Source organism: Brevundimonas sp. UBA2503 (genome assembly GCF_002341485.1).
In the GTDB taxonomy this organism is placed as follows: domain Bacteria; phylum Pseudomonadota; class Alphaproteobacteria; order Caulobacterales; family Caulobacteraceae; genus Brevundimonas; species Brevundimonas halotolerans.
Window position 1 is genome coordinate 26,012 of record NZ_DDOD01000021.1, and the last position, 53,939, is coordinate 79,950.

Below are 53,939 nucleotides of genomic sequence, written 5' to 3' on the forward strand. Positions count from 1 at the left end.
AATAGCCGCCCCGGCCAACGCTCTGCGGGCCAAAGGCATAGCCGTCGGGGGTACGGACTCCGTCCACGACGATCAGCACCCGGTCGCCGCCCAGACCGCGGATGGTGAAGCCCGCATTGCCGTCGCGGCCGGTCGAGCCGAGGGCGGCACCGAATCGGGCCGGCTGGGTCCGGACGCTGACGCCCGGCTCGAACCGGACCAGATCCTTGATGTCTGTGTAAAGATTCTCCTCGATCTCACGCGCCGTGATGACGGTGACCGTGGCGGGGGTCTCATCCGCGCGGGTGGCAGTTCGGGTCGCCAGCACAGTGATCGGATCGAGGGTCACCGGGTCTTCGACGGGGCTCGAGACAGGCCGGGTTTGGGCCAGAGCAGGCATGGCAGTGGCGGCCAGTCCGGCCAGAGCGGTGGTGAGGAGGAGGGTGGTACGCATGAGAAGCCCCGGGGAGTTACGGTGAAGGTGCGGGGCAATTACTGCGAACGATTATCAGAAGCAACCGCATTTGCGACTCGTTCTGAACACAGCGGCGACATGTGCGTTCCCAGCTTCATGAAAACCCTGCTCCGCCTTGCCGCCACCGCCAGCCTGGCCGCCGCCGCCGTTGCGGCCTGTGGGAATGACCCGATGGAGCCCGGGCCCGTGACCCCGGATCCAGACGCACCCCTGCCACCGGAGGATCCGGCTCCGGCCCGGACAACGGGGCATGCGGAACTGTTGGGGGACTGGGCGGCCTATCCCGCCTGGTGTTCGAACACGACGGGTCCGGAGCGGCCTATCACCATCACGCTGACGCGCTTTGAGGGCTATGAGAACAGCTGCGCCATCGAGGCCTCACGCCCGATTGCAGAGGGCCATGAGCTGGATCTGGTGTGTCAGGGCGAGGGGCAGGAGACCCGCGAAACAATACGCGCCTCGGCCACGGATGATCGCCTGAGACTGTCCTATCCGGATCGAGACGGGGCGACGGTGGCGTTCACCCGCTGCCCGTCGGACCAGCCCTAGCTGAACAGGAAGTTCATGACGTCGCCGTCCTTGACGACATAGGACTTGCCCTCGGCCCGCAGCTTGCCGGCCTCGCGCGCCTTGGCCTCGCCGCGCAGGGCGACATAGTCGTCATAGGCGATGGTTTCGGCGCGGATGAAGCCCTTTTCAAAGTCCGTATGGATCACGCCAGCCGCTTGCGGAGCCGTATCGCCGACATGGATCGTCCAGGCGCGCGCTTCCTTGGGGCCGACCGTGAAATAGGACTGCAGGCCCAGAAGGGAATAGGCTTCCCGGATCAGGCGGTTGAGGCCCGGCTCGGCCAGACCCAAGGTCTCGAGAAACTCCAGCTGTTCCGCCTCGTCCAGTACCGCCAGCTCCGAATCGATCTTGGCCGAGATGACGACGGAATTGGCGCCGTCCTTCGCCGCGCGGGCGGCGACCAAGTCTGATAGCTCATTGCCCTTGTCGGCCGAGTTCTCGTCGACATTGGAGACATAAAGGGCGGGAAGGGCGGTCAGCAGCTGCAGCATGTCCCAGGCCTTGCGGTCTTCCTTGCTGACCTCGGCGGTGCGGGCGGGCTTGCCGGCGTTGAGCTGGGTCAGGGCCAGATCGACCAGTTTCAGGCTCTGCTGGCTTTCCTTGTCACCGGCCTTGGCGCGCTTTTCCATCTGGCCCCGGCGACGCTCCAGGCTTTCCATATCGGCCAGCATCAGCTCGGTCTCGATGATCTCGAGATCGGCGATCGGGTCGATGCGATCCTCGACGTGGGTGATGTCATCGTCGACGAAGCAGCGGGCGACAAAGGCAATGGCGTCACAGTCGCGGATATTGGCCAGGAACTGGTTGCCCAGACCCTCGCCCTTGGACGCACCGCGCACCAGACCCGCGATATCGACGAAGGTGATGCGCGACGGAATGATCTCCTTTGATCCAGCGATCTCGGCCAGCACCTTGAGGCGCGGCTCGGGCACGGCGACGTCGCCGGTGTTGGGCTCGATCGTGCAGAACGGATAGTTGGCCGCCTGGGCCGCCGCCGTCTTGGTCAGGGCGTTGAACAGGGTGGACTTGCCGACGTTGGGCAGGCCGACGATCGCGACTTTCAGGGCCATGGAACTCTCTGGGGAACGGGTCGAGGCGAGCCTTTAGCCGCTGGGCACCCGTTTGTCAGGCGCTAACCGCCCCGGACCGTCAGTTGACGGCCGGATTGCCGACCCGGGCGGAGACGGTGACCGGGGCGGCATCCGCGAAGGTCAGGGCCAGGTCCACCGTGTCGCCCTCCGCAAGAGGGGCTGTCACCTGCATCAGCATGATGTGGTTGCCGCCGGGCTGCAGAGCCGTCACCTCACCTGCAGGAAGGGGCAGGCCGTCGGTCATTTCAGCCATGGTCATGACCCCGCCCGCGGTCGACATTTCATGGATCTCGGCCTTGCCCGCGGCATCGGTCGAGACCGAGACAAGGCGGTCGTCGGTTGCGGCGGCAAGGGTCATATAGCAGCCCGTCACATCGCGGCCGTTCGGCGTAGGCCGGCAGACCGCATCGCTGACTTCGACGGACGGCGCCGCGGCATCCTGACAGGCGGTGACTCCGAGACAGAGCAGGGCGAGGGCGGGCAGGCGCATGGGACGGCTCCATCAGGCAGGGCGTGTGCGCAATGAACCCGGTCGCGTCATCAGGCAAGAGACGCGGTGTCGCGCCCGTCAGGAACGGACAGGGATTGGCTCTCGACAGGGTCCGGGGGCCGTGCCAGCGTGACCTCCACAAACTGCTGTATTCATGGAGATCGCCATGTCGCTTGGCCCGGGTTCGCTGAGAATGGGTCTGATGGGAGGGGCCTGTGCCCTGATGCTGACAGGGACGGCGGTGTCCGCCCAGGAGCAGGTCGACAGCCGCCCCGGAGGTCCCGGCCGCGTGGCCATCACCATTTATAATCAGGACATCGCCCTGGTTGAGGATGTGCGGGACCTGAACATTCCGGACGGCCGCTCGCGTCAGGAGTTCCCCGGCGTATCGGCAAGCATCCGGCCCGAGACCGTGGGGCTCAGCGGTCGGGGCCTGTCAGTGGTCGAGCAGAATTTCGACTATGACCTGCTGACGCCCGACAAGCTGATGCAGAGCGCGGTCGGCGACACCATCGGCATCGTCCGCATCAATCCGGGCACCGGTCGCGAGACGACTGAACGGGCCCAGGTTCTGGCCGCCAATGAGGGCGTGGTGCTGCGGATCGGCGACCGGATCGAGGTGCTGCGGGACGACGGCGTGCCCACCCGGGTGATCTTCGACGAGGTGCCCGCCAATCTGCGCCCGCGTCCGACGCTCAGCGTGACGCTCGACGCCGAGGGTGGCGGTCGCCGCGAGACGACGCTCAGCTATCTGACCAGCGGCCTGTCGTGGGAGGCGGACTATGTGGCCCAGTACGACGAGGCGGGCGGCAGTCTGGACCTGACGGGCTGGATCACCATCACCAACCGCTCGGGCGCGACCTTTACCGAGGCCAGCACGCGGGTCGTGGCCGGAGAGGTCAATCTGGTCAGCGGCGGCGGCTATTACGGCGGACGCGGCGGCGGCAATGGCTATGAGTTCTCGGATGGCGCCGAGGGTATCGCCGACTATTACATTTACCCCCTGCCGGGCCGTGTGACGGTGGCCAACAACCAGAACAAGCAGGTCGGCCTTCTGGACGTGGCCAATGTGCCGGCGACCAAACGCTATCTCTTCCAGATGGGCGGCTTTTCGACCTATGAGCAGGCGCAGTCGGCCGAGGTGGCGGTGCTGTTCCAGAACGGTCGCGCCTCAGGCGTCAGTCAGGCCCTTCCGGCCGGGGTGGTGCGCGTCTATGTGCGCGACGCGGGCGGTGAGCCCCGCTTCATCGGCGAGGATGAGATCGGCCACACGCCGGCCGGATCGGACATCGCCATCACCACCGGGGATGCCTTTGACGTCACGGTCCAGCCGCGTCTGGTCAGCAATGAACGGGTCGCGCCGCGCATCCTGAACACCGAACGGTCGCGCTACCGGATGGAATACACGGTGCGGAATGCCCGCTCCGAGCCGGTGGTGGTCGAGGTTCGCCAGACCGGTCTGGGCCGCGACACCGAGATCCAGGATCAGAGCATCCAGGGCGAGATGCGCGATGCCCGCACCATCGTCTGGCGCGTGCCGGTTCCTGCCAATGGCCAGACCGTGCTGACGGCGACCATCGAGACCGGCGGCTGATCCCGATGCGCGCGGGCGTCAGTCTGATCGCGATACTGGCCCTGTCAGGGCTGGCGGCACCGGAGGCCCTTGCCCAGGCTGCGGTTCCCGCTGCCGTGGCGGAGCCTGCGGTGGCGGTCTCTTCTGGCCCCGAGGCCGTGTCGGTGGTCATCTACCGAGACCGGCCGGTGAATACGGTCGAGCTGATGCGCCAGTCGCAGCAGAGCTGGAGCCGACTGGACCGCGAAGGTCTGGCGCTGATCGTCGAGACACGGACAGTTGACCTGCCCGCAGGCGAGGCCGTGATCCGCTTCGAGGGCGTGGCCGGCGGCATCGTTGGCCAGAGTGCGGTGCTGGAGGGCCTGCCCGCCGGGGTGATTGAGCGGAATACCGACTTTGACCTGCTGACGCCCGGATCGCTGTTCGAGCGGTCGATCGGCGAGACGGTGCGGGTGGTGCGCATCAATCCGGTGACCGGCGGTGCCGAGGAACACGTCGCCGTGATCCGCGCCGGGGCCAACGGACCCGTGCTGGAGGTCGACGGCGGCTTTGAGGCCCTCAGCTGCTCGGGCCTGACCCAACGTGTGGTGTTCGACCGTGTGCCCGAGGGGTTGAGCGACCAGCCCAGCCTGTCGGTGCGCACCCGGGCAGGGGAGGCCGGGCGCTATACGGTGACGCTGGCCTATCTGGCCACCGGCCTGCAGTGGTCCAGCGATTATGTGGCCGAGCTGGCGCCGGATGGGCGCTCCATGACCCTGACCGGCTGGCTGACCCTCGCCAATTTCGGCAGCACAGGCTTTGTCGACGCGCCGGTCCAGGCTGTAGCCGGCAATCTGCGAACCGAGTCGGGCACTGTCCCGGTCGATGCCGTGCGTCTGCCGCGTCGCGCGGGCTGCTGGCCCCAGGACACGACGACCGAAGGCGAGATGCCGGAGTACTCAGGGCCGGCCATGGCCGTGCCGCCCCCGCCACCACCTCCCGCTCCGCCGCCACCTCCGCGCTTGCAGATGAGAGACGAAGTGGTTGTCACAGGCTCCCGCATCGCCGAGCAAGGCGAACTGGGAGACTACAAGATCTACACCCTGCCGGAACGGACCACGGTCGCAGCCCGCCAGACCAAGCAGGTGCGGTTCCTGGAGCGGCGCGATGTGCCGGTCGAGAGGATCTATCGCGCGCGGATCGACGGGTCTTCGGACCTCCGCAGTGTCACAGGTCCCCTCCAGACCGACATCGTGCTGAGGCTGGACAATGATGCGGACTCGGCCCTGGGTCTGGCCCTGCCCGGCGGGACCTGGAGCCTGCGGCAGCAGCGCACCGATGGCCCGGCCTTCTTCACCGGAGAGGCCCGCAGCACCGATCGCCCGATCGGCTTGCCGGTCGAGCTGTCGATCGGCCAGTCCCCCAACGTCCGGGTCCGCTATCGCACGACCGACTACAGCTCCAGCCAGACCGGCGGGGTGACGACGACCCTCTATACGGTCCAGGTCGAGGTGATGAATGCGGGGGCCGAGGCGGCCAGCCTCGAGGTCATTCCGTGGGCCTATTTCCAGCCGGGCTTCACCATCACCCGCGAGAGCCGTGAGAGCAGTATTACCGAGGGGGGCTATCCGGCGTGGAGCTTTGCGGTTCCGGCGGGCAGTGTCGAGCGGCTGAGCTTCAGCTATCGTGTCGAATATTGAGCGCTATTCGCCGTTCTGTGCGGCCTGACGCGGGCTGAATTTCGGCGCAGGCGCCAGGCGCAGCACCTCGCCCTGATAGCGCTCGTCCTGACCGCTCAGCAGGAAGGGCAGGGCGTCGGCGCAGGCGTTCAGCAGGGCATCTCGCCACGGATATTCGGCCTTATGAAAGTCCCCCAGCACATGGGGCATGACCAGTTGCGGCTCGCCCGGATGGCCGATGCCCAGGCGCGCCCTGCGGAAGTCGGCCCCCAGATGGGCGATCAGCGAGCGGATGCCGTTCTGGCCCGCCGCCCCGCCGCCGGTCTTCATGCGGAAACGACCCGGTGCCAGATCGATCTCGTCGTGGAAGATCACAATGTCCGCAGGCGCGAGCTTGAAGAAGCGCGCGGCCTCGCCGACCGCACGGCCGCTCTCGTTCATATAGGTCTGGGGCTTCATCAGCATGACCTTGTGGCCCTCGACCTCGCCGTCACGCACGATGGACTGGAATTTGGCCCGCTCGGGGCCAAAGCGCCAGCGGTCCGCGATCACGTCGGCCGCCATGAAGCCGATGTTGTGCCGGTTGTTCTGATACTTCGGCCCGGGATTGCCCAGGCCCGCCAGGATGATCATGGGCAGGGTCCAAAACGGTCGCGGCCCACTCCCTGAAGGGAATGGGCCGCGGGGTCAATTGAGCCGTGAAGCGAAAACCCGGAGGATCAGCCCTCGGGGGTCTCTTCGGCGTCGCCCTCGTCGCTCTGGGCGGTGGCGGGCACTTCGTCGGCAGCGACTTCTTCAGCCTCGGCCTCAGCGGCGGCTTCATCCGCAGCTTCGTCGGCGGCATCAGCCTTGGCGGCGGACGAAATCTTGATCGAGGCGACCATGAAGTCGCGGTCGCCGATGGCGGGCTCTACGCCCTTGGGCAGCTTGATGTCCGAGATGCGGATGGTGTCGCCCATCTTGTGACCGGCCAGATCGACGATCAGTTCCTCGGGGATGTGGTCGGCGCGGACCGAAATCTCGACCGTGTGACGCACGATTTCCAGCGAACCGCCCTGACGGAAGGCCTCGCATTCATCCTGGTTGATGAAGTGCACGGGCACTTCGATCTTGATCACCTGCTTCTCATCGACGCGCATCAGGTCGAAGTGCATGGGACGGTCCGACACGGGGTCGAACTGCACGTCCTTGGCGATGACCGGCTGCGTTTCCTTGCCGTACTTCAGGGTCACCAGGTGACCCAGCAGCTTGCCGGTGTACAGGTTCTTGCGGAAGTCCTTCTCGTTGACCGAGATGGCCACCGGGGCCTTGTCGCCACCGTACAGCACGCCGGGCACGGCACCCGCGCGACGGGCAGCGCGGGCGCTGCCGGTACCGACGCCGTCACGGACGTCAACGTTCAGAATGATCTCGGCCATCGGGCTCGCCTCAATAACGCACGCCGCGCTTCCAAAGACAGCGCGCAGCGGGGATTGCATCCCTCGAATTCAAGAGCGCGGGCTATTACACGGATGCGACCCGGCGTGCAACCGGCTTTGCATCCAATACAGCAACCCGCATGGGTGCCTCAGGGGCGACCGGGTGAAGGTGCCTGGGACTGGGCCGAGTCGGCAGCAGCGGCTGCGGTCGCAGCCGGGGCACCCGTCAGGGTGCCTTCGTCCAGTGCGAAGGCCGTGGTCGGGATCATGACCGGCATCGGCCCCATGCTCTGTGCGGCGCAGGTCGCCAGATCGCTGACGATATGCTGCCCGATGCAGAAGATGTCCTCATAGTGCGGTCGCGAGGCGGCCAGGCACTGGAACAGGTTCAGCTTGGACATGTTGAGGCAGAATTCGTTGTTGGTCTCGACGACCAGCGCCTCGGTATAGGTCCGGAAATCATCGCCCCCGGCGCCCAGTGCAGCCAGCGCCGCGATGGCCAGCGAATTGATCACCGGCTGGGTATAGGGCGGCTGAAGCTTGATCGGCGCCAGCTCAAGCCCGGAACCCGCGTGGGCTGCCGTAAACAGCAGGCTGGCGTCCTCTGCGGACGGCAGCATGACAACCACCGAGTTGGCCTTTGCGGCGTCAAGGCGGCCCTGGCGGTCGTCCATCGGGCGCGTCGCCCAGCGGCGTCGGGGGTCTGCGCGGCCCTGGATCGTATAGGCGTCCTCCTTGATGGCTTCGGCGATCGTCGACAGGGCGGCGATATCTTCGCCAAGGGTGCTGACGATCAGGCCGGCCGCAGCGTCAGCCCCGGGCAGGGTTGCGGCATAGGCCGGGTCCTGGATGATCCGGTTGATGATTTCCTCGCGCTGCACAGGGTCGGCGGCATACTGGCGTACCCCGGCGACGAACTCGGGCGATTGCAGCGCCAGGACGGCGCCATAGGCAATCATGCCGCGCGACAGCTGGGCCGGCTCATAGGCCGAGCCGGTGCGGATGGCGTTCTGGATGGACTCGGCATCGGGGAAGCCGGCTTCAATCGTGCCGACCTCGCGGATGAAGGCCACGTAGATGGAAGCGGCCTCGGACACACCCTGATTAAGGGCCAAGGCCGGCGGCGGCGGGGGAGGAGGCGGTGGCGGGGGCGGCGGTTCCGGCTCGGTCGCGGCACAGGCGGCGATCATGGCCAGAGCGGCGAGGGTGCCGCCCTTAAGGCCGAGCGACAGGGCGGTGGTGGACCGAAGAACTCGGGTCATCGACAGGGCTTCCCCACTGAATACTCAGGCGACGCGGACAAACGCGTCGCGATCCGGTCTCTTATAACGCGGGATGAAGCGTTTTCCGACCGTTAATCGAACAGCTTGGAGACGGACTCCTCGTTGGCGATTCGGCGGATCGCCTCGCCTATCAGGGGAGCCACCGAGACCGTGCGGATCTTCTTGCAAGTCGCCACCTCATGCGGCTGTTCGATCGAATCGGTGATCACCAGTTCCTTCAGCGGGCCGTCGTTGACTCGGCTGACGGCAGGGCCGGACAGGACGCCGTGGCTGATATAGGCCGACACCTCGGTCGCACCCTGGTCGATCAGGGCCTTGGCCGCGTTCACCAATGTGCCGCCCGAGTCGACGATGTCGTCGAACAGGATGCAGCGGCGTCCCTCGACGTCACCGATGATGTTCATGACCTCGCTCTCCCCGGCCTTGGGGCGCCGCTTGTCGACGATGGCCAGGTCGGCGTTCAGGCGGCTGGCCAGTGACCGGGCGCGCACCACGCCGCCCACATCGGGCGAGACGATCATCAGATCATCGCCGCGCGGATAGTTTTCGCGAATGTCCTGCGCCAGCACGGGCGTGGCGACCAGATTATCGGTCGGAATGTCGAAGAAGCCCTGAATCTGCCCGGCGTGCAGATCCATGGTCAGCACCCTGTGGGCCCCGGCCCGGGTGATCATATTGGCCACCAGCTTGGCGGAAATCGGCGTGCGACCGCCGGTCTTCCGATCCTGACGGGCATAGCCGAAATAGGGCATGACGGCCGTGATCCGTTTGGCCGACGCCCGGATCAGGGCATCGGTCATGATCAGCAGCTCCATCAGATTGTCATTGGCCGGATAACTGGTCGACTGGATGACAAAGACATCCTCGCCCCGCACATTTTCCTCAATGACGGCAAACACCTCATTGTCTGCAAAGCGCTTTACCTCCGCCCGGGTCAGCGGCATGTCGAGGTGATCGGCTATGGCCCGGGCCAGGGTTCGGTTGGCATTGCCGGAGAGCAGCTTCATGGCCCGTCATCCTTTCGCCCTCATCGGACCGCCAATAGGGAGAGGAGGCGTCCGGGGTGTGGGCGCTTCTTAACAGCGGGGCGTCAGGCATCAAGCCGCTTCACGCGCATTCCGGACCAAATCCGACATCGGTCCGCATGTGATTGGCGCTTGGGTTTCGCTGGTGTAGAGATCGCTTCGTCTTCCGGATGGTCCGCTGCGGCGCGCCTTCCGGCCGGTAATCATGGGGTCGCAATCAGTGCCTGTTTCCAAAATCCGTTCCGGTCTGATCCTGTCAGCGGTTGTTGTCTTTTCGCTGACCGTAGCAGCCTGCAACAACGGCCGGGAGCGGCCGAAGCTGGCCTATGAAGAACGTCCGGTCGAGCTGCTGTACAACACCGGCTATGAGCGGCTGGAGCGCAAGCGCTGGCGCGACGCGATCGATTATTTCCAGGAAGTGGAACGTCAGCACCCCTATTCAGAGTGGGCGCGGCATTCGATCCTGATGCAGATCTACGCCTATTATCAGAACAATAGCTATGCTGAGGCTATCGCCGCCTCGGACCGGTTCATCCAGCTGTTCCCCGGCAATCCGTCGGCCGCCTATGCCTATTACATGAAGGCGATCTGCTTCTTTGAGCAGATCACCGACGTGGGCCGTGACCAGGGCTATTCCGAGAATGCCTTGGCGGCGCTGCGCGAGGTCGCCCGCCGTTATCCCGACACCGCCTATGCCTCTGATGCCCTGGTCAAGATCGACATGGTCAACGACCAGCTGGCCGGCAAGGAAATGGAAATCGGCCGCTACTATCAGCGCGCCAACCAGCCGCTGGCCGCGATGAACCGCTATCGCACCGTCGTCGAGAACGAAGAGTTCCAGCGCACCTCGCATGCGCCGGAGGCCCTGTACCGTCTGGTCGAAGTCAGCCTGGTGCTGGGCCTGAAGGACGAGGCAATCCGCAACGGCGCGGTTCTGGGCCACAACTTCCCCGGCAGCCCCTGGTACAGCGAAGCCCATGCCCTGCTGACCGATCAGGGCGAGCGGCCGGACGTAGAGCCCGAAGCGCGTCGCGAAGGCTGGCTCAGCCGGATCATCCCGGGCTGAGGTCGGGGCTGAATTCGGGACCAAACACGGAACAGCGCATCGTCAGAACGCAGCCCGGCGCTATGATCGGCCTCATGTCGAATCATTCCGACCGCCAGACAGGCCGCCTTCCATGCTGACCGCCCTGTCGATTCGCGACATCGTGCTGGTCGACCGCCTGGACCTTGAGGTCGGCTCAGGCCTGACCGTGCTGACCGGCGAGACCGGCGCCGGCAAGTCTATCATCCTCGATGCTCTCGGTCTGGCGCTGGGTGCCCGCTCCGACGCGGGGCTGGTGCGCGCAGGCGCGGCCCAGGCCGTGGCCACCGCCACCTTTGACACGCCTACAGATCTCGACTGGCTGGCCGAAGCGCGGGAGAAGGGGCTGGAGATTGAGCCGGGCGAAGAACTGATCCTGCGTCGGGTTCTGGGGGCGGATGGCCGCAGCCGCGCCTTCGTCAACGACCAGGCCGTCGGGGTGAATGCGCTGAGGTCGCTGGCGCAGGCACTGGTCGAGGTCCATGGCCAGCATGAGACGGTTGGTCTGCTGGATGCCCGGACCCATCCCGGTGCCCTGGACGGCTATGGTGGCCTGCACGAGGACGTCGCGGCCGTGGCGCGGGCGCATGACGCCCGGCGCGAAGCCCAGCAGCGGCTGGACACCTTGCGGGCGGAAGCCAGCAGCGCTGCCGCCCGGGCCGAGGAGCTGACGCTCGCGCTCGAGGAGCTGGACGCCCTCGACCCCCGGGCGGGCGAAGAGGCCGAGCTGGCCGGCGAACGGGCCCTGCTGGGCGCGGCGGAAAAGGCGTTGGCCGATCTGTCGGAAGCGCGGGACTCGCTGGGCGGGGACAAGCTGTCGCAACGGTTGTCGGCGGCCCTGAGGGCCGTGGAGCATGCCCGGGGCCGAGCCCTGCAGGCCGTGCGACTGGAAGCCGAGAATGCAGGCACTGCCTCAGAGGTATCCGGGCACGATCACCCTGTCGTTTTGCGGCTCGCCGCCGCTGCCGAGGCGATTGACCGCACCCTCGTCGAGGCGATGGAGGCGGTGGCCCAGTTGGATCAGGCCGCAGATGCGCTGGATGTCGAGCCGGGTCGTCTGGACAAGGCCGAGGAACGGCTGTTCGCCCTGCGCGCTGCGGCTCGCAAGCTGAACTGCACGGTCGAGGATCTGCCGCGCCTGCGCGTCCGCATGCGTGAACAGCTGCGGTTGATCGAGGACGGGGCCGAGGCGCTGACTGCGGCCGAGCGGACGCTGACCGCCGCGCGCGCGGCCTATGACGCGGCGGCCGCCACCCTGTCGTCCCGCCGGGCCGAGGCGGGCGACCGTCTGGCCCAAGCTGTAGCCGGGGAACTGGGGCCGCTGAAACTGGACCGGGCCCGCTTTCGCGTGGCACTGGAGCCCCTGCCCGAGGACCGGCGGGGCGCGCGGGGGGCGGAAACGGTGCGGTTCGAAATCTCGACCAATCCGGGCCAGCCGTTCGGCCCGCTGGACACGGTGGCCTCCGGGGGCGAGCTGGCGCGCTTTGCCTTGGCGATGAAGGCTGCGCTGGCGGCCCGCCCCGAGCAGGCGCAGCCCGTCATGATCTTCGACGAGGTGGATCAGGGCGTCGGCGGCGCCGTGGCCGAGGCGGTCGGACGCCGGCTGCAGCGGCTGGCGAGCGGCGGTCAGGTGCTGGTTGTCACCCACAGCCCCCAGGTCGCGGCCCGGGGTCACACCCACTGGAAGGTGCGCAAGGGCGACCGCGACGGCGCCACGATTACGACCGTCGAGGTTCTCGACGCTGCCCAGCGCGACGAGGAGATCGCCCGCATGCTGTCGGGCGCGGTGGTCACGGATGAGGCCCGGGCTGCGGCTCGCGCGCTGATCGAGCACCCCGACAGGTGACGCATCGCCACAGGGGGCGTGGGGTGCGAATTTTCCCTGTATTTTCGGGGCTTGAGCCCGGGGCCGGGGTGCCTTGACCTGACGCCCGACCGCCTATAGGTTCCGCGCCGAATTCAGACCCCCTCCGACGCCCGCCTTCCGGCGCCAGCATCGGGCGCTGAGCAGGCCGATGTCCCCGACCGAGGAAACCCGCGAAGAGACAATCAGACGTCTCAACGCCCAGGCCGACTCGCTAAAGGCGCGGGCCACACCCGAACCGCCCGAATACGGCGGAGCGGCAGTGGGATACGGCTATCGCATCATGGCCGAGATGATCGGTGGTGTGCTGGTAGGCCTGGGGATCGGCTGGGGTTTCGACCTGTTTGTCGGGACCGCGCCGTGGGGGATGATCGTGGGGACCCTTTCGGGTTTCGCGATCTCCATCTGGCTGGCGGTGCATTCCGCCAAAAAACTCAGCGCCCGCGCGCTGAAGGAATTCGGTCCCCCCCGGGACCTTCCGGATGACGCGGACGCCGACGACAACGACCGCTGACCGGGCCGCCTCACGGCGATTCGGAGTTTTGACTTGGGAGACACGGCGGCATGGCCGATCCGATGGAACAGTTCGAGGTTAAGCCGGTGGTGGAGATCGCCCCGGTGAATGTGCCTGGCCTCGGGCTGGTTGACCTTTCGATCACCAACTCCACCGTCGCCATGTTTGTGGCGGCGACGATTGTCGTCCTCTTCTTTGCCATCGTCACGGCCTCGCCTAAGGTCGTTCCCGGCCGCCTGCAGGTCGTTGGCGAGGGCATGTTCAGCTTCATCGACGACCTGGCGACCGGCATCATCGGCTCGCAGGGCCGCGCCTTCTTCCCGTTCGTCTTCACGCTCTTCATCTTCATCCTGGCGATGAACATGCTCGGCATGTTCACGGTCTTCACGGCCACCGCCCAGCTGGCCGTCGCGCTGACATTTGCCCTGATGACCTTCCTGCTGGTCATCGTGGTCGGCTTCGCCATGCACGGCCTCGGCTTCCTCAAGCTGTTCGCCCCGTCCGGCGTGCCCTGGTACATGCTGCTGTTCGTGGTGCCGATCGAGGTGATCTCCTTCTTCCTGCGTCCCGTCACCCTCTCGCTTCGTCTGTTCGGCAACATGCTGGGCGGCCACGTCGCCATGAAGGTGTTCGCCGGCTTCATCGTCTCACTGGGCGCGGTCGCTTCGGCCGGAGGCGTCGCCTACCTGGCCTATGTCGCCGCCATCCTGGCCTTCGGTGGCGTTCTGGCCCTGACGGCGCTGGAGTTTCTGGTCGCCTTCCTCCAAGCCTTTGTGTTCGCGGTCCTGACCTGCGTCTATCTCAACGACGCCGTTCACGCCGGGGACCACTGATCCATCCACCAACCTTCAATCGCTTCATTCAAAGGACAAACATCATGGAAGCTGAAGCCGCAAAATACATCGGTGCTGGCCTGGCCACCCTCGGCATGATCGGCGCCGGTATCGGCGTGGGAACGATCTTCTCGGGTTTCCTGCAGGGCGCCCTGCGTAACCCTTCGGCCGCCAGCGGCCAGTTCACCAACCTGGTTCTGGGCTTCGCCCTGACCGAAGCGCTGGGCATTCTGGCCTTCGTGCTCGGCCTGCTGATCCTCTTCAGCTAAACCTGACGATCCAATCGGGCGGTGGCCGGTCCCTTCGGATCGCCGCCGCCCGTCGCTCTTTCTGAACCGGACTGAACATGGCTGTGCAATCCAGCGACGCCCCCCCGACCCATGACGTCTCCGCTGCTGCGCCGACAGGCGAGCATGGCGACGCCTATGCTGCCGGCACGGAAGCCAAACATGCTTCGGGCGGCGGTCTGCCCCAGTTCGAGTTCCAGTGGTGGGCCGGCCAGATCTTCTGGCTGCTGATCATTTTCGCCGTCCTCTACGTCCTGCTCTCCAAGGTCTTCCTGCCACGCCTGCGCCGCGTGAAGGATGAACGCGCCGGGACGATTGCGACCGCCATCGAAGCCGCCCGCCAGGTGCAGGCTGAAGCCGCTGGCCAGGCTGAGGTCGCCAAGGCCGAGGTCGAGCAGGCCCGCGCTACCTCCCGCGCGACTGCTGCTGCGGCCAAGGCTCGCGTCACTGATACCGCCAACGCCCGCGCGGCTGAGGAAGAGGCCGTTGTCAACGCCCGTATCGCAGAGGCCGAAGCCGCGATCGGCAAGACCCGTGACGCGGCCATGACGAATGTCTCGTCGATTGCCTCGGACACGACCCGCGCCATCGTCGAGAAGCTGACCGGCAAGGCCGCGACGGCTGCCGAAACCGACGCCGCCGTCAAGGGAGCCGCCTGATGCCCGCTTTTCTCACCGGATATTTCTGGGACCTTGGCAATGCCGAGTTCTGGGTTGGCGTTGGCCTGGTCGTGTTTTTCGGCATCCTGGTACTGGTCAAGGTGCCGGGCATGATCGCTGCCCAGCTGGACGGAGCCGCTACCAAAATCCAGTCCGAGCTGGACGAGGCCGCACGTCTTCGCGCCGAGGCCGAGGCCCTGTTGGCACAGATCAAGCTTGAGAAGGCCGAGGCCGAGGCCCAGGCGGCCGACATGCTGAAAGCCGCCGAGGCTGATGCGCGTCGTCTGGAAGAGGACGCCAAGGTCAAGCTGGAGGAAGCGCTCGCCCGTCGCCAGACGCTGGCCGAACGTCGCATTGCTCAGGCCGAGGCCCAGGCCACCGCTGAGGTCAAGGCTGCTGCTGCGGAGCTGGCCATCAAGGCCGCTGAAGACATTCTGGCGGCTCGTCTGGCCTCGCAGACGCGCGATCCGCTGGTCGATGAGGCTATCGCCCAAATGGGGACTCGCCTGAACTAGGCGGCGCCTCTAGAAACTGCCCAACGACATCGGCCCCGGAGTGATCCTCCGGGGCCGTTTCGCATTCCGGGCTAGTGCGCCAGATGTACGTGGTCGCGGACCCGTTCCTGCCGCCAGGCCTTGCCGACCATACGGGCATAGACATTGCCCATCACCGCACCAAACACGACGTGGGTGAGCACCAGCCAGGCGACGGTGAAGAAGCCGGCGCGCATGCCGAACATGCCGATGCCGGTGAGCGGCGCGATCGTCAGGCCCATCACGATGAAGGCACCGACGGCAAAGACCACGCCTTTTGTTTCCGGCATTTCAGTGGGCATCCGCGGACACAGGATGCCGAACAGGGGCCCAAGGATCAGGGTGCCAACCAGGAAGTGTCCGGCCCAGCCGACCCATGGAATCGAGTCCGTTCCGAGCATCACCGTAACAAGACGGGGAAACCCTGCGACCCAGGGACCGGCCCACAACTGTGCGGCTTCAAGTGCTGCAACAGCAAGTGCCGCCACAAAGCCGGCGATCATACCTTTGTAAACGCGTGACATCATGACCAATGCGCCTCCCAACGCTTGTTTTGGGTTCTGATTACGCAGGGTCATCATACGCTCATCAGGGGAGGCTGTGTTCACAATCCCGTGCGCAGGGTCAGCGAGGGCCCCAGCGGAGGCCCGTCAAGGCTTCGGATGTTGACCACAGTTGGGCCGCCATGTCGGCGTTGAGAGCCTGTTCTGCGGGCACAGCGGGCCCCGGTGGTCCCTTGATCTCGCGCATCTTCGTTGGCCCGAGATAGGCGCCCGGGGCAATGTCGGGCGCCGTTGCCGCCATCAGGATCGGCAGGGCCCCGGCGGCCTGGCTGTGGGTGACCAGGGGCTCGATCAGGGGCCTGACGACCCACCGGTGCAGCGACCGCCCGATCCGCGAGCCGACCAGCGGACCATTAGCGATCAGCCCTGTGCGGGCGACGCCGGGGTGGGCCACGACACTGGTCAGGCCCCAGTCGTTCGCCTGGCTGCGGCGATCCAGTTCCAGCCCGAACATCAACATGGCCAGCTTGGACTGGGCATAGACGGGCCAGGCGTCGTACCCCTGAGTGTAGTTGAGGTCGTCGAGGCGGATCCGGCCCTGCCGGTGGGCGATGCTGGACACCTGCACCACGCGGGCGGTTCCGGCCTGCAGCAGGGGCAGCAGCCGCCCGGTCAGGGCGAAATGGCCGAGGTAGTTGGTGGCCAGCTGCATCTCGAAGCCGTCCTCGGTCTCCCGGCGAGCGGGCAGGGCCATCACCCCGGCATTGTTGACGAGGATGTCGATCGGCCGGCCTTCGGCCAGCAGGCGTTGGGCAAAGGCCGTCACCGAGGCCTGCCGCGACAGGTCCAGTTCCTCGAACCGGAGGCGGGCGTCGGGCTGCTTCGCCTTGATATCCGCGATGGCGGCGATCGCCCGGTCATGGCTGCGGGCCGCGACGATGACGTCGGCTCCCCTGGCTGCAAGCGCTTTCGCTGTCTCAAAGCCGGTGCCGCTGTTGGCGCCGGTCACGATGGCGCGGCGGCCGGTGAGGTCGGGAATGTCGTCGGTCGTAAAGGAGGTCATACCCCCATGTCGTGAGGACACGGGGGTATGGCAAGTCGGGAGCCTATTCTGCCGCCATGTTGGAGCCGTCCGGCGCGGTCCAGCGCAGGACCGGCTGGCGCGCCGCCCGGGTCTCGTCCAGCCGCTTCATCGGGGCGTGGAACGGGGCGCCCTTGAAGCGGTCCTTGTCGCCCGCCTTGGCGGCTTCGGCGAGGGCGCGCATGGCGTGGATGAAGCGGTCCAGCTCGGCCTTGGACTCCGTCTCGGTCGGCTCGATCAGCATGGCCCCGTGCACGACCAGCGGGAAGTACATGGTCATCGGGTGGAAGCCCTCGTCGATCATCGCCTTGGCAAAGTCGAGCGTGGTGATGTCCGTGCCCTTCAGCCATTCGTCGTCGAACAGGGCCTCGTGCATGCACGGCCCCTCAGGGAAGGCAGCGCTCATCACGTCCGACAGGCGGGCCTTGATGTAGTTGGCGTTCAGCACGGCGTCTTCGGCCACCTGACGCAGACCGTCCGAGCCGTGGCTCATCATATAGCTGAGGGCGCGGACATACATGCCCATCTGGCCCTGGAAGGCGCACAGGCGGCCGAAGGCCTGCTCGGCCTCGTCTTCCTCACGCTCGACCAGCTTGAAGCCGTCGCCGGTGTTCACGACCCAGGGGGCCGGTGCGAACGGCGCCAGCGCCTCGGACAGCACCACCGGACCCGCACCCGGCCCGCCGCCACCGTGCGGCGTCGAGAAGGTCTTGTGCAGGTTGATGTGCATGGCATCGACGCCGAGGTCGCCGGGCCGCACCCGGCCGACGATGGCGTTGAAGTTGGCCCCGTCGCAGTAGAAGTAGGCGCCGGCCTCGTGCGTCAGGCGGCTGATCTCGAGGATGTCGCGCTCGAACAGGCCACAGGTGTTGGGGTTGGTGACCATGATGGCCGCAACATCGTCGCCCAGCTTGGCCTCAAGGTCCGCCAGATCAACACGCCCGTCCTCGGTCTGGGCAATCTCGACAACCGTATAGCCGACGAAGGCGGCGGTGGCCGGATTGGTGCCGTGGGCGCTCGTGGGCACCAGCACCTTGTTGCGCGGCGTGTCGGATCTCAGGCCGTTGCCGGCGGCGCGGTGGGCGGCCCGGATGGCCATCAGGCCGCACAGTTCGCCGTGGGCCCCCGCCTTGGGCGACAGGGCCACCGCCGGCATCCCGGTCAGGGTGGTCAGCCAGTGCGAGAGGCTGTCCATCAGTTGCAGCGCGCCCTGCACCGTCGATTGCGGCTGCAGCGGGTGGATGTCGGAGAAGCCCGGCAGACGCGCCATCTTCTCATTCAGGCGCGGGTTGTGCTTCATCGTGCACGAGCCCAGCGGATAGATGGCCAGGTCGATGGCGTGGTTCTTTTGGCTCAGGCGCACATAGTGGCGCATGGTCTCGGGCTCCGACAGGCCCGGCAGGCCGATCGGATCACGACGTACGAGGTCGCCAAGATCGGAGCCGTCTGTCGCAGGTTGCGGCAGGTCGACGCCGGTCTTGCCCCAGCCGTCACCCTCGAAGATCAGGGCCTCGTTCTGCAGCAGGCCCCGGCCCCCGGTCAGGGTGGCAGGTTTGCTCTCGACCCGGTTCGGGGTGGTCGGACGGCCGACGGTGTTCATGGTGCTCATCGGTCCGGTCCTCAGTTCGCCAGAACCTTGGCGAGCGCGGTCGCCAGGATCTTGATGTCAGCGTCGGTCGTGGTCTCGGTCGCGGCGACCAGCAGTACGTCGTCCATGCCCGCATCGGGGGCCAGGCGGCTGTAGGGCACACCGGCCAGGATGTGGTGATTGGCCAGTTGTTCGACGACCTCGGCTGCGGGCTTGGGCAGCCGGATCGCAAACTCGTTGAAGAAGCGCGGCGTCAGGATCTCGACGCCCGGAATGGCCTTGAGCGCATCGCGGGTGGCGACGGCCTTCTCATGGTTCAGCAGGGCCAGGCGGCGCAGGCCGGTCTCGCCCAGCAGGCTCATGTGGATGGTGAAGGCCAGGGTGCACAGGCCCGAGTTGGTGCAGATGTTCGAGGTCGCCTTGTCGCGGCGGATGTGCTGCTCGCGCGTCGACAGGGTCAGGACGAACCCCCGCTCGCCATCGGCATCGACCGTCTCGCCGCACAGACGGCCCGGCATCTGGCGCACCAGCTTGTCGCGCGTGGCGAACAGCCCGACGTAGGGTCCGCCGTAGTTCAGCGCATTGCCGATCGACTGGCCCTCGGCGGCGACAATGTCGGCCCCCATCTCGCCGGGCGACTTCAGCAGGCCCATCGACACAGCCTCGGTCACCACGACGATCAGCAGGGCACCGGCGGCATGGGCCGCCTCGGCGATTTTCGTCACGTCCGTTGCGGTGCCGAAGATGTTCGGGGTCTGGACGACGACGCAGGCCGTGTCGGGCCCGATCTGGTCGATCACGGCAGCCTCGGCATCGACCGCCGGGGCCAAGGCCAGGGTCTCGACGCCGACGGCGTGGACCACGGTTTCGGTCGCCTTGACGTAGTGGGGGTGCACGCCGCCCGAGATCACAGCCTTGTTGCGACGGGTCACGCGGGTGGCCATTAGCACGCCCTCGGCCATGGCGGTCGAGCCGTCATAGAGCGAGGCGTTAGCGACCGGCATGCCAGTCAGGTTCGCGACCTGGGTCTGGAACTCGTACAGATACTGCAGCGTCCCCTGGGCGATTTCCGGCTGATAGGGGGTGTAGCTGGTCAGGAACTCGGACCGCTGGATCACATGGTCCACGGTGGCCGGCACATGGTGCTTGTAGGCGCCGGCCCCGCAGAAGAACGGCACCGTCCCCGCCGTGGCGTTCCTGGCCGCCATGGCACCGAGGGCCCGCTCGACCTCCAGCTCACCGGCCACGCGCGGCAGATCGACCGGGCCGGCCAGTCGGGCAGCTTCCGGCACATCGACGAACAGGTCATCGATCGATTTCACACCGATGGCGGCCAACATGGCCTCACGGTCGTCGGGCGTCAGGGGGAGGTAGCGCATGGGTGGGGAGATCCAGCGTTGAAGGGGTCAGAGGGTGGCGAGGAAGGCGTCGTAGGCGGCGCGGTCCATCAGGCCTTCGATCTGCGAGGCATCAGAGACCTTGATCTTCGCGAACCAGCCCCCGCCCTCGGCGTCGGCATTGACGGTTTCGGGGGCGCCGGACAGGGCGTCATTGGCCTCGACCACTTCGCCCGAGACGGGGGCATAGACGTCCGATGCCGCCTTGACGCTCTCGACGACGGCGAAGCTGTCGCCCTTGCCGACGGTCTTGCCGACCTCGGGCACCTCGACGAACACGACATCGCCCAGCTGGTCGGCGGCGTGCTTCGAAATGCCGACGGTGGCGATGTCACCGTCCAGTTTGACCCACTCGTGATCCTTGGTGAACTTCATGGTCTGATCTCTCAGGCTTTCGGTTTGCGATAATAGCGTTGTGCCGCAAACGGCATGGCGATGACGGTGGCGGCAGCAGGCCTGCCGCGTACGATGACCTTGAGGTCCGTGCCGAGCGCCGCAAAGGTTGGCGGCACATAGCCCATGGCAATGTTGTGGCCGAGGGTCGGGGAGGGTCCGCCCGAGGTGACCGTGCCGATCACCGCGCCGCCGGCGTCAGCAATCTCTGCGCCCTCACGGGCCGGGGCACCTTCCTTGACGTGCAGGCCGACGCGGACGCGGGCCGGGCCGTCGGCCAGCTCCTTGAGGATGCGGTCGGCCCCCGGGAAGTCGGCGCGCTCCTTGCGCGACTTCGACAGGGCAAAGGTAAGGGCGCCCTCGACCGGGCTGGTCGTCGGGTCGATGTCGTGGCCGTGCAGCGGCAGGCCGGCCTCAAGGCGCAGACTGTCCCGCGCGCCCAGACCGATCGGCTTGACGCGGGCGTCTTCCAGCAGGGTGTTCCAGATGCGCTCGGCCTGATCACCCGGCACCGAAATCTCATAGCCGTCCTCGCCGGTGTAACCCGACCGCGAGATGAAACAGTCCGCGCCGAACAGCATCAGCCGGGCCGAGTCCATGAAGCCCATCTCGGCCAGCACGGGCTCGTGCGCGGCCATGACCTCGGCGGCCTCAGGCCCCTGGATGGCCAGCAGCGCCCGGTCTTCCAGACGCGTCAGGGTCACGTCCCCCTCCAGTCGCGCCTGGAGGTAGGCGAAGTCTTCTTCCTTGTTGCCGGCATTGACCACGACATAGAGGCCGCCGTGGTCGGGCTTGCCGGCCATCAGGTCGTCCATGATGCCGCCGTCCTCGTTCAGCAGCAGGGAATACTTCTGCTTGCCGTCCTTCAGGATCTGATAGTCGCCGGGCACGAACCGCTCGAACCAGCTGATGGCATCGGCGCCCGAAATCCGGGCCTGGCCCATGTGCGAAACGTCGAACAGGCCGGCGTGGTCGCGCGTCCAGCGGTGCTCGGCCAGAACGCCCTCGTACTGGACCGGCATGTCATAGCCGCCGAAGCCGACCATGCGCGCGCCCAGCGCCCGGTGCGCCGCATTAAGGGGTGTGGTCTTCAGCTCGGTCATCGGTGTCGGGCTCTCGTTCGCAGACGGTTTCCCGCCCGGTGATGCCCCCGCTGTCTCGAAGCCTGAGAGATTCCGGCGAACGGGTTCGCCTTGCTCCGTCGGCGAGCCCGGCCGGGCTCTTTCCAGCGTCTGATGCGCCTCGCGGTCCTTTTGCCTGAGCGTTTCCGGGGCGGTTGCGCCTTCGGCTCCGGGGTCAGAACCATGACCCCGATCTCTCCCGCGAGAGCCCGCCTTCCCTGTGCGCAGCCGCGACCGGAGTCAAGCGTCAGTAGGGAAAGGGCGGGATTGCCGCAGCCCTTGATGTACAACACCCTCCGGCGTCGTTGCCGGAGGGTGTGTCAGTTCAGGCATCGGCGTCTATTCGATCTCGGTGATGACCAGGATGGTCTCAGGATTGCCGTCGAACGATCCAACCCAGATGTCGTAGACGCCGCTTTGTGGACGGCCGAAACGCACCTGGGCGTCTCCGTCGCCAAAGCTGTCGTCATCGCAGTACCACTGACCATCCGGACCATTGATGATCAGGGTCGTGTCAGAGCCGGAGATCGTCCGGATGAACAGCGGCATGGCGCCGTTGCCGCTGAAGCTCAGGCGGAAGTCAGGCGCGTCGCCGATATTGCCCACGCAAGACCCGGGGAGGGCACCGCCGTCGACGGGGCCACCAGCGAAGACCTCGACGGTATAGGGATCATTGGTAAAGCCTGCCGACAGACTGACCTGACCGAAGGTCGGGGCCGCCGAGGGGTCCTGGGCGCTGGCGGCTGAGGCCATCAGACAGAACCCGGCAAGGGTCGTGAGCAACAAAGAGGTCTTCATTCGCGCTTCTCCATGGGCAGGCAAAATCGCCGGACCCAGCGCGCATACTGTAGAGCTTGATGGCATGCTCGCAATGCAAACTTATCAGCGTTATCTGACCGCCATTCTAGGCCGCATACGCCTGTACGGCGCTGATATGCCGCGCCTTGTCGGCCTCGGGCAGGAAGGATCCGGCGAAGCTGTTGACCGCGATCTCGACCAGCTGATCGCGGGTCACGCCCGTCTGGTCGGCCATGGCCTCATAGTTGCGGTTCACATAGCCGCCGAAATAGGCCGGATCGTCGGAATTGAGCGTGACCTTCAAGCCGGCCTCCAGCATGGCGGGCAGGGGGTGGCGCGCCAGGTCGTCAACGACGCACAGCTTGTGGTTCGACAGCGGACAGACGGTCAGGGTCATGCCCTCATCGACCAGTCGGCGGATCAGGGCCGGGTCCTCCATGGCGCGATTGCCGTGGTCGATGCGGTCGACCTTCAGCAGGTCCAGTGCCTGCCAGATGTAGTCGGGCGGGCCTTCCTCGCCGGCATGGGCGACACGCTTGAGGCCCATGTCACCGGCACGCTCGAACACCCGCTGGAATTTCGACGGGGGATGGCCGACTTCGGATGAATCCAGACCGACTCCGAGGATCTGGTCCTGCCAGGGCTCGGCGGCCTTGAGTGTGGCAAAGGCGGCGTCCTCGTCCAGATGGCGCAGGAAGCACAAGATCAGGCGCGACGAGATGCCCAGCTCGGCTTCGGCCCTGTCCATGGAGGCGAGCAAGCCGTCGATCGCGACCTGGAAGGGGATGCCCCGGTCGGTGTGGGTCTGGGGGTCGAAGAAGATCTCCGCATGGCGCACGCTGTCCGCCGCCGCCCGCCGGAAATAGGCGAGGCCCAGATCGTGGAAGTCCTGCTCGGTGCGCAGGACATCGGCCCCGGCATAATAGATGTCGAGAAAGTCCTGCAGGTTGGAGAAGTCATAGGCCGCGCGCACGGCCTCGACGCTGTCAAAGGGCAGGGACACCTTGTTCCGCTTCGCCAGTTCGAACATCAGCTCGGGCTCCAGCGAGCCCTCGATGTGCAGATGCAGCTCGGCCTTCGGCAGGCCGGCGATGAATTCGTGCAGGGACATGGCGGGGCTCCGGGACTTACGGCCCCCCAGACTAGGCTACATCCGCTCGGGTGTCGCTATGCCCAGCAGGTCCAATGCCAGTTCCAGCTGGGCGAGCGTCCCCTGTGACAGGGCCAGTCGCGAGGCTCGCACATCTGAGTCCTCAGCCACCAGGATCGGGCAAGCGGCATAGAATTTCGAGAAGGACTGGGCCAGTCGATAGGCATGCTCGGCCACCAGATGCGGCATGCGCTTGTCATAGGCGTCGGCCACCGCGCCCGAGAAGGCGTCCAGTGTCAGGACCAGATCGCGCTCGGCGGGCTCATCCACGCGGATTGTCGTGCCCGCCGGCACCGCGTCCCCGGCTTTACGCAGCAGGGATTTGATGCGCACCGACTGGTACAGCAGATAGGGGCCGGTCTTGCCCTCGAAGCTGATGAAGCGATCAAGGTCAAAGATGTAGCTGGTGGTCCGGGCGTTCGACAGGTCTGCGAATTTGAGCGCGGCCACCGCCACCTTGCGGGCCGTGTCGTCAAAGGCCTCGGGCGCCAGGTCATCGCCCAGACGGGCTTCCTTGAGCCGCTCGCGCGCCTTGTCGGTCGCCGTGGTGATCAGGTCGTGCAGCTTCAGGACGCCGCCGGCGCGGGTCTTGAAGGGCTTGCCGTCCGGGCCGTTCATGGTGCCAAAGCCCAGATGCTGCAGCTCTCCGTCCGACGCGTAGCCGGCCAGCCGCGCGGCGCGGAACACCTGTTCGAAATGTTCGGCCTGACGTTCATCAACGACGTACAGGATCAGTTCGGGGTCGATCCGCTGGCGGCGGTCGAGGATGGTGGCCAGGTCGGTGGTGCCATACATGGCCGAGCCTTCCGACGAGACGACCAGCAGCGGCGGCGGGCTGGGCACCTCGATGACCGAGCCGTCGTCCAGCTTCTTCTTGCGGGTCTCGCCCGGCCCGGCGACGTGAACCACACGAGCGCCCGCGTCCTCGACCAGCAGGCCCTTGGTCTCCAGATCGGCGATCATGCCGGCCATCAGGGGATCGGCGTCCGACTCGCCGTTCCACAGGTCGAAGGTCACCCCCAGGGCGCCAAACTCGCGCTCCAGCGCGGAACGGCTGACTGCGACGAAATGGGCCCAGAGCGCGCGATAGCCGACATGGCCGCCCTGCAGTTCGGCGGTCGCCTTGCGGGCGCGGTCACGGAACTCCGGCTCGGCCTTGGCGCGGGCTGCAGCGGCGGGATACAGCCGCTCCAGATCCTCGAGCGATACCGGGCTGTCGGCCGGGAAGGGGCCTTCCGTAGCCATGAACTGCGTCCCGAGCCCTTCGTCCGCACAGGCGACGATCAGCAGGCCCATCTGGAAGCCCCAGTCGCCAAAGTGGGCATCGCCCCACACCTGATCGCCCCGGAAGCGGAACAGGCGCTTCAGGCTCTCGCCTATGATGGACGAGCGCAGGTGGCCGACGTGCATCGGCTTGGCCACATTGGGTCCCGCATAGTCGATGATCACGCGACGGGCCTGCTCGACCGGCTCCGCGCCGCGACGGGCCTCGTCGCCGAGGATCTCGGCGGCGCGCGAGGCCAGGGAGGCGGGGGAGACGACCAGATTGATGAAGCCCGGACCGGCGACCTCCACCGAGGTCAGGTCGGCGTGCCCCTCAAGGCGCGCGGCGACCCGGCCAGCCAGATCGCGTGGATTGGTGCCGTGCGCCTTGGCTACGGCCATGGCGGCATTGGACTGGAAGTCCGCGAGGTCGGGGCGATCGGAAGCCGTGACCCGAATCTTGTCCGAGGCCACGCCTTCGGCGGCGAAGGCAGCCGTGACTGCTTCGCCGAGGCGCGATTTCAGATCGGTCATCGGTTGATGCAGGTCCCGGGGCTGGTGCCGGTGGCGTCGACGCAGAATCGGCTGCCGACGCGGTTAAACTCGGCCATCTCGGGCGTGACATCGAATCCGATCAGGATTTCGAAATTAGCCCCCGACGTCTGCGCATTGGCGCGGGGGATAACGATCGTCTGGGACTCGCTGACGCTGGTGCGGTCTTCGCCGTCGAACTGGACTGGCAGGTCGAAATACTGCTTGGCCAGCACGGCGGTATCGCGGCTGGTGACCGCGACCCAATAGCGGTAGGTGCGACCGTCGCCTTCAGCGCTCGGCCCCTTGCCGAGGGTAAAGAGCATGTTGGTGTCCACGACGATCGGGTCGTCATCTCGATAGCGACAGTCCGAGGTCACACCCTCGATCTCGCCCGTGTAGCCAACGTTGGCGGCCAGTGCCCGGTTATCAGCCAGTTCGACATAGCGGGCCGCATCGTACAGCACGCGCACAATCGGGCAGGGGCCGACATTGGCCTGGCGCCCCAGCGGCAGGGTACGGGCGCGCTGACGCGTCTGGGACGGCGAGCCGTCGGCATTCTGGCCGCCTTCCTGCGGTCGGCTCTGCGCCTGGGCAGCGTTTGGCAGGACAGCCAGGGAAACGGCGGCGACGAAGGCAAGGGCAAGAACGCGACGCATCTGTGTCTCTACAATTCCCGGGTTTGGTTGGGCCATTTGCCCGGTATCCGAAGGCAACAGCATCCCGCTGATAACGGCTAAAGCGAGGCACCGCAAACGGCTGGTGGCGCAAAGCCTCCGGGATGCCTAGTTTGGGGGCATGGACATGACAGCCCCTTCTCCCTCTGATCGTCGGTCGCTCGTGGTGCGTCTGGCCACGCCGCGCGGCTTCTGCGCCGGGGTGGACAGGGCGATCCAGATCGTCGAGCGCGCCCTTGAGAAGTATGGCGCACCGGTCTTCGTGCGTCATGAGATCGTCCACAACCGACACGTCGTCGAGCGGCTGAAGGCGCTGGGGGCCGTCTTCGTCAAGGAACTGGATGAATGCCCGGATGACCGGCCGGTCGTGTTTTCGGCCCACGGCGTCCCCCGGGCGGTTCCGGAGGCGGCGCGCTCGCGAGACATGTTCTTTCTGGATGCCACCTGTCCGCTGGTCTCCAAGGTCCATGTCGAGTGTGAGCGTCGCCACGAAGAGGGGCGCCACATCATCCTGATAGGACATGCGGGCCACCCTGAGGTGATCGGCACCATGGGCCAGTTGCCAGCGGGCGCCATTTCACTGGTCGAAACCGTCGAGGATGCCGAGGCCTTTCAGCGGCCGGGCGACCAGCCTCTGGCCTATGCCACCCAGACGACGCTCTCGGTCGATGACACGGCCGAGATCCTGTCGGTGCTCAAGGCGCGTTTCCCCGAGCTGCCGGATCCGCACAAGGAAGACATCTGCTACGCCACCACCAATCGTCAGGAGGCCGTGAAACGGCTGGGCGAGGGCAGCGATCTGGTGCTGGTTGTCGGGTCCGCCAATTCATCCAACTCGGCGCGGCTGGTCGAGGTGGCGCTGCGCGCAGGGGCGCGTGATGCAAGACTGGTCGATGATGCCTCTGCCATCGACTGGCGCTGGTTCGACACGGTTCAGACGGTCGGTGTCACCGCGGGCGCGTCGGCTCCGGAGAAGCTGATCACCGATCTGGTGGACGCCATCGGTGCCCGCTTCGACACGACCGTGATCGAGGACGACGGCGTCCGGGAGGCCGTGACCTTCAAACTGCCCAGAGCCCTGGTCGACTGACCGGGCTTACAGGCCCGGCAGTTTAAAGCCCGGCGAACGGCGCGGCGAGATGACGATGGCATTCCGGCCACCGGTCAGGGCCTGCAGGCGCTCATATTCCGTCGAAGGGTCGATGGGCACCACGCCATCGGCGGTCAACATGCGGGTTTCGGTCTGGGTGGCCGGGTCGTCCTGACGCCAGAACATGACGCGGTTGGCCCAGTTTTCTTCCTTGTGGGCGATGTCGCCGAACTGGTCGTCGATGACGTAGCGGATCGTGCCGTCGATTTCGCCGGTTCCGGCACCTACGCGCGTGGCCAGGGCCTGCTCACCGGCAGAGCGAGTCACCGACTGACGCTCCGAGGCCAGGATCTGGCGGGCGACCAGTTCGGGCGTGACGTCCTGCGGACGGGGCTGGCCCGGGACCGGCGGGCGCAGGCCATATTCGGGCGGCACCGACAGCGGCGCGCGCGACACGGTCAGGAACTCATCCGGGGTGACCTTGGTCAGGCCCACGCTCTGGCGAAAACCCGTGCAGGCCTGAAGGCTGAGACCGGCAACGGCGACAATGGCGAGGGCGACAACTTTACGGTTACGCATGGATAGGCTCGGCTCCTGTGGCGCGGCGGGCACCTGGGATCTTAGTGAAGACCCTGTGATTACGACTTTTCGTTGGCGACGCCAACCTCGCGGGCGTCACGTTCCGACAGGAAGGCGTCGACGATCAGCAGGATCACGCCGATGGTGATGGCGCTGTCGGCGATGTTGAATACCCACGGGAACAGGCCTGTGCCCGAGAAGTCGATGAAGTCGACCACGCCGCCGAAGCGGATGCGGTCGATGACATTGCCCAGCGCTCCGCCCATGACCAGACCGATGGCGGTGATCAGCAGGCGGCGGTCGGCCCGGGTGGCCCACCATGCGAGCGCTCCGGCCACGACCAGTGAGAACACCGTCAGGATCCACCGCATGGTGCCGCCGCCGAACAGGCCGAAACTGATGCCGTCATTCAGCAGATAGGTAAAGCGCAGATACGGCGGCCAGATATCCAGCAGCCGGAAGCCGTTGGGGATCAGGGCCAGATCGGTCGTGCCCAGCCGGGCCAGGACCCAGGCCTTGGTCAGCTGATCGACGATGATGATCGTCAGGGCGAAGCCGTAGGCGGCATAAGAGATGCGCGGGAGATTCATGACCGCAGGCGGTTAGCAGGAAGCCGCCATCAGGCGAAGCGAAAACCGTTTCATCGCGCCATACGGATCAGTTCATCGGCCAGCTCGGCGGTCAGATAGCCGTCGGCCAGCCGCCCGGTGTCGATCTGCCACTGCCGAAGGGCGGCGCGGGTGTTGGCGCCGATGATCCCGTCGATGCCCTGGGTGTCATAGCCCATGCTGGTCAGCGCCCGCTGGGTGCCGATTCGCTGGTCACGCGACAGGGGGGCGTCGTCCGGCCATGTTCGGGTCAGGCCCGGCTTGCCCTGGATGCCGTCGGCGGTCAGGCCGATCGCCAGCGCATAGGAAACCGAGTTGTTGTAGCGGCGGATCACATAGTGGTTCGGCAGGGCGAGGAAGGCCGGGCCGCGCGCACCTTGCGGCAGCAGGATGGTCGCACCCTCGGCCTGTTCCGCGTCGTTCGGCATGCCGCCTTGGGCCAGACGCACGCCACGCGCACTCCAGAAGGCCCAGTCATGGCGCGGCCCTTCGGCCAGGCCATAGTCGAAATTGTCGGGCAGGATGACCTCATAGCCCCAGGTCTGGCCGCGCTTCCATCCCGCCTGATCCAGCAGATTGGCGGCCGAGGCCAGGGCGTCGGCGTCCGAACCCCAGATGTCGACACGACCATCGCCGTCCTGATCGATGCCGAGGCGCAGATAGTTGTCCGGCATGAACTGGGTCTGGCCCATGGCTCCAGCCCAGCTGCCTTTCAGGCCCCAGCGGGCGCGGCGACCGTCGATGACGATGTCGAGCGCATTCTTGAGCTGGCCCTCGGCCCAGTCACGGCGGCGACCGTCATAGGCGAGGGTGGCCAGCGAGCGGATCACGTCGAAATCGCCCTGCACCTGACCAAAGGCGCTTTCCTGGGCCCAGATGGCCAGCAGGATTTCGGTCGGCACGCCAAAGCGCTGGACGACGGCCCACGGCACGCGGTCCGACAACTGCTTCGCCTGGGCGATTCGGCCGGGAGTCACGGCATTCTGGACATAGGCGCCGGCTGGGCGCGAGAATTCCGGTTGGTTGCCGTCCAGCCGGATGACGGTGGGATCGGGGCCCAGCCCGGCCAGTTCACGCTCGTACTCGGCCCGGCGGGCGCCGCCGTGACGGTCGAGGAAGCCCTGTTTCCAGCCGTCGAACCCGGCCTGATCGGGGACTGACTCGGTCGCCGAGGGCGTGGTGGCCGGGGGCTGCGTAGTCGGGGTCATCGGCTGGGACGTCTCCGGCTGCGGCATCGACGGCAGCGGCGGCTCGGGCAGCATGGGGGCGCAGGCCGCGACGGTACCGATCAGGATGAGGCGGGTAGAAATACGCATGATCACGAGGTTTCGGGTCCTGTCGCGGGAGGTCTTCGGATAGGGTGTGCAGCATAAGCGCGTCGCCCCAACAAAGCGTTGCCATGATGGCGGCATCGGGGCGCGGACTGCGGCATGGGGGACACAGGCGCGTGAGGTGCCCCGGTGGATTGCTGGGACAGGGGCGTTGACGTCCGCGCCGCCCCTCTTTATAGGCACCGCTCCGCCGCAAGTCCGGTCTTGCGGCTTTTTGTATTCTGATCAGCCCGCAGGACGAAAGACCATGAAGGTCCGCAGCTCTCTCAAGTCGCTCAAGGGTCGCCACCGCGACTGCAAGATCGTTCGCCGCAAGGGCGTGGTCTATGTGATCAACAAGACCGACCCGCGCTTCAAAGCCAAGCAAGGCTAGGCACGGCGGTTTGGCTGGCCACGTCTGTGGCCGGTTGATCCATCCACAGGTCGCGGGCGATGTCCGCGGCCTTTTTCGTGCCTGACGTTGAGCCATCCCGGCCCAGCCGTTAAGCCTGTCGCCTGACCCGCCCCTGCCTTCGGAGACCCCCATGGCCGATGACGCCGCCTTTGAATCCAGCCCCGATGTGCTGACCTCGACCGCCCAGGGGCGCCTGCGTTCGCTGATCGAGCGGCTGGAGCGGCTGGAAGAGGACAAACAGGCCGTCATGGGCGACATGAAGGAGGTCTTCGCCGAAGCCAAGGGCGAGGGCTATGACGTGAAGGTGCTGCGCAAGGTTCTGCGCATCCGCAAGCAGGACAAGGCCAAGCGCCAGGAGGAAGAGGCGATCCTCGACCTCTATCTGTCCGCCCTCGGCGAGATCTGAACCTGATCCGGCGGTCAAAGCCTGACCGCCCGGAACGGCCGACGCTGGAGCAGCTGCGCACGGCCGAGCGCAAGGCCGCGCAGCGCGCCGCCCTCCGCGCCCTGAAAAAGGCCCGCAAAACCGCCGAGGCCGAGGGCGTTGACCTGTCGGAATGGGAAAGCGAATTCCTCGATTCCCTGTCCGAGCGGATCACCGAACACGGCCGCGCCTTCGCCGACCCGGAAAAGGGCGCCCCCGGCAAGGCCCTGTCGACGCTGCAGGGCCGCAAGCTCAAGGAAATCACGAGGAAGGCCAACGGCGAACTACCGCCCTGGAAGCGACCGAAAACACCGTCTGAATAGTCTGAACCGTCTGAATGGTCTGAAATGGCGTGTCCTGACCTGGGTTCGATTGGTGCCGCGCACGCTGACGCCCCCGTCCGTGGGTGTGGCGGGTTGGAGGGCAGGCGGAGCGCCGGGCCTTCGCCCGGATGAGAACAAGAAATACCGTTTCGACGAAGACAGACGCTCCGCGCGGACGGTTTTCCGGGAGCTTGCGTCGGGTGGCGGTGTTATCGCCTTACCGCAGCGCCCCCGGCGGGCGGGCCGGGCCTGCGCCCGGTCCCGGAACGATCAGGTATCCCCCCTGATCCAGTGTTGACGGCGGGCCTTGTGCCCGACCCCCAAAGCCTCCCTGAGACTAGAGAGCCGGACAGCGTCGCCTTCAACCCCGCTCCATCCGCTCCCGCCGCTCACAAGGTCGCAGGCCTTACGAGCCCTCCGTGCGACGGGACGGGAGGAGTGTGGCACGGTCCTGAGGTGAGGCGGGAAGAACGGTGCGGGAAACGGTGGGAGTGTTGAAAGGGTTGGGGAATATCGAGGCGGGTATCATATTTGCTGCCTTCGACCCATCGTCATTGTCCCTTCTCCCGATGGGAGAAGGTGGCGCGCGAGCGCCGGATGAGGGTCGTCGGTGTCCGTCGGCGAACGCCGTGGCAGGACCGGTGTGACGGCTCACGCCGAGGGACACGGTTAGCCCCTCACCCCCAACCCCTCTCCCGCCGGGAGAGGGGAGATGCGGCGCGACCTCAGTCGCCCGCGTGCTCGGGTTTACCCTTGCGTTGGGTGCTGGCCATCTCTTCCAGCTCCTTTTCGGACATGGACTCGGCCATGGACTTCGACGCGCCCTTCAGCTCGGATTTGGGCGTGTCGCCGCGCCTGGCCGACAGGGCGGCACCGGCGGCTTTCTGTTGGGCCTGGGATTTGGCGGGCATGGGGGGCTCCTTTCAAAGGGGAAAAGCCCATCCGACCGCACTTGTTCCTAACGCCTGAAGCTTCGCTCATAGTTCCCGTCGTCGGGACGGAGGTGGAACGCGTACTCATCACCGCCGTCGATCATCACGACGGCGGCTATCAAGTTAAAAGCTGAAGCTGCACCCCAGAATAAGCGCAGGCCTCGGTCACGCGTTCGGAATGCCGCTATGCCTAATCCGAGAGCCAGGATCAGCATAACGATAGCCATTACGAACCCAGCAGCTCCCGGCCGATCAGGAACCGCCTGATCTCGTTCGTGCCGGCGCCGATGTCGTAGAGTTTGGCGTCGCGGACGAGGCGTTCGACGGGCCATTCTTTCGTATAGCCGGCGCCGCCGAGGGCCTGGACGGCCTCGAGGCTGACCTTCACGGCGTTTTCGCTGGCCAGCAGGATGGCGCCGGCGGCGTCGTAGCGGGTCGTCTTGCCGGCGTCGCAGGCCTTGGCGACGGCATAGACATAGGTTCGGGCGCTGTTCAGGGCGACGTACATGTCGGCGATCTTGGCCTGCATCAGCTGGAAGCTGCCGATCGGCTTGCCGAACTGTTTGCGGTCGCGGACATAGGGCAGGACCACATCCAGGGCGGCCTGCATGATGCCCAGCGGGCCTGCGGCCAGGACGGCGCGTTCATAGTCGAGGCCGCTCATCAGGACGGCCGCGCCGCGCCCTTCGCCACCCATGATGTTTTCAGCGGGGACTTCGCAGTCCTCGAACACCAGTTCGGCGGTGTCGGAGCCGCGCATGCCCATCTTGTCGAGCTTCTTCGAGACGCTGAAGCCCTTCATGCCGCGCTCGATCAGGAAGGCCGTAACGCCGCCGTTGCCGTCGCCGGTGCGGGCATAGACGACCAGGGTGTCGGCCGAGGGGGCGTTGGTGATCCAGAATTTGGTGCCGTTGAGGACGTAGCGGTCGCCCTGCTTGCGGGCCTGGGTCTTCATCGACATGACGTCGGAGCCCGAGCCGGCCTCGGACATGGCCAGCGAGCCGACGTGTTCGCCCGAGATCAGTTTGGGCAGATATCTGGCCTTCTGCTCATCCGTGCCCCAGCGGCGGATCTGGTTGACGCAGAGGTTGGAGTGGGCGCCGTAGCTGAGGCCGATCGAGGCGGAGGCGCGCGAGACCTCTTCCATGGCGACCACGTGTTCGAGATAGCCGAGGCCGAGGCCGCCCCATTCCTCTTCCACGGTGATGCCGTGCAGGCCCAGTTCGCCCATCTCGGGCCACAGCTCGCGGCGGAACGCGTTCTTTTCGTCGATCTCGGCGGCCAGCGGGGCCAGACGATCGGTGGCCCAGCGGGCGGTGGTGTCGCGGATGGCGTCAGCGGTCTCGCCGAGGCCGAATTCCATGGATTGGGGGGCGTTGGGAATGCTCATGCCGAGCGGGTTAGCACCGATCCTGCGGTCCGCGAAGACCCTCCGGCCGGTGCGACGTCAGGCCGCTTCGTCTTCGGTCGGATCGGCGGTCGTGGTCCCGCGCCCGGGTCCGAACCGCGTGTAGAGGTTCCAGGCCGAGACCCCGACACAGGCCGCGCCGATGAAGGCCAGCACCCCGGCGATCAGGGTGGTCTCGCCCATCGGCGAGGGCTGATCGACCGACAGGCGGAAGGCCGCGGCCGAGGCCGTGCAGGCGGCCAGACCGACGCCGCCCATGATCAGGAAGGCCCCGGTCTCGCGCCAGTCAAAGCGGCGGGCGGGTTCGTCGGGCGTCTCATGGACCAGCACGCCGGCCTGCGACCCGTCGTCGATAAACAGCGGCGACTGGTCCAGCTGGAGGTCGGTGTTGCGGTCGGCCTCGGTCCACAGGGGACGGAGCGACGCAGGCTCTTCGGCTTCGGTCAGCGGGGTCAGTTCGAGCGCGGGCGCCGGTTCGGGAGCGGGCTCGGGTTGAGGCTCCGGCTCGGGCATCGCCTCAAAGGCAGGTTCGGGCTGGACCTCCGGCTCATGATCCGGCTGCGGAGGGAGCTCAGGTTCGGGCGCGACGACGCGGGCCTCGGCATGGGCGGCGAGGGCGAGCGCCGGAAGGGGGCCGATCACCTGAACCGCATAGGGCGAATAGCGCTGGACGGCGGGGTCCATCTGACGCGACTGCGACGGGCCCGACAGCGAGAGACTGAGCGGGGCGTTCGACGGCTCGGGGTCGTTGCTCCGGTCGGTATCGCCGGGGGGGCCGACCATGGGCTCGTCGGGGGCGTCGGACTCCAGCGCGACCGGTCCGAAATTGGGAATGTTGACGGTCTCTTCGGCCGCAGGAGCGTCGTTGCCGGTTTCGCCCAGCAGGGCCGCGACGGCCTCGGCCCGGGCGTCGGCGGCGGGTTCCTCGGCCTGCGGCGCGGCGACCGGAGGGGGCAGGGGGGCGGACAACAGGGCTGCGAGCGCGACGGGCTGGCCCGGATCGGCCATGAACAGGGCGCGTTCGGCGGCCCGGCGGCGCAGGCTGTCCTCGGGCGAGGTCGGCTGGGGCCAGTGGACGAAGGCGTCGGCCGCTTCGCCCGTGGCGCCGCGTCCGAGGGTTTCGAGAACGTCCGACGTCAGGAAGGTGTCGATGCCGACCGACAGGGCGAAGCTGGCCAGGGCGTCGAACTGGTGGGCGTTGAGCGAGGGGATGCGGCCCTCGTCCATCGCGGCGTTCAGCGCCTTGACGATGGGCAGCAGGTCATACTGCAGCAGCAGTTCGGCGTCGGCCTCACCGACCGTCAGGCCCTCGCGCGCGGTCAGCCGGTGGCCATAGCCGATGACCCATGCGCCATCGGCATCGCGGGTGGCCGAGGCGCGAAAGCCCTCGAAGCTCTTGATGAGCACCACCCCCTCGCGGGAGACCTTCATCTTGTGTCGGATGGCTTCAGACACCGCAATTGACCCAATTCGAGACGGCGACCATCGCCGTACCAGTCTTCCAGCAAGGCTTGCGCCACGCCGGTCAGCTTACAGCAGGACGACGGTGGCGAGGCCGAGGAAGATCAGGAAACCAAAGAAATCGGTCGTGGCCGTGACAAACACCGCTGAAGAGACCGCCGGGTCGAACTTCAGCCGCGACAGGGTCAGGGGCGTCAGGACGCCCACGGTCGCGGCGACGATCAGGTTCAGCACCATGGCCGTCGCGATGACGGCCCCGATCCGCCAGTCGCCCGACCACAGGGCGGCGGCCACGCCGATCAGCGGCGACAGCACCAGACCATTGGCCAGACCGACGGCGATCTCGCGCCAGAAGGTCCGCACGGAGTTTGACCGGTTCAGTTCGCGCGTGGCGAGGGCGCGGACGGTGACGGTCAGCGACTGGGTGCCGGCATTGCCGCCGATGGCCGAGACGATCGGCATCAGCACCGCCAGGGCGATGATCTGCTCGATGGTCGCCCCGAACCAGGAGATGACGCTGGCGCCGAGTACGGCCGTGCCGAGGTTGATGGCCAGCCAGGGCACACGGCCGCGCACGATCTCTGAAATGGACGAGCCGCGGTCCTCGTCGGACACACCGGCGAGGCGCAGGATGTCCTCGCGGTTCTCTTCCTGGATGATGTTGACGATGTCATCGACGGTGATCTGGCCGACCAGCCGCCCCGCCGAGTCGATCACGGGTGCCGAGATCAGGTGGTATTTTTCGAACACATAGGCGACCTCTTCCTGGTCCTGATCGACGGCGATTTCGTTGATCGGCTCCATCAGGTCGGTGAGGGCGGCGCTGCGCGGGGCGCGAAGCAGCTGGCTGACGGCCACGCCGCCGACGGGCCGGTTCAGCGGATCGACCACATAGATGTCGAAGAACAGCTCGGGCAGTTCCTCGCCCTGGGCGCGGACGTGGTCGATGGTGTCGCCGACGCTCCAGAACTGGGGCGCGGCCATCACCTCGCGCTGCATCAGGCGACCGGCGGAGTCCTCGGCATAGCCCAGGCTGCTTTCGATCGCCGCCCGGTCCAGATCGGGCATGGCGGCCAGAACGCGTTCGCGGCGGTCGTCCTCGAGGTCCTCGACCACGGCGGCAGCGTCGTCGGAGTCCAGCTCCTGCAGGGCTTCGGCCAGGGTCAGGTGGGGGACGCGCTCCAGCACCTCCTCGCGGATACCGTCGTCCAGCTCGGGCAGGGTGGCGGCCAGCAGTTCGGGCGGCAGCCACAGCACGACCACGCCCCGGTGCTCGACCGTCAGGAAGCCCATCAGGTCGGCGACGTCGGCGGGGTGCAGGTCTTCCAGCAGGCCGCGCAGCCGCAGGCCATCGCCGTCATCGGCGGCATCGACGACCTTTTCGACAAAGGCCGCCGTCAGCACATAGTCCTCGTCGAGGGCCACGTGCTCTTCGGTTTCAAGCGGGCGTGCGTTCAGGGTGTCGGGATTGCTCATGCGTCATCCTCCCCCTGATTCATGGCCGCCCGAATGGCCGGTCCGACTGGTGCGGTCGAGAAGACTCGAACTTCCACGGGTTGCCCCACAGCGACCTCAACGCTGCGCGTCTACCAATTCCGCCACGACCGCTCGCATCGGAGCGGGGGCGATAGCGCAGGTCGCGGGGAAAGGGAAGGGCCAAAGCCCCGGCGCATGCCTGTATCAGGCCGAGCCGGCCATATAGTCGTACACGTCGGCGGGGCGGGTGACGGTGATGGCGATGCGGTCGTCGCTGATCGAGATCTCGCCGCGCGCGATCGGGTGGTTGTTGGCCAGGATCCAGACCTCGTCCGTCTCGGTGGCATTCAGCGGGATGACGGCGCCCCTGCCCATCTTCAGCAGTTGCGACATGGGCAGCACGGAGCGACCGAGGACGACGGAAATCTCGACATCGACGGCGTTGATCTGACTCATGACGGACTCGGGCTTACTGGATGGGCTTCGGGTTGGAGCTTGCATGGGGACCCCCATCCGCCACATTGAGGGGGTCATGCTTTCCCAAGCCTTAAGCTCTGCCGATTCCTCGCTGCTGCGCGCCGATTCCCGACCCGTCGAATGGATCGTGTCGCCGGGCTATGCGGACTATGTGGCAGCGGAGGCAGCGATGGAGGCGCGCGTGGCCGCGATCCATGCCGGAGAGGCGTCGGAGCGCGTCTGGCTGCTGGAGCATCCGCCGCTTTATACTGCGGGCGTCTCGGCCAAGGACGAGGACCTGATCGACGCCCGCTTTCCGGTGCACAGGACGGGCCGGGGCGGGCAGTTCACCTATCACGGGCCCGGACAGCGGGTCGGCTATGTGATGCTGAACCTGGCTGAGCGCGGGCGCGATGTGCGCGGCCTGGTGCGCGGGCTGGAGCGCTGGATCATCGGGGCGCTGGCCGAATTCGGCGTCGAGGGCGAGGTCAAGGACGGGCGGGTCGGCGTCTGGGTCACGCGCAAGGGGCTGACCCAGGAAGGCGTGGGGTGGTCCCGCGAGGACAAGATTGCCGCCATCGGGGTCAAGGTGCGCAAATGGGTCAGCTTTCACGGTATCAGCCTGAACGTCGAGCCCGACCTCGATCATTTCGGCGGCATTGTGCCGTGCGGCATACGCGAGCACGGGGTCACCAGCCTGCATGATCTGGGCATTCTGGCGACCATGGATGAGGTCGACGCCGCGCTGAATATAAGCTTCCGGCGTGAATTTGGCCCCACGATCGAAGCGTAACCTTAACCTGAATGTGGCAGTCTTCCTCTTCAGAATCAGTCGAGTTGAGTTGAGGGGGTCTGATCGATGTCATCGAACGTTGCCGTGTCACGGACCGTTGACGACCTGATCATCGAGGAATCGCTGACCGACGAGTTGGGCATCGACCCCCGCGCCGCAGAGAGTCTGGTCGACGCCAGCACATTTTTTGACGTGTCGCTCGACATGTTGTGCATCCGTGACCTGCAGGGCCGGGTCGTCAAGGTCAGCCGCTCGTGGGAAACGACGCTGGGATGGAGCCCCGAGGAGCTGGAAGGGCAGATGCTGCTGACCCTGCTGCATCCCGACGACAGGCCCTGTACCCAGGTGACGGTTGAACAGGTCGAGGATCTGGCCTCGGGCGGCTTCGTCAGCGGCTTCGTCAATCGCTATCGCCACAAGGACGGCAGCTATCGCCAACTGGAATGGCAGGCCCGCCGGTATGGCGACAAGATTTATGCCGTGGCACGCGACGTCACCGACCGTGAGGCGGCGCGCAGGGAACTGGAAGCCGCCAAGGTCGCCGCCGAGGCCGCCAGCCAGGCCAAGACCGATTTTCTGGCCAATATGAGCCACGAGATCCGCACGCCGCTGAACGGGGTCATCGGCCTGATCGGGGCGCTACAGGCGGATGACCTGACCCCGCGCCAGCGCGAACTGGTCGATCTGATCGCGCAGTCCGGTGAGAGTCTGGAGCGGCTGGTTTCTGATATTCTGGACGTGTCGAAAGTCGAGGCCGGTCAGCTGGAGATCGTGCCGGTCGATATGGACCTGATGGACGAGCTGGAGCCCGCCATCGCCACGGCCCGGGCCAAGGCCGAGGCGCGGGACCTGACCTTTACCGTCACCGTCGGCTCCACGGCGCGGGGCCGCTTCCTGGCCGACGCCGGGCGTATCCGTCAGATCCTGACCAATCTGCTGTCCAACGCCGTCAAATTCACCCACGAGGGTGAGGTCACGCTGAGCCTGAATATTGAGGACGATGCGCCCGAGCCGGAGGTCAGCCAGCTGACCCTGACGGTCGCAGACACGGGCGTCGGCTTTGACGCCTTGGCCGGCCAGGGTCTGTTCGACCGCTTTACCCAGGCGGACAGCACCATCACCCGCCGGTTCGGAGGGACGGGCCTCGGCCTGTCGATCTGTCGGGCGCTGACCGAGATGATGGGCGGCGAGATCAGCGCCACCTCCACGCCCGGTCAGGGCAGCACCTTCACCGTCACCCTGCCGCTGTGCCGCACACGGTCGCTGGACGCCTATGACGCGGGCAAGGTGGCGCATCAGGCGCGGGCCGAACTGGCCCCGCTGCGCCCGTCGCGCGCGGGCGCAGATGCCCCTGTCCGGGTGCTGCTGGCCGAAGACCATCCGGTCAACCAGCGCGTGGTCGAGGCCATGCTGACGGGTCAGCCCTATGTCCTGACGATCGTCGAGAACGGCGCCGAAGCGGTCGAGGCTGTGGCCGGCGGCGCCTTTGACGTGGTGCTGATGGATATGCAGATGCCGGTCATGGACGGGCTGGCCGCCACCCGCGCCATCCGCGCCGCCGAGGCCGCCTGCACGGCCGAGGCCGGACAGCCGGCCCGCCGCCTGCCCATCCTGATGCTGAGCGCCAATGCCATGCCCCAGCATCTGGAGCAGGCGAAAGACGCGGGGGCCGACCAGCATGTGTCCAAGCCTGTGACTCCGACGACCCTGCTGGGGGCGCTGGAAGCAGCTGTGGGCGTGAGAGCCGTGGCGTGACCGAGGCCCCGATCAGCGGCGGGGTGGTTCATGACCTGCCGGATGATCTGGGCGCGGCCCTGAGGTCCGACGCAGAGGCGCTGAAGACCTGGGAAGACATCACGCCGCTGGCCCGCAATGAGTGGATCTGCTGGACGATCTCGGTCAAGCGCGATGAGACGCGGGCCAAACACGTCGCCCAGGCGTTGGAAAATCTGGCCGCCGGCAAACGCCGCCCCTGCTGCTGGCCGGGATGCCCGCATCGGGAGCGGGGAGGGCGACGCAGCTAGCTCCCGGAACGCTCGGCATCCGCTCGCAACGCCCCTTCCGTCACTCGATGGGGTGTTTGGGGGAGAGCAGGTTCTCTTCGTCGGAGGCACGACGTTCGGCCTCTATGGTGCGGTCGATATGGTCGTCGGGGTGGACGGACGGGGCGGGCTCGACGGGACGATCCGCTGACGGGCCTGCGCGGCGTCGGGCGGAATGGGCCGCTGCGGCCCCGGGTGGCGCAGGTGCGGCAGTGCGCAACTGGTCCTGTACCGGATCGATGCGCAGGCGGTAGATGGGTTCGGGCAGCGAGAAGCCTGCCGCCTCGACGGCCATCTTGGCGACACGGATGGCGGCGCTTCGGGCCTTGAGAAAATCCGCACTGGACTGATCGATCCAGCCCGTGAATTTCAGCACGATATTGCTGTCGCCAACTGTGACGATGACCCCGGAAGGGGCGGGATCTGCAAGAATGAAGTCGAGGGCCGCCAGCGCCGCCACCCCGACCTTGATGGCGGCTTCTGGGTCATCCTCGGCGTCGACACCGAGCTCGAACTCCATCCGCCGCTGCGGGTTGCGGGTGTAGTTCAGGATCACCGCCCGGAAGACCATCATATTGGGGATGCGCAGGTGGTTGCCGTCCAGCGTCATCAGCACGGTGGCCCGAGAGGTCAGGCGCACGACCTTGCCCTCCTGACCGTCGATGACGACGTGGTCATTGGCGCGGAACGGCTGGCGCAGGCTGAGCATGATGCTGGAGATGTAGTTTTCCAGCGTGTCGCGCAGGGCAAAGCCGACGGCTATGCCCAGCACCCCGGCCCCGCCCAGTACTGTTCCCATCAAGGCGGTGGCGCCAAGCAGGTTGAGCGCCAGAACGATGCCGACGATCAGGCTAATGGCCCGCACCAGCTGCGCCAGCAGATCGCCGACGAACGGATTGGGCGTCAGGCCTCGCCAGAACCGGTTGAACGACGCCGCCCACCAGCCCAAGGCTACGCAGCCTGCCACGATCAGCAGGCTGAGCAGAAGCAGAGGCCCGGTGTCGAGGGCGGCCTGCCACAGGGCCATCAGTTGCTGCAGAAAGGGAGATACCCGCTCGCCCAACTGAACACTGGCCTCGATCTTGTTGCGAACGGCCACCACGCCCTCGACGCGCGCGGCGATCGCCTCGGCGCGGTCCAGGTCACCACGGTCAGCCACGACGCCGTCCAGGGTGACGACCCCTTCGGCGACCCGCACCTGAACGGCGGACAGGGTATCCAGCTGGGCGAAGATACGGCTGAGGCGCGCGGCGATGGCGGCGTCGGAGCCGGCGTCGCTGTCGATGCGGATCGTCGGGGGATCCTGAACCGGTTCGGGCGTCTGGCCCCAGGCCGGCCCGCCCGCCGTGGCTAGCCCGGCCACAAGCATCAGACAGGCGGCCAGAAAGGCGCGGAAAGTATGGGCGCTCATGCAATTCATCCCGGAAACGTTGTGCCGGGCATGCTGGCAGTCCCGGGCGGGGCTGTCACGGCCGACGCGAGGTTGACGTGCGGAACTGGGTCCGAGAGCGCCCGACGGACAGATTTGCTCGTCGTCTCAACGCCTATTCGAACTCGACCAGCACGTCGTCGGCGGCGACGGGGTCACCGGCCTGGGCACCGATGGCTTTGACCACGCCGTCGCGTTCGGCCTTGAGGATGTTCTGCATCTTCATGGCCTCGATGATGGCGACGGTTTCGCCCTCCTTGACCTCCTGACCCACGGTGACGGGCACGGCGACGACCAGGCCGGGCATGGGGGACTGGATCAGTCTGGAGGTATCGGGCGCCACCTTTTCCGGCAGGCGGGCGTAGAGCTCGGCATGGCGCGGCGACAGGACGCGCACGCGGGCGCGCATGGCCCGGTGGCGGATGGTGAAGCCGTCGGGGACGCGGGAGACCTCGGCCGTGAACCGGGTGCCGTCCAGACAGGCGCGGAACTGGGCCAGGCCCGGGGACCAGTCGATCTCGGACAGGATCAGGGTGCGTTCCTCGTCCGGCAGGGTGACAGCGAGGTTCTCATCGTCATCGACCGCGAGGCTGGCCGAGACGGTTTCGGCGCCGACCAGCACGGTCCAGTCGCTGCGGCCGTCGGGGTCGCCGGACTGTTCAACCTGAACCGCCTTCATGGCGAGACTTGCGGCCAGCATGACGTCGCGGCCAAAGCCGGCCACGGGCGTGCCGTTGAAGCCGTCCGGGAATTCGTCGGTGATATAGCGGGTGGTCAGGGCGCCGGAGCGAAAGCGCTCCTGATCCATGACGGCGGCGAGGAAGGGCACATTGTGGCCGACGCCCTCGAGGTGGGTGTCTTCCAACGCGCGGGCCATGCCGTCGATGGCGGCCTCACGCGTTTCGCCCCAGGTGCACAGTTTGGCGATCATGGGGTCGTAGAACATGCTGATCTCGTCGCCTTCGCGGACGCCGGAGTCGTTGCGGACCAGATAGCCGTCCTGCTCGCCCTCGCGGGGTTGGTCGTAGCGCACCAGACGGCCGATCGACGGCAGGAAGCCGCGATAGGGATCCTCGGCATAGATGCGGCTCTCGATCGCCCAGCCGCGGATCTTGAGGTCCTTCTGGGTGATGTTCAGCGGGTCGCCCCAGGCGGAGCGGATCATCTGTTCGACCAGATCGACGCCGGTGATCAGCTCGGTCACCGGATGCTCGACCTGCAGCCGGGTGTTCATCTCGAGGAAGTAGAAGCTCTTGTCCTGACCGGCGACGAATTCGACCGTGCCGGCGGAGTCGTAGTTCACGGCTTTTGCCAGGGCGATGGCCTGTTCCCCCATGGCCTTGCGGGTCTTGTCGTCCAGAAGCGGGGAGGGGGCCTCCTCGATGACCTTCTGGTTGCGGCGCTGGATCGAGCATTCACGCTCGAACAGGTGGACGACGTTGCCGTGCTTGTCGCCCATCACCTGGATTTCGATGTGGCGCGGGTTCTCGATGAATTTCTCGAGGAAGACCCGGTCATCGCCGAAGGCGGATTTGGCCTCGGCCTTCACCGAGGAGAAGCCGTCGGCCATGTCGGCATCGGAATGGGCGACGCGGATACCCTTGCCGCCGCCGCCGGCCGAGGCCTTGATCATGATCGGATAGCCGATCTCATTGGCGATACGGACGGCTTCTTCCGGCGTTTCGATCAGGCCCATGTGGCCGGGCACGGTCGAGACGCCGGCTTCGGCGGCCAGCTTCTTGGAGCTGATCTTGTCGCCCATGGCGTCGATGGCTTCGGGGTTCGGGCCGATGAAGGCGATGCCCTCGTCGCGCAGGCGGCGGGCGAAGCCGGCGTTCTCGCTGAGGAAGCCAAACCCGGGATGCACAGCTTCTGCGCCGGTTTGTCGCACAGCGTCGACGATCCGGTCGGCCACCAGATAGGATTCAGACGCGGCGGCAGGGCCGATCAGCACGGCCTCATCCGCCATTTCGACGGCCAGCGAGCCGGCGTCGGCCTCGGAATAGACCTGGACCGTCTGAATGCCCATGCGGCGGCAGGTCTTGATGATACGGACGGCGATCTCGCCCCGGTTGGCGATCAGAATCTTGGCGAACATTCCCGGTTCCATCGACATCGCCGGATACGGGAGATCAACGTACTGTGATCTCGCCTTGAGGCGACGGCCCCGATTAGGCCGTGATCCGGTGCGAGTAAACCAGCTTGCGGACCGGGGGGCTCGCTTGATCGGGGTTCGGGGTTGGCAAGCCCCTGCCTGATCGGCTTTAAGGTCCGGGTATCTCCCTGACACGACCACTGGAGCCTTTAGTATGACGTTCAGACCGTACGCCGCCTTCACGGCCGCGGCCCTCGCCATTACCGTCACCACCTCGGTCGCGGCCCAGGATTTCCGGGCGCTCGCCTCGCAGGATCTGGTCACCGCCCAGCAGGAGATTCGCGAGAATCACCCGGCGCTGATCGTCGACGGCCCCGAGGCCGCGGCCTTCCGCAGCTATCTGGATACCGGCCTTGCGGAGGCCCAGGCCCTGATCGGCCAGGTCAACAGCGGCGACAGCCACGCCTATCTGATGCGCTACTTCGCGGGCGGCTTCCGGGACTCGAACCTCCGTATCACTCCGACCTTCGACCTGCTCGGGCCCTACTTCGGCATCAGCTGGGGTGGCGTGACCACGGGCTGGCGGAATGGCGAATATGTCGTGACCCACGTGGCCGACGGTGTGCGCCGCGGGCCCCGGGTCGGCTCGGTTGTGACCGAGTGCAATGGCGTTCCGATCGAACAGTTCGCCATGGAGAAGCTGGACCGCTGGGAAGCCGACCTGACGACCGAAGCCGGTCGCGTGCGTTCGGCGCCCTATCTGCTGTGGAACCGCAACAACCCCTTCACCCGCGGCCTGCCCCAGACCTGCAAGTTCCGCGAGGGCCGTCGCACGCGTGACTTCGAGCTGCAGATCCAGCCGGTCAGCCCGCAGGCGCTCGAAGCCGCCTATCGCGCCACCGTCTACATGCCCGGTGACGTGCCGCTGGCCATCGAACAGGTCAACGGACGCCCCTGGGTGCACGCCCACTCGCTGAGCGAGGACGCAGACTGGACCGCTTTCAACGCCAGTCTGGTGGCCCAGGCGGATGCCCTGCGCGGCCCGCAAGGGTTTGTGCTGGACCTGCGCGGGGCCAATGGGTCGGAGTTCACCTCGACCCGCCGGGCCTATGGTCTGGTCAACCGCATCTGGACGCCCGAGTTCACCGTCAGCCGCCAGCCGGTCGCCGGCAATGTGACCTATCGGGTCAGTCAGGATAACCGCGACTGGTTCGCCGACACCCTGGCCCGGATGGAAGCCGATCCGCTGTTCGTCGAGGAAAACCCGGCGATCATCGAAGAGACCCGCGCCGTCGTGGAAGCCTTTGATGCCGCCATGGCCGCCGGTCAGGAAAGCTTTGTCCTGCCGGGCCGTGCCCCGGTTGCGGACACGGGCGCGCCCAACCCCGTTCAGGGGCCGGTGATCGTTCTCGTGGATGCCGGCTGTGCGGGCGGCTGCCTGGACGTGCTGGACCTGCTGGTCAATCTGCCGAACGTGCGTCTGGCCGGATCGACCACGGCGGAAGACTCGATCTTCATCGAACCGACCGTCCTGCGCCTGCCGTCGAACTATGCGGACCTGACCTATGGCCACAAGGCCTGGACCGACCGCGAGCGGGGCAACAACGAGCCGCACGAGCCGGCCGAAGGCCTGCGCTACACCGGCAACCCGGCTGACGAAGTCGCGGTTCGCACCTGGGTTTCGAGCCTCTTCGGCGGTTGAGGCCCAGGCACTGTGATGAGGATCGGGCCGGTCGGGGTGGGAACCCTGACCGGCCCTTCCTATATCCGGGACATGACCCAGATGACCTCTGCCTCCGGCTTTGACCTGACCCCGCCCGATGATGACCAGCGCGAGCGGCTGATCGCCGATCTGGACCCCGAGGCCGAACGGATTCTGCTGGCCCACGGGACCGAGGCGCCGTTCTGTGGAGGGCTGCTGGACGAGAAGCGGGCCGGGGTGTTCTGCTGCCGTCTGTGTGGCCTGCCGTTGTTCCAGACGAAGACCAAGTTTGAGAGCGGCACCGGCTGGCCCAGTTTTGATCGCCCGTATGACCCGGCCCATATCCGCGAAATCCGCGATACCTCGTACGGCATGGTGCGGATCGAGACGCGCTGCGCCCGCTGTGACGGTCATCAGGGCCATGTGTTTCCGGACGGCCCGCCGCCGACGGGCCTGCGCTACTGCATCAACTCGGCAGCCCTGACCTTTGTGCCCGAGGGCGAGGCCTTGCCCGATCCGATGGGCCGGGGTGAAGGCGCCGCCTGACCGTGAACACATTTGACACCGAGGGTGGGCGATCACGGCAGGCGCTGTTGCCGCCCGCCCGGATACAGGGGAAGATCGCGTCATGATCACAGTGTTGGCAAGCGTCGCCCTTCTCGCCCTCGGCTCCCCCGATCCCCAGGATCCGGACGAGACCATCCGCACCGCGACTGCACCCGGCGTGTCGGCCGAGACTGTGGCGGCGGAGGGTGAAGCGGCGGCCGAGGCGGCAGCCAATGCTCCGACCCCCATCGTGGAGCAGGACCCTGAACCCCACGGCCTGACGACCGACCAGCAGATCAGCCGTTGGCTGGCCGATGCCCCCGCCGTGCCGTCGGGCACGGACGCCGCGTATGACGGACCGGTCGACGGGGTCGCCTGGGACAGCGAGCGACGCGTGCGCAGCGAATTCAGCGTCGGCATCGGCACAGAAGGCTATCGCCAGTACGGGGCCTCGGTCTCGGTGCCTCTGGGCGAGCGTGGCCACCTGCAACTGCACTACAGCGAGGTCAAGAACGGCTATCCGGCCTATGGCGGCTATGGCTACGGCTATGACCCCGACTGGATGGATCCGGTGATCACGCCCTGGCGCTCTGAGATCGGCCTCCCCCCGATCGATGCCCGAGACGACGGAAGTCTGGATCGCAGCCGCGCCTGGCGCGACTATCGACGCACGCGTCCCGCCCCGGAGTCGGAGCGGTAGCGTCGTTCACGATCGGGAAGTGGTGCCGCCGGGGGGAATCGAACCCACGACCTCAGCCTTACCAAGGATGCGCTCTACCACTGAGCTACGGCGGCCAAATCTGAGGAACCGGGCGTATAGCCAAAGCGGGGTGCGGGCGAAAGCCCCTAAACGCAATCTCTTGCCGAAAAGCGCGTTCAGTGGTCGATGGGCGGCATGAGTGAACCGGACGACGTCAAGCCCACCAGGCCCGCGCAGGCGGCAAAGCCCGACCGCGAGGCCCGGCTGGCGCAGGCGCTGCGGGCTAATCTGAAACGGCGCAAGCAGGCGGGCCGGGTGCAGGCCCCAGCAGCCGCTCCTGTGGCCGGGCCCGAGACCGCGGCCGACGAAGAAAGCTGAGGATCGCTTCGCCCGGCCCTTTCATCCGGGGGGCGGGTCGCGCTAGATAACCGGTCCCCCCGCAGCGCGATCAGGTGCCGGAGGTCAGGCATCAGGATCGACATGGACAGTATTGCCATCCGCAGCGGCAACACCCTGAACGGCAGCATCCCCATCAGCGGGGCCAAGAATTCGGCGTTGAAGCTGATGGCGGCCTCGATCCTGACCGACCAGCCGCTGCGCCTGACCAATATGCCGCGACTGGCCGATACGCGCTTCCTGGGGCAGTTGCTGCGGCAGCTGGGCGTCGAGGTCACCGAGACGGGCGACGCCGGCGCGCAGCAGACGCTGTTCCATGCGCCGGAAATAACCTCGACCTTTGCCCCCTATGATCTGGTCCGCCAGATGCGGGCCTCGTTCAATGTGCTGGGCCCGCTACTGGCGCGGACGGGCGAGGCGCGGGTGTCGCTGCCCGGCGGCTGCACCATCGGCGCGCGGCCGGTCGACCTGCACCTGATGGCGCTGAAGGCGTTGGGGGCCGAGATCGAGCTGGAAGAGGGCTATGTCGAGGCGCGGGCGCCCGGCGGGCTGAAGGGCGCCGAGATCACCTTTCCCTTTGTCTCCGTGGGCGCGACCGAGCATGCGCTGCTGGCCGCCGTTCTGGCCGAGGGCACGACGGTGCTGAACAATGCCGCGCGTGAGCCCGAGATCGGCGATCTGGCCCGCTGCCTGATGGCCATGGGGGCGAAGGTCGAGGGCATCGACACCCACACGCTGACGATCACGGGCGTGGCCTCGCTGGGCGGGGCAGAGTGGCCGGTGATCGCCGACCGGATCGAGATGGGCACCTATGCGGTGGCGGCGGCCATGACCGGCGGCGATGTGACCCTGACCGGCAGTCGGCCCGAGCTGATGACCGCCCTGACGGCCAAGATGCGCGCGTGCGGCGTGGACGTGACCGAGACGGACGACGGTGTGCGCGTGCAGCGCGACCCGGCCGTGCGGCTGAGGGCCGTCGATGTCACGACCGAGGTCTATCCCGGCTTTGCCACCGATCTGCAGGCGCAGTTCATGGCGCTGATGACCACGGCCGAGGGCGAGAGCCGCATCCACGAGAACATCTTCGAGAACCGCTTCATGCACGCTCCGGAGCTCATGCGGCTGGGCGCCGAGATCGCCGTGCATGGCGGCGAGGCGGTGGTGACGGGTGTCGAGCGGCTGCGCGGGGCGCCAGTGATGGCTACGGACCTGCGCGCCTCGGTCAGTCTGGTGATCGCCGGTCTGGTGGCCGAGGACGAGACCACCATCGGCCGGGTCTATCATCTGGATCGCGGGTTCGAGCGGCTGGAAGAAAAGCTGGGCCGGTGCGGGGCCGATATCCGCCGGATCAAGGACGAGGGTCATGAGCACTGAGCCGAACGCCCTGACGCCGCCCCAACCGGACACGCCACCCGAGCCGCTGCGCCTGCTGGCCATGGACGTCGAGGACCTGCAGTTCGTCTCGGCGGCGCTGCAGGATGCGATCCTGCGTCCGGTGGACATCGTCTGGGAACGGTCCAGCCGGCAGGTGACCCTGACCCTCAGCCGCTTTTGCTGGGAGTGCGGGGGCACGCGGGTGATGGCGGCCATGCAGTTCGGCGACGTCACAGCGGTCAAGAGTCGGCAGCTGCCGCGCGGGCCCGAACAGGCGCTGGAGCTTCTGGCCCTGCATTTCGAGCCGTCCGAAGCGCCGTCGGGTCAGGTCTATCTGATGTTTGCCGGGGGCGGCGACCTGCGGATCGACGTCGAATGCCTGGATGTGGTGCTGGCGGATTTGTCGGATCGCTGGCCGGCGCGCGAGAAGCCCAGCCACCCCGAGGTGGATGATGCGGTGGAACCGGCATGACCGAGGGGCAGCCCGACACCGAACGGCTGGCCTCGGTCGAGCTGGATGCGGCGACCCTGCCCGCGGCGACGGCCGAAATCGAGCACGAGCGCCGGGTGGCGATCTTTGACCTGGTCGAGCGCAATGTGTTCAGCCCGGCCGGGGCGCCCGGCGGACCCTATGCGCTGAAACTGTCGCTGCAGGACAGCAAGCTGGTGTTCGATGTGGCCGGTCCGGATCATGCGCGGACCCATGTGCTGTCGCTGACGCCGCTGAAGGGCGTGCTGCGCGACTATCTGATGATCTGCGACAGCTATTATGAGGCCCTGCGCGGGTCCTCGCCCAGTCAGATCGAGTCGGTCGACATGGGCCGACGGGGCCTGCACAACGAGGGGGCCGAGACGCTGAAGGCCCGGCTGGACGGCAAGATCGACATGGATCACGAGACCTCGCGACGGCTGTTTACGCTGGTGTGCGCCCTCTATCGGCGGTGAAGCGCGGGCTGCAGGGCCCGGGGAACTCGACTTTTCGGCAATTCTGGTGCATTAGCCCCGCTCTTTTCGGCATATGCGCTCCGCCCGGCGCGTGTGTCAGGCGTTTTCCCCGGGTGTGAGAGGCCGCATGGCTAAGGAAGAACTGCTCGAGTTTCCCGGTACGGTCAGCGAACTGCTGCCGAACGCCACGTTCCGCGTGACGCTCGAGAACGACCACGAGATCATCGCCCACACGGCAGGCAAGATGCGCAAGAACCGCATCCGCGTGCTGGCCGGCGACAAGGTGCTGGTCGAAATGACCCCCTACGACCTGACCAAGGGTCGCATCACCTATCGCTTCAAGTAAGGCCGGGCGGGATGGCCCGTCTTGAGCTGATCCTGGCTTCGGCCAGTCCGCGTCGGCTTGAGTTGCTGGCCCAGGTCGGGATCGTCCCCGACCAGACCCTGCCCGCCGACATAGACGAAACCCCTCTGAAATCGGAAACCCCGGCGCAGTTGGCGGATCGCCTGGCGCGGTCCAAGGCGGCGGTGGTGGCCGAACGACATCCCGAAGCCGTGGTGCTGGCCGCCGATACGGTGGTGTCGCTGGGACGGCGCCTGCTGGAAAAGGCGGCGGACGGCGAAGAGGCCGCTCGCTTCCTGCAGCTGTTGTCTGGCCGTAATCACCGGGTCCATACCGGGGTGGCGGTGGCCCATGCGGGCCGCATCTCCGTGCGGGTGGTCGAGACGCGGGTGTCCCTGAAGGTGCTGAGCGAGACCGAGATCGCCGCCTATGTCGCCACGGGTGACTGGCAGGGGAAGGCCGGGGCCTATGGCATCCAGGGACCGGCGGGGGCGTTCGTGCGCCGGATCGTCGGCAGCCACCCGGCGGTCATGGGCCTGCCCCTCTATGAGACCGTCAGCCTGCTGGAAGGCGTCGGATACCGGCGCGGGTGAGCGGCCTCGAAACATTTCTGGACGACGGCCCGGGCGAGACCTGGGGCGTGGTGTGCCAGGGCGGCGAGCCCCGGCAGATATTCCATGCGCGCGAGGGCGATGCCGAGGCGAATCGGCTGGGGGCCGAGAGCGTGGGCCGGGTCACGGCCTTGTTGCCGGGCGGCGGCGGGGCCTTTGTCGATCTGGGGGCGGGTGAGCCGCTCGGGTTTCTGAACAAGGGGACGCTGACCGTCGGCCAGTCTGTGCGGGTCACGGTGTCGGCCGAGCCCCGGGGCGGGAAAGGCCCAGCCCTGACACTCGCGGGGGCCGGGGAGGGGACGCCCCGTCTGCTGAATCCCGGCCCCACGGTCGCCGAATGGCTGGCCCGGGCGGCACCGGGTGTCGAGCCGGAGACCGGCGTGATGGCCATCGAGGCCGTGCGGGAGGCCCGCGAGGCGGCGCTTGCCTCGACCGTTATGGCCGGGGGCCTGAATGTCGCAGTTGAGCGAACGCGGGCCCTGGTTGCGGTGGATCTGGATTTTGCCGGTGTGCCCGGCCGGGATGGCGGCAAGGCGCGCGAGGCCGCGAATCGGCTGGGGCTGGGCCTCGCGGCGCGGCGCATTGCCCTGAAGCGCTGGGCCGGTCTGGTGGTGATCGACCTTATCGGCACCACCCAGCCCCCCGAACCCGTGATGAAAGCGGCGAAGGATGCATTTGGAGACACCGGTGTCACATTCGGGCCACTCAGCCGTTTCGGCCTGTTGCAGCTGTCGCTGCCCTGGCGGCAGACGCCGATCGAAGAAGCGTTGTTCGGTGTGAAGGACGAGCACGCGCGGCGCACCCGACAGATCGATGCCGTGCGCGACCTGCGTCATGCGCTGGCGACCAACCGGTCCGTGCCGTGGATCAGCCTGATCGTGCCGGACGTTGAGGCGGGTGAGATGGCGGGGCTGGTCGCCGGACTGGGGCCACGGGCGCGCCTGGTCGGGGAGGGCTCAATGCCGACCGGGGCCTATGAGATACGAGAAGGGTGACGATGGCTAACTGTCCGATCTGCAAGAAGAATCCCAGAGACCCGAACTATCAGCCCTTCTGTTCGAAGCGCTGTTCGGATGTGGATTTGCAGCGCTGGCTGGGGGGAGTCTATGTGCTTCCGGGGGAGCCTGCGGATGACCTGTCGCAGGACGACCGCGAGGACTGATCGAGAGTTTGTCCGAGGACGCTGGACACCCTGCATCGGCTCGCCTATAGACCCCGCTCCCGCCCGCCGGAGCGCGCCTGGGTAGCTCAGTTGGTAGAGCAGCGGATTGAAAATCCGCGTGTCGGTGGTTCGAATCCGCCCCCAGGCACCACTTCCCTGCGACCGGCCGGGGAAGGAAATTCCAGATATCATGAAAATGTCGCTTTCTGGCGGAAGGTTGTGCCCTAACAAGGAGCATTCTCGCGCCGGGGGAAAAGCACCTCGACGCACTTGACGCTCTGGTATGCGTTCGCCAAAGGGAGCGTGACTGCTTTCTTTGGGTAGGTCGTCAGACGGTTTCGGACCGAGGTTCGAAGGTATCTGTCACCGACACCGGTTCCATTCGGCAACCGGTCGCATCCGAAGGCGTTTCGATGGCGAACCCCCGGGTTCGAGGTCGAGAAGTCAGAATTTAAACTGGGGTACGACCGCTGTGGTCGGGTCCTTTAGGGTTTCATGGTCAGACCACAACGCAGGAACTGGCGAACTATGCGCGATAGCAAAAAGACGAACATCCTCCTCGCAATGGTCGGCGCTGCCGTCCTGATGGCGAGCTCGCCGGTCCTGGCTCAGGACGAAACGGCTCCCGCCCCGGCCACGGCCGAGGCCACCACGGAAGCTCCGGCGGCTGACGCCGCTGCGGCCCCCGCTGAAGAGGCTGCTGCCACGGAAGAGGCTGCTGGCGGACACGGCGGTGAATCGCTGACCCCGATCAAGATGTTCATGGACTCGGGCATCGTCGTTAAGGTCGTCATGGTCGGCCTGCTGGTCGCCTCGATCTTCACCTGGGTGATCCTGATCATCAAAATGATGGAGTTCGGTGGTCTGAACTCGAAGACCAACCGCTTCCTGGAAAGCTTCCGCGGCGCCCGTTCGATCGCGGACATGCGCAAGATCGCGACCTCGGACGAGTTCGACGGTAACCCGCTGGCCGATATGGCCGCCGCGGCCACCGAAGAAGTCGAACTGTCGCGTCAGGCGGGCCTCTCGGTCACCGGTGAGCACCGCGATGCGGCCATTACCCGCGCCTCGACGGCCGTTGCCGCCGTTCAGTCGGGTCTGGCCGGCCGCCTCTCGGGTGGTCAGCAGTTCCTGGCCTCGACTGGCTCGACCGCTCCGTTCGTGGGTCTGTTCGGTACGGTGTACGGGGTTATGAACTCCTTCATCGGTATCGCCGAGTCGAACACCACCAACCTGGCCGTCGTCGCCCCCGGTATCGCCGAGGCGCTGCTGGCCACGGGTATCGGTCTGTTCGCGGCTATCCCGGCGGTTATCTTCTATAACTACTTCAACACCCGCATCTCGGCCTACGGCACCCGTTCGGACGGCTTTGCGGCTGAACTGCTCAACGCCATCTCGCGTCAGCTCGACAAGGGAGCGTAAGCCTCATGGCCGCGAAACTCTCAGGAGGCGGCGGCGGAAAGTATCACGTCGAGCAGAACAGCGAGATCAACGTTACGCCTTTCGTTGATATCATGCTGGTTCTCCTCATCATCTTCATGGTGGCCGCGCCTTTGGCCACCGTGTCGATCGAGGTGAAACTGCCCACCGCCGCAGCCGAACCGCAGGAGAACCCGCCCACCCCGGTGTTCATCTCCATCCAGAATGATGGCGGTGTCTTTATCGGCGACAACCGGACCACGGTGGGGGAGATTGGCGACAATCTCCGCTACCTGATCCGGACGCGGAACCCCGAGGAAGAGCGTATCTTCATCCGTGCTGACCAGACCACGCGTTATGGCGATTTCATGCAGGTTATGAATGCCCTGCAGGACAATGGCTTCTACAGCGTCGCCCTGGTCGGCGAAGACAACGCACCAGAGTAAAGGACGGGCGAAATGACCGATACACCCGTTGAGTACCATCGCAGTCGCTATGACGCCCCGAAGAAAAAGGGCTTCATGGGGGTGTCGATCGGGGTCTGGATTGTTGTTCTGATCGTGGTGACCCTGCTGTTCGGGGTGCTGCTCTACTTCGTCGACAAATCCAGGTTCGAGCTCAAGATTCCGGACTACACGGATGACTCCGTGCAGGTGGATCTGATCGATCCGATCCCGCCGCCGCCGCCTCCGCCGCCGCCGCCGCCTCCGCCTCCGACGGATCAGCCGCCGCCGCCGAAGCTGCAGCCGCGTGAACCGGCACCGAGCCCGATGGCCCCGCCCGTGCGCCTGCCGATCCCGCCAGTGGCCAAGGAAGACCGTCAGGAATACACCGGCCCGCCGGTGAATATCCCGGGTCCGCCGCCTCCACCGGCTCCGCCTGCGCCGCCGCGTCCGCCGGTCGTGACCAACCCTGCCTGGGCCAGCCGTCCGTCGCCGGAATATCCGGACCGGGCCATGTCCCGCGGGATTGAAAGCGGTCGGGTCGAGCTGAGCTGCGCGGTCAATCCGAACGGTTCGGTGAGCGATTGCCGGGTCCTTTCGGAAGACCCGAGCGGCGCCGGCTTTGGCCAGGAAGCCGTCCGCGCTACCCGCCGCGCCCGTCTGACCCCCGGTCAGGTCGATGGTGTGGCCGTAGGTGGCCGGGTGAACTTCACGGTCTCGTTCCGCCTGCAATAGGTTGGATTGAAGCGACAAGACTGAAACGCCCCGGGGTTCGCTCCGGGGCGTTTTACTTTGCCCGGGTTCGGACCGACGCCGGATCAAATTTGCCCTCTGGGTGTTCAAGCGTCACAGCTATTGAAATACCCGGGAGACATCCGCATGCCCTTCACCCTCACCAAGGCTTCCGTAGCGAAGTCGTTCGTCGGCCTCCTGGCCGCCTCGGCCCTTGTCGGGGGCTGCGCCTATAATGAGGCGCTGGGCCGCAATCAGTTCCTGCTGGTCGACAATGCGGCCCTGACCCAGGCGGCCGATCAGGCCTGGGCCGACGCGCTGCGCACCCAGCAGGTGTCGCGCGACGCGGCCGCGAACGCGCGCATCCGCCGGGTAGGAGACCGTCTGGTGCAGGCAGCGGGTCTGACCAATATCCGCTGGGACTATGCCGTGTTCGTGGAGGAGTCCCCGAACGCCTTCGTCCTGCCGTCGGGCAAGATCGGCGTCACCACCGGCCTTCTGGCGCTGGTGCAGAACGACGACCAGCTGGCGGCCGTGATCGGTCACGAGATCGGCCACGTGGTCGCCCAGCACGCGGCGGAGCGCTATTCCAGCACGGCGGTGACCAGCATCGGCTTGCAGGCCATTCAGGGCGCCTCGGGCGACTATGGCCAGGCGGTGGGTGCCTTGGGCGGTCTGGGCGCGCAACTGGGCGTGCTGCTGCCCTTCTCGCGCCAGCACGAGCTGGAAGCCGACCAGCTGGGCGTAGACTATATGGTCCGGGCCGGCTATCGCGCCTCGCAGTCCATCGCCCTGTGGCGGCTGATGGCATCCCAACGCCAGAGCCAGACGCCCGAGTTCGCCTCGACCCACCCGTCGGATGCCAGCCGTATTGCCGCGCTGGAGCA

58 protein-coding genes, 3 tRNA genes, 1 pseudogene and 1 riboswitch (1 of these 63 cut by a window edge) are annotated in these 53,939 nt (G+C 66.6%); of the genes and pseudogenes, 32 read left to right on the plus strand and 30 right to left on the minus strand.

The genetic code is table 11. From position 1 onward, the window contains the following. Positions 1-433: TonB-dependent receptor plug domain-containing protein (locus tag B4K74_RS09845; RefSeq protein ID WP_286692783.1), on the minus strand; the 433-nt coding region annotated here is incomplete at its 3' end. Positions 434-550: 117 nt separating this feature from the next. Here B4K74_RS09845 and B4K74_RS09850 point away from each other — a divergent pair. Beyond that, complete coding sequence (locus B4K74_RS09850; RefSeq protein WP_286692784.1) at positions 551-1,003, plus strand: hypothetical protein; 453 nt, start codon at positions 551-553, stop codon at positions 1,001-1,003. Here the strand turns inward: B4K74_RS09850 and ychF are convergent. Beyond that, positions 1,000-2,094 carry a redox-regulated ATPase YchF gene (gene ychF / locus B4K74_RS09855; RefSeq protein WP_286692785.1) on the minus strand — a complete coding sequence of 365 codons (1,095 nt, stop codon included), beginning with the start codon at positions 2,092-2,094 and terminating at the stop codon, positions 1,000-1,002. The two genes, B4K74_RS09850 and ychF, sit on opposite strands and share 4 nt — an antisense overlap. Positions 2,095-2,173: 79 nt before the next feature. After that, positions 2,174-2,605 (minus strand): copper chaperone PCu(A)C, encoded by a 432-nt coding sequence (locus B4K74_RS09860; RefSeq protein ID WP_286692786.1) that lies wholly within the window; start codon positions 2,603-2,605, stop codon positions 2,174-2,176. A gap of 166 nt (positions 2,606-2,771) precedes the next feature. Here B4K74_RS09860 and B4K74_RS09865 point away from each other — a divergent pair, with 166 nt between their 5' ends. Then, a complete protein-coding gene (locus B4K74_RS09865) occupies positions 2,772-4,199 on the plus strand; it encodes a DUF4139 domain-containing protein (RefSeq protein ID WP_286692787.1) in 1,428 nt (475 codons plus the stop codon). A 5-nt stretch (positions 4,200-4,204) separates the two neighbouring features. Beyond that, a complete protein-coding gene (locus B4K74_RS09870; protein WP_286692788.1) occupies positions 4,205-5,857 on the plus strand; it encodes a DUF4139 domain-containing protein in 1,653 nt (550 codons plus the stop codon). Between the two features lie 3 nt (positions 5,858-5,860). Here the strand turns inward: B4K74_RS09870 and pth are convergent, their stop codons facing one another. The 4 genes and pseudogenes from pth to B4K74_RS09890 all read right to left on the minus strand — a co-directional run bounded on the left by pth (position 5,861) and on the right by B4K74_RS09890 (position 9,544). Next, positions 5,861-6,469 (minus strand): aminoacyl-tRNA hydrolase, encoded by a 609-nt coding sequence (pth, locus tag B4K74_RS09875; protein ID WP_286692789.1) that lies wholly within the window; start codon positions 6,467-6,469, stop codon positions 5,861-5,863. Positions 6,470-6,639: 170 nt separating this feature from the next. Then, positions 6,640-7,254, minus strand: a pseudogene (locus tag B4K74_RS09880) (50S ribosomal protein L25/general stress protein Ctc); the annotation flags it as partial. A gap of 149 nt (positions 7,255-7,403) precedes the next feature. Then, entirely contained in the window at positions 7,404-8,516 is a 1,113-nt protein-coding gene (locus B4K74_RS09885) for a hypothetical protein (protein ID WP_286692790.1), read from the minus strand. A gap of 92 nt (positions 8,517-8,608) precedes the next feature. After that, positions 8,609-9,544, minus strand: coding sequence for a ribose-phosphate pyrophosphokinase (locus B4K74_RS09890; RefSeq protein WP_123287123.1), 936 nt, complete (start codon positions 9,542-9,544; stop codon positions 8,609-8,611). 223 nt (positions 9,545-9,767) lie between these two features. Between B4K74_RS09890 and B4K74_RS09895 the strand changes: the two genes are divergently transcribed. The 7 genes from B4K74_RS09895 (at position 9,768) to B4K74_RS09925 (ending at position 15,318) form a co-directional block, all read left to right on the plus strand. Further along, positions 9,768-10,628 (plus strand): outer membrane protein assembly factor BamD, encoded by an 861-nt coding sequence (locus B4K74_RS09895; protein ID WP_286692791.1) that lies wholly within the window; start codon positions 9,768-9,770, stop codon positions 10,626-10,628. A gap of 112 nt (positions 10,629-10,740) precedes the next feature. Further along, positions 10,741-12,492 (plus strand): DNA repair protein RecN, encoded by a 1,752-nt coding sequence (recN, locus tag B4K74_RS09900; protein WP_286692792.1) that lies wholly within the window; start codon positions 10,741-10,743, stop codon positions 12,490-12,492. 169 nt (positions 12,493-12,661) lie between these two features. After that, complete coding sequence (locus tag B4K74_RS09905; RefSeq protein ID WP_286692793.1) at positions 12,662-13,024, plus strand: AtpZ/AtpI family protein; 363 nt, start codon at positions 12,662-12,664, stop codon at positions 13,022-13,024. Positions 13,025-13,074: 50 nt separating this feature from the next. Then, on the plus strand, positions 13,075-13,857 hold the full coding sequence (locus tag B4K74_RS09910; protein WP_123287117.1) for a F0F1 ATP synthase subunit A: 783 nt from the start codon (positions 13,075-13,077) through the stop codon (positions 13,855-13,857). Positions 13,858-13,901: 44 nt separating this feature from the next. Continuing rightward, entirely contained in the window at positions 13,902-14,126 is a 225-nt protein-coding gene (locus B4K74_RS09915; protein ID WP_123287116.1) for a F0F1 ATP synthase subunit C, read from the plus strand. Between the two features lie 77 nt (positions 14,127-14,203). Further along, the gene (locus B4K74_RS09920) at positions 14,204-14,803 is read left to right on the plus strand and encodes a hypothetical protein (RefSeq protein WP_286692794.1); all 600 of its coding nucleotides are present in this window, start codon (positions 14,204-14,206) and stop codon (positions 14,801-14,803) included. Continuing rightward, a complete protein-coding gene (locus tag B4K74_RS09925) occupies positions 14,803-15,318 on the plus strand; it encodes a F0F1 ATP synthase subunit B (RefSeq protein WP_123287113.1) in 516 nt (171 codons plus the stop codon). The genes B4K74_RS09920 and B4K74_RS09925 overlap by 1 nt, the downstream gene beginning before the upstream one ends. Positions 15,319-15,389: 71 nt before the next feature. Here B4K74_RS09925 and B4K74_RS09930 read toward each other — a convergent pair whose 3' ends face one another. The 10 genes from B4K74_RS09930 to B4K74_RS09975 form a co-directional block, all read right to left on the minus strand. Beyond that, on the minus strand, positions 15,390-15,914 hold the full coding sequence (locus tag B4K74_RS09930; RefSeq protein ID WP_286692795.1) for a DUF6789 family protein: 525 nt from the start codon (positions 15,912-15,914) through the stop codon (positions 15,390-15,392). Positions 15,915-15,960: 46 nt separating this feature from the next. Then, the gene (locus tag B4K74_RS09935) at positions 15,961-16,902 is read right to left on the minus strand and encodes an SDR family oxidoreductase (protein ID WP_286692796.1); all 942 of its coding nucleotides are present in this window, start codon (positions 16,900-16,902) and stop codon (positions 15,961-15,963) included. 43 nt (positions 16,903-16,945) lie between these two features. Then, a complete protein-coding gene (gcvPB, locus tag B4K74_RS09940; RefSeq protein ID WP_286692797.1) occupies positions 16,946-18,529 on the minus strand; it encodes an aminomethyl-transferring glycine dehydrogenase subunit GcvPB in 1,584 nt (527 codons plus the stop codon). 11 nt (positions 18,530-18,540) lie between these two features. Next, positions 18,541-19,887 carry an aminomethyl-transferring glycine dehydrogenase subunit GcvPA gene (gene gcvPA, locus B4K74_RS09945; protein WP_286692798.1) on the minus strand — a complete coding sequence of 449 codons (1,347 nt, stop codon included), beginning with the start codon at positions 19,885-19,887 and terminating at the stop codon, positions 18,541-18,543. A 27-nt stretch (positions 19,888-19,914) separates the two neighbouring features. Next, positions 19,915-20,280: a glycine cleavage system protein GcvH gene (gcvH, locus tag B4K74_RS09950; RefSeq protein WP_286692799.1), complete on the minus strand. Its 366-nt coding sequence runs from the start codon at positions 20,278-20,280 to the stop codon at positions 19,915-19,917. Positions 20,281-20,291: 11 nt separating this feature from the next. Continuing rightward, positions 20,292-21,401 carry a glycine cleavage system aminomethyltransferase GcvT gene (gene gcvT, locus B4K74_RS09955; protein ID WP_286692800.1) on the minus strand — a complete coding sequence of 370 codons (1,110 nt, stop codon included), beginning with the start codon at positions 21,399-21,401 and terminating at the stop codon, positions 20,292-20,294. A gap of 132 nt (positions 21,402-21,533) precedes the next feature. Continuing rightward, positions 21,534-21,631: riboswitch (glycine riboswitch) on the minus strand. A gap of 127 nt (positions 21,632-21,758) precedes the next feature. After that, positions 21,759-22,217, minus strand: a complete 459-nt coding sequence (locus tag B4K74_RS09960; RefSeq protein ID WP_123287102.1) for a peptidase S1 — start codon at positions 22,215-22,217, stop codon at positions 21,759-21,761. Between the two features lie 106 nt (positions 22,218-22,323). Continuing rightward, on the minus strand, positions 22,324-23,328 hold the full coding sequence (locus B4K74_RS09965; RefSeq protein WP_286692801.1) for an adenosine deaminase: 1,005 nt from the start codon (positions 23,326-23,328) through the stop codon (positions 22,324-22,326). Positions 23,329-23,364: 36 nt separating this feature from the next. After that, positions 23,365-25,164 carry an arginine--tRNA ligase gene (gene argS / locus B4K74_RS09970; protein ID WP_286692802.1) on the minus strand — a complete coding sequence of 600 codons (1,800 nt, stop codon included), beginning with the start codon at positions 25,162-25,164 and terminating at the stop codon, positions 23,365-23,367. Then, entirely contained in the window at positions 25,161-25,820 is a 660-nt protein-coding gene (locus tag B4K74_RS09975) for a Tat pathway signal sequence domain protein (protein WP_123287096.1), read from the minus strand. Before B4K74_RS09975 ends, argS begins: the two co-directional genes overlap by 4 nt. A gap of 145 nt (positions 25,821-25,965) precedes the next feature. On the opposite strand from B4K74_RS09975, the gene ispH reads away from it, so the two are divergent. Continuing rightward, complete coding sequence (gene ispH, locus B4K74_RS09980) at positions 25,966-26,928, plus strand: 4-hydroxy-3-methylbut-2-enyl diphosphate reductase (RefSeq protein WP_414631003.1); 963 nt, start codon at positions 25,966-25,968, stop codon at positions 26,926-26,928. A 6-nt stretch (positions 26,929-26,934) separates the two neighbouring features. Here the strand turns inward: ispH and B4K74_RS09985 are convergent, their stop codons facing one another. The 3 genes from B4K74_RS09985 to B4K74_RS09995 are packed head-to-tail and all read right to left on the minus strand — an operon-like array spanning position 26,935 to position 29,431. Beyond that, entirely contained in the window at positions 26,935-27,507 is a 573-nt protein-coding gene (locus B4K74_RS09985; protein ID WP_286692804.1) for a DUF3035 domain-containing protein, read from the minus strand. 59 nt (positions 27,508-27,566) lie between these two features. Then, entirely contained in the window at positions 27,567-28,097 is a 531-nt protein-coding gene (gene lspA, locus B4K74_RS09990; RefSeq protein WP_286692805.1) for a signal peptidase II, read from the minus strand. Between the two features lie 50 nt (positions 28,098-28,147). Further along, positions 28,148-29,431, minus strand: a complete 1,284-nt coding sequence (locus B4K74_RS09995) for a lytic murein transglycosylase (protein ID WP_286692806.1) — start codon at positions 29,429-29,431, stop codon at positions 28,148-28,150. Positions 29,432-29,693: 262 nt separating this feature from the next. Here B4K74_RS09995 and ykgO point away from each other — a divergent pair, with 262 nt between their 5' ends. Both ykgO and B4K74_RS10005 read left to right on the plus strand, forming a co-directional pair. Next, positions 29,694-29,819: a type B 50S ribosomal protein L36 gene (gene ykgO, locus B4K74_RS10000; protein WP_006274063.1), complete on the plus strand. Its 126-nt coding sequence runs from the start codon at positions 29,694-29,696 to the stop codon at positions 29,817-29,819. Between the two features lie 151 nt (positions 29,820-29,970). Beyond that, on the plus strand, positions 29,971-30,246 hold the full coding sequence (locus B4K74_RS10005) for a DUF2312 domain-containing protein (protein WP_286692807.1): 276 nt from the start codon (positions 29,971-29,973) through the stop codon (positions 30,244-30,246). Between the two features lie 14 nt (positions 30,247-30,260). Here B4K74_RS10005 and B4K74_RS13465 read toward each other — a convergent pair whose 3' ends face one another. From B4K74_RS13465 to B4K74_RS10040, 7 genes are all read right to left on the minus strand, one after another. Further along, positions 30,261-30,446 (minus strand): hypothetical protein, encoded by a 186-nt coding sequence (locus tag B4K74_RS13465; protein WP_164461905.1) that lies wholly within the window; start codon positions 30,444-30,446, stop codon positions 30,261-30,263. A gap of 866 nt (positions 30,447-31,312) precedes the next feature. Then, complete coding sequence (locus B4K74_RS10015; protein ID WP_123287085.1) at positions 31,313-31,498, minus strand: DUF3008 family protein; 186 nt, start codon at positions 31,496-31,498, stop codon at positions 31,313-31,315. A gap of 247 nt (positions 31,499-31,745) precedes the next feature. Beyond that, positions 31,746-32,909: an isovaleryl-CoA dehydrogenase gene (locus B4K74_RS10020; RefSeq protein WP_286692808.1), complete on the minus strand. Its 1,164-nt coding sequence runs from the start codon at positions 32,907-32,909 to the stop codon at positions 31,746-31,748. Positions 32,910-32,966: 57 nt separating this feature from the next. Continuing rightward, entirely contained in the window at positions 32,967-34,358 is a 1,392-nt protein-coding gene (locus B4K74_RS10025) for a lysozyme (protein ID WP_286692809.1), read from the minus strand. Positions 34,359-34,457: 99 nt separating this feature from the next. After that, the gene (gene mgtE, locus B4K74_RS10030) at positions 34,458-35,864 is read right to left on the minus strand and encodes a magnesium transporter (RefSeq protein WP_286692810.1); all 1,407 of its coding nucleotides are present in this window, start codon (positions 35,862-35,864) and stop codon (positions 34,458-34,460) included. Between the two features lie 47 nt (positions 35,865-35,911). Next, positions 35,912-35,996 (minus strand) — tRNA-Leu (locus B4K74_RS10035). A gap of 72 nt (positions 35,997-36,068) precedes the next feature. Further along, positions 36,069-36,377, minus strand: a complete 309-nt coding sequence (locus B4K74_RS10040) for a FliM/FliN family flagellar motor switch protein (RefSeq protein ID WP_414631004.1) — start codon at positions 36,375-36,377, stop codon at positions 36,069-36,071. A 19-nt stretch (positions 36,378-36,396) separates the two neighbouring features. Here B4K74_RS10040 and lipB point away from each other — a divergent pair, with 19 nt between their 5' ends. From lipB to B4K74_RS10055, 3 genes are all read left to right on the plus strand, one after another. Further along, on the plus strand, positions 36,397-37,113 hold the full coding sequence (lipB, locus tag B4K74_RS10045) for a lipoyl(octanoyl) transferase LipB (protein WP_286692811.1): 717 nt from the start codon (positions 36,397-36,399) through the stop codon (positions 37,111-37,113). Between the two features lie 84 nt (positions 37,114-37,197). Continuing rightward, positions 37,198-38,868, plus strand: a complete 1,671-nt coding sequence (locus tag B4K74_RS10050; RefSeq protein WP_286692812.1) for an ATP-binding protein — start codon at positions 37,198-37,200, stop codon at positions 38,866-38,868. Beyond that, positions 38,865-39,137, plus strand: coding sequence for a YdeI/OmpD-associated family protein (locus tag B4K74_RS10055; protein ID WP_286692813.1), 273 nt, complete (start codon positions 38,865-38,867; stop codon positions 39,135-39,137). The genes B4K74_RS10050 and B4K74_RS10055 overlap by 4 nt, the downstream gene beginning before the upstream one ends. A 40-nt stretch (positions 39,138-39,177) precedes the next feature. Here the strand turns inward: B4K74_RS10055 and B4K74_RS10060 are convergent, their stop codons facing one another. Further along, positions 39,178-40,566 carry a mechanosensitive ion channel family protein gene (locus B4K74_RS10060; protein ID WP_286692814.1) on the minus strand — a complete coding sequence of 463 codons (1,389 nt, stop codon included), beginning with the start codon at positions 40,564-40,566 and terminating at the stop codon, positions 39,178-39,180. A 133-nt stretch (positions 40,567-40,699) separates the two neighbouring features. After that, positions 40,700-42,682 (minus strand): acetyl-CoA carboxylase biotin carboxylase subunit, encoded by a 1,983-nt coding sequence (locus tag B4K74_RS10065; RefSeq protein ID WP_286692815.1) that lies wholly within the window; start codon positions 42,680-42,682, stop codon positions 40,700-40,702. Between the two features lie 211 nt (positions 42,683-42,893). Here B4K74_RS10065 and B4K74_RS10070 point away from each other — a divergent pair, with 211 nt between their 5' ends. From B4K74_RS10070 to B4K74_RS10080, 3 genes are all read left to right on the plus strand, one after another. Continuing rightward, entirely contained in the window at positions 42,894-44,381 is a 1,488-nt protein-coding gene (locus tag B4K74_RS10070) for a hypothetical protein (RefSeq protein WP_286692816.1), read from the plus strand. 72 nt (positions 44,382-44,453) lie between these two features. Continuing rightward, a complete protein-coding gene (gene msrB / locus B4K74_RS10075; RefSeq protein ID WP_286692817.1) occupies positions 44,454-44,927 on the plus strand; it encodes a peptide-methionine (R)-S-oxide reductase MsrB in 474 nt (157 codons plus the stop codon). An 82-nt stretch (positions 44,928-45,009) separates the two neighbouring features. Further along, a complete protein-coding gene (locus B4K74_RS10080; protein ID WP_123287065.1) occupies positions 45,010-45,627 on the plus strand; it encodes a hypothetical protein in 618 nt (205 codons plus the stop codon). A gap of 20 nt (positions 45,628-45,647) precedes the next feature. Here B4K74_RS10080 and B4K74_RS10085 read toward each other — a convergent pair. Next, positions 45,648-45,722 (minus strand) — tRNA-Thr (locus B4K74_RS10085). A gap of 100 nt (positions 45,723-45,822) precedes the next feature. Here B4K74_RS10085 and B4K74_RS10090 point away from each other — a divergent pair. The 13 genes from B4K74_RS10090 to B4K74_RS10150 all read left to right on the plus strand — a co-directional run. Continuing rightward, a complete protein-coding gene (locus B4K74_RS10090) occupies positions 45,823-46,005 on the plus strand; it encodes a hypothetical protein (protein ID WP_286692818.1) in 183 nt (60 codons plus the stop codon). 102 nt (positions 46,006-46,107) lie between these two features. Continuing rightward, positions 46,108-47,397: a UDP-N-acetylglucosamine 1-carboxyvinyltransferase gene (gene murA, locus B4K74_RS10095; RefSeq protein WP_286692819.1), complete on the plus strand. Its 1,290-nt coding sequence runs from the start codon at positions 46,108-46,110 to the stop codon at positions 47,395-47,397. Beyond that, on the plus strand, positions 47,387-47,869 hold the full coding sequence (locus B4K74_RS10100) for a DUF2948 family protein (RefSeq protein ID WP_286692820.1): 483 nt from the start codon (positions 47,387-47,389) through the stop codon (positions 47,867-47,869). The genes murA and B4K74_RS10100 overlap by 11 nt, the downstream gene beginning before the upstream one ends. Next, positions 47,866-48,342, plus strand: coding sequence for a UPF0262 family protein (locus tag B4K74_RS10105; protein ID WP_286692821.1), 477 nt, complete (start codon positions 47,866-47,868; stop codon positions 48,340-48,342). Before B4K74_RS10100 ends, B4K74_RS10105 begins: the two co-directional genes overlap by 4 nt. 127 nt (positions 48,343-48,469) lie before the next feature. Beyond that, positions 48,470-48,688 carry a translation initiation factor IF-1 gene (infA, locus tag B4K74_RS10110; RefSeq protein ID WP_008261544.1) on the plus strand — a complete coding sequence of 73 codons (219 nt, stop codon included), beginning with the start codon at positions 48,470-48,472 and terminating at the stop codon, positions 48,686-48,688. Between the two features lie 11 nt (positions 48,689-48,699). Then, positions 48,700-49,278, plus strand: coding sequence for a Maf family protein (locus tag B4K74_RS10115; RefSeq protein WP_286692822.1), 579 nt, complete (start codon positions 48,700-48,702; stop codon positions 49,276-49,278). Then, positions 49,275-50,291: an RNA-binding protein gene (locus B4K74_RS10120; protein WP_286692823.1), complete on the plus strand. Its 1,017-nt coding sequence runs from the start codon at positions 49,275-49,277 to the stop codon at positions 50,289-50,291. The genes B4K74_RS10115 and B4K74_RS10120 overlap by 4 nt, the downstream gene beginning before the upstream one ends. Before the next feature lie 2 nt (positions 50,292-50,293). After that, positions 50,294-50,458, plus strand: a complete 165-nt coding sequence (locus B4K74_RS10125) for a DNA gyrase inhibitor YacG (RefSeq protein ID WP_286692824.1) — start codon at positions 50,294-50,296, stop codon at positions 50,456-50,458. Between the two features lie 75 nt (positions 50,459-50,533). Beyond that, positions 50,534-50,609 (plus strand) — tRNA-Phe (locus B4K74_RS10130). A gap of 377 nt (positions 50,610-50,986) precedes the next feature. Next, positions 50,987-51,880 (plus strand): MotA/TolQ/ExbB proton channel family protein, encoded by an 894-nt coding sequence (locus B4K74_RS10135; protein WP_286692825.1) that lies wholly within the window; start codon positions 50,987-50,989, stop codon positions 51,878-51,880. A gap of 5 nt (positions 51,881-51,885) precedes the next feature. Further along, positions 51,886-52,323, plus strand: coding sequence for a biopolymer transporter ExbD (locus B4K74_RS10140; RefSeq protein ID WP_123287048.1), 438 nt, complete (start codon positions 51,886-51,888; stop codon positions 52,321-52,323). Between the two features lie 12 nt (positions 52,324-52,335). Beyond that, entirely contained in the window at positions 52,336-53,055 is a 720-nt protein-coding gene (locus tag B4K74_RS10145) for an energy transducer TonB (RefSeq protein ID WP_123287046.1), read from the plus strand. 144 nt (positions 53,056-53,199) lie between these two features. Continuing rightward, a protein-coding gene (locus tag B4K74_RS10150) for a M48 family metallopeptidase (protein WP_286692826.1) crosses the window boundary here: on the plus strand, positions 53,200-53,939 show its 5' portion. It continues 28 nt past the right edge of the window; only the first 740 of its 768 coding nucleotides appear in the window; its start codon is at positions 53,200-53,202; its stop codon lies beyond the right edge, outside the window.

What these genes read in the sequence shown, in the direction of transcription:
- B4K74_RS09850 (WP_286692784.1), top strand. Translation starts at nt 551, where the DNA reads ATGAAAACCCTGCTCCGCCTTGCCGCCACCGCCAGCCTGGCCGCCGCC.
- ychF (WP_286692785.1), bottom strand. Translation starts at nt 2,094, where the DNA reads ATGGCCCTGAAAGTCGCGATCGTCGGCCTGCCCAACGTCGGCAAGTCC.
- B4K74_RS09860 (WP_286692786.1), bottom strand. Translation starts at nt 2,605, where the DNA reads ATGCGCCTGCCCGCCCTCGCCCTGCTCTGTCTCGGAGTCACCGCCTGT.
- B4K74_RS09865 (WP_286692787.1), top strand. Translation starts at nt 2,772, where the DNA reads ATGTCGCTTGGCCCGGGTTCGCTGAGAATGGGTCTGATGGGAGGGGCC.
- B4K74_RS09870 (WP_286692788.1), top strand. Translation starts at nt 4,205, where the DNA reads ATGCGCGCGGGCGTCAGTCTGATCGCGATACTGGCCCTGTCAGGGCTG.
- pth (WP_286692789.1), bottom strand. Translation starts at nt 6,469, where the DNA reads ATGATCATCCTGGCGGGCCTGGGCAATCCCGGGCCGAAGTATCAGAAC.
- B4K74_RS09885 (WP_286692790.1), bottom strand. Translation starts at nt 8,516, where the DNA reads ATGACCCGAGTTCTTCGGTCCACCACCGCCCTGTCGCTCGGCCTTAAG.
- B4K74_RS09890 (WP_123287123.1), bottom strand. Translation starts at nt 9,544, where the DNA reads ATGAAGCTGCTCTCCGGCAATGCCAACCGAACCCTGGCCCGGGCCATA.
- B4K74_RS09895 (WP_286692791.1), top strand. Translation starts at nt 9,768, where the DNA reads ATGGGGTCGCAATCAGTGCCTGTTTCCAAAATCCGTTCCGGTCTGATC.
- recN (WP_286692792.1), top strand. Translation starts at nt 10,741, where the DNA reads ATGCTGACCGCCCTGTCGATTCGCGACATCGTGCTGGTCGACCGCCTG.
- B4K74_RS09905 (WP_286692793.1), top strand. Translation starts at nt 12,662, where the DNA reads ATGTCCCCGACCGAGGAAACCCGCGAAGAGACAATCAGACGTCTCAAC.
- B4K74_RS09910 (WP_123287117.1), top strand. Translation starts at nt 13,075, where the DNA reads ATGGCCGATCCGATGGAACAGTTCGAGGTTAAGCCGGTGGTGGAGATC.
- B4K74_RS09915 (WP_123287116.1), top strand. Translation starts at nt 13,902, where the DNA reads ATGGAAGCTGAAGCCGCAAAATACATCGGTGCTGGCCTGGCCACCCTC.
- B4K74_RS09920 (WP_286692794.1), top strand. Translation starts at nt 14,204, where the DNA reads ATGGCTGTGCAATCCAGCGACGCCCCCCCGACCCATGACGTCTCCGCT.
- B4K74_RS09925 (WP_123287113.1), top strand. Translation starts at nt 14,803, where the DNA reads ATGCCCGCTTTTCTCACCGGATATTTCTGGGACCTTGGCAATGCCGAG.
- B4K74_RS09930 (WP_286692795.1), bottom strand. Translation starts at nt 15,914, where the DNA reads ATGACCCTGCGTAATCAGAACCCAAAACAAGCGTTGGGAGGCGCATTG.
- B4K74_RS09935 (WP_286692796.1), bottom strand. Translation starts at nt 16,902, where the DNA reads ATGACCTCCTTTACGACCGACGACATTCCCGACCTCACCGGCCGCCGC.
- gcvPB (WP_286692797.1), bottom strand. Translation starts at nt 18,529, where the DNA reads ATGAGCACCATGAACACCGTCGGCCGTCCGACCACCCCGAACCGGGTC.
- gcvPA (WP_286692798.1), bottom strand. Translation starts at nt 19,887, where the DNA reads ATGCGCTACCTCCCCCTGACGCCCGACGACCGTGAGGCCATGTTGGCC.
- gcvH (WP_286692799.1), bottom strand. Translation starts at nt 20,280, where the DNA reads ATGAAGTTCACCAAGGATCACGAGTGGGTCAAACTGGACGGTGACATC.
- gcvT (WP_286692800.1), bottom strand. Translation starts at nt 21,401, where the DNA reads ATGACCGAGCTGAAGACCACACCCCTTAATGCGGCGCACCGGGCGCTG.
- B4K74_RS09960 (WP_123287102.1), bottom strand. Translation starts at nt 22,217, where the DNA reads ATGAAGACCTCTTTGTTGCTCACGACCCTTGCCGGGTTCTGTCTGATG.
- B4K74_RS09965 (WP_286692801.1), bottom strand. Translation starts at nt 23,328, where the DNA reads ATGTCCCTGCACGAATTCATCGCCGGCCTGCCGAAGGCCGAGCTGCAT.
- argS (WP_286692802.1), bottom strand. Translation starts at nt 25,164, where the DNA reads ATGACCGATCTGAAATCGCGCCTCGGCGAAGCAGTCACGGCTGCCTTC.
- B4K74_RS09975 (WP_123287096.1), bottom strand. Translation starts at nt 25,820, where the DNA reads ATGCGTCGCGTTCTTGCCCTTGCCTTCGTCGCCGCCGTTTCCCTGGCT.
- ispH (WP_414631003.1), top strand. Translation starts at nt 25,966, where the DNA reads ATGACAGCCCCTTCTCCCTCTGATCGTCGGTCGCTCGTGGTGCGTCTG.
- B4K74_RS09985 (WP_286692804.1), bottom strand. Translation starts at nt 27,507, where the DNA reads ATGCGTAACCGTAAAGTTGTCGCCCTCGCCATTGTCGCCGTTGCCGGT.
- lspA (WP_286692805.1), bottom strand. Translation starts at nt 28,097, where the DNA reads ATGAATCTCCCGCGCATCTCTTATGCCGCCTACGGCTTCGCCCTGACG.
- B4K74_RS09995 (WP_286692806.1), bottom strand. Translation starts at nt 29,431, where the DNA reads ATGCGTATTTCTACCCGCCTCATCCTGATCGGTACCGTCGCGGCCTGC.
- ykgO (WP_006274063.1), top strand. Translation starts at nt 29,694, where the DNA reads ATGAAGGTCCGCAGCTCTCTCAAGTCGCTCAAGGGTCGCCACCGCGAC.
- B4K74_RS10005 (WP_286692807.1), top strand. Translation starts at nt 29,971, where the DNA reads ATGGCCGATGACGCCGCCTTTGAATCCAGCCCCGATGTGCTGACCTCG.
- B4K74_RS10015 (WP_123287085.1), bottom strand. Translation starts at nt 31,498, where the DNA reads ATGCCCGCCAAATCCCAGGCCCAACAGAAAGCCGCCGGTGCCGCCCTG.
- B4K74_RS10020 (WP_286692808.1), bottom strand. Translation starts at nt 32,909, where the DNA reads ATGAGCATTCCCAACGCCCCCCAATCCATGGAATTCGGCCTCGGCGAG.
- B4K74_RS10025 (WP_286692809.1), bottom strand. Translation starts at nt 34,358, where the DNA reads ATGAAGGTCTCCCGCGAGGGGGTGGTGCTCATCAAGAGCTTCGAGGGC.
- mgtE (WP_286692810.1), bottom strand. Translation starts at nt 35,864, where the DNA reads ATGAGCAATCCCGACACCCTGAACGCACGCCCGCTTGAAACCGAAGAG.
- B4K74_RS10040 (WP_414631004.1), bottom strand. Translation starts at nt 36,377, where the DNA reads ATGGGGGTCCCCATGCAAGCTCCAACCCGAAGCCCATCCAGTAAGCCC.
- lipB (WP_286692811.1), top strand. Translation starts at nt 36,397, where the DNA reads ATGCTTTCCCAAGCCTTAAGCTCTGCCGATTCCTCGCTGCTGCGCGCC.
- B4K74_RS10060 (WP_286692814.1), bottom strand. Translation starts at nt 40,566, where the DNA reads ATGAGCGCCCATACTTTCCGCGCCTTTCTGGCCGCCTGTCTGATGCTT.
- B4K74_RS10065 (WP_286692815.1), bottom strand. Translation starts at nt 42,682, where the DNA reads ATGTTCGCCAAGATTCTGATCGCCAACCGGGGCGAGATCGCCGTCCGT.
- B4K74_RS10070 (WP_286692816.1), top strand. Translation starts at nt 42,894, where the DNA reads ATGACGTTCAGACCGTACGCCGCCTTCACGGCCGCGGCCCTCGCCATT.
- msrB (WP_286692817.1), top strand. Translation starts at nt 44,454, where the DNA reads ATGACCCAGATGACCTCTGCCTCCGGCTTTGACCTGACCCCGCCCGAT.
- B4K74_RS10080 (WP_123287065.1), top strand. Translation starts at nt 45,010, where the DNA reads ATGATCACAGTGTTGGCAAGCGTCGCCCTTCTCGCCCTCGGCTCCCCC.
- B4K74_RS10090 (WP_286692818.1), top strand. Translation starts at nt 45,823, where the DNA reads ATGAGTGAACCGGACGACGTCAAGCCCACCAGGCCCGCGCAGGCGGCA.
- murA (WP_286692819.1), top strand. Translation starts at nt 46,108, where the DNA reads ATGGACAGTATTGCCATCCGCAGCGGCAACACCCTGAACGGCAGCATC.
- B4K74_RS10100 (WP_286692820.1), top strand. Translation starts at nt 47,387, where the DNA reads ATGAGCACTGAGCCGAACGCCCTGACGCCGCCCCAACCGGACACGCCA.
- B4K74_RS10105 (WP_286692821.1), top strand. Translation starts at nt 47,866, where the DNA reads ATGACCGAGGGGCAGCCCGACACCGAACGGCTGGCCTCGGTCGAGCTG.
- infA (WP_008261544.1), top strand. Translation starts at nt 48,470, where the DNA reads ATGGCTAAGGAAGAACTGCTCGAGTTTCCCGGTACGGTCAGCGAACTG.
- B4K74_RS10115 (WP_286692822.1), top strand. Translation starts at nt 48,700, where the DNA reads ATGGCCCGTCTTGAGCTGATCCTGGCTTCGGCCAGTCCGCGTCGGCTT.
- B4K74_RS10125 (WP_286692824.1), top strand. Translation starts at nt 50,294, where the DNA reads ATGGCTAACTGTCCGATCTGCAAGAAGAATCCCAGAGACCCGAACTAT.
- B4K74_RS10135 (WP_286692825.1), top strand. Translation starts at nt 50,987, where the DNA reads ATGCGCGATAGCAAAAAGACGAACATCCTCCTCGCAATGGTCGGCGCT.
- B4K74_RS10140 (WP_123287048.1), top strand. Translation starts at nt 51,886, where the DNA reads ATGGCCGCGAAACTCTCAGGAGGCGGCGGCGGAAAGTATCACGTCGAG.
- B4K74_RS10145 (WP_123287046.1), top strand. Translation starts at nt 52,336, where the DNA reads ATGACCGATACACCCGTTGAGTACCATCGCAGTCGCTATGACGCCCCG.